The sequence below is a fragment of the Phaeodactylibacter luteus genome (assembly GCF_007993045.1).
In the GTDB taxonomy this organism is placed as follows: domain Bacteria; phylum Bacteroidota; class Bacteroidia; order Chitinophagales; family Saprospiraceae; genus Phaeodactylibacter; species Phaeodactylibacter luteus.
This window is the reverse complement of record NZ_VOOR01000041.1, coordinates 1-48243: the sequence shown is the minus strand read 5'-3', so window position 1 is coordinate 48243 and position 48243 is coordinate 1. Positions and strand designations below refer to the sequence as shown.

Here is a 48243-nt window from a genome sequence, read left to right as displayed (position 1 = left end):
CAAGCAAATGGGCTGGTAGAATAGGTGAGCGGGCTGTTTTGTGGGCAAGTAACGGCAGGGGCTGTGAAGTCGCCTACTTTCACCAGCTGGGTAAACGCTTCGCTGCTGCCAGGCAGGCACCAATCGTAGACCGTCCATCTGCGGCTGAACTTGAAAGTGCCTTCGCAAATATCGATCCGTGGGGTGTCTTCATATACTGCAGCCAAGTTGCCAAGGGAAGGCGCTACCTGGTAATCGCCATAAACAGAAGGCACTACAGGGATTCCGGTCACCTGAGGCGCAGGCAGCCCGTTGCTCAGGGCCGAAAAAGGCGTACTGCATTCAATTTCTACCACTTGGGCAGGGAACACCACTTCCTCAAGTTGTGGCCGGCGCAAAGTGATCTGCTGCTGGCACTGAGCGGCATTGCCCTCCTCATCTACCGCCCGGAAAGTACGGGTGATGACAATATTGCCGCAGCTGGCTTCCGTGTAAACGTCCGTTGCGGAAATAGCCACCTGGCCACCACAATTGTCTACTGCTGCCGGAGCCCCTAAAGTAGGGTAAGTGCCCTGAATGAAAGCGGTCTGCTGTGCGGCACTTCCTGCATTGCCGCCGTAAATAATATCGAAGGCATTGGCCAGCAGGTCTACAGGGTTGTCTGGGGGGCAAGTCAGTACAGGTGCCGTTTTGTCCTCTCCCCTGATATAGCCCCAACAACCTTCAAAGCCAGGTATTGGCGCCCCATTGAGCGATACATCAAAAATGAATTGGCCATCACCATCTAGGATATTACCGTTCGATGGGTTGTCATCATTGACGATCAGGACGGTAAAGTCGCTGTTCTCGAGGCAGCCAAAGCTGCCCTCCAATACCATATCGGCTGTAATCACCCGTTGGCAAGCTGAGCTAAGGGTCACATTGATCTCATCGTTGCATGCTAGATTGGCCTCTGGGGCTGCACTTTGCGTAAAGCTGATGCGGAAGGTTTCCGTAGCCGTATTCCCAGCCGCGTCTGTAGCGGCAATGGTGACGAGGTGGGGGCCTGCATTTACTGCGCCTGCTACTGTATAGTTGTTTCCGGAAACGGTATAAGCGGCACTGCCAGAGATGGCCACATTGGGCACAAGCACGCCCGAGCAGTTGTCTATTGCTGTGACTTGAAAAGTCACCTCGCCTACCGAAGGCCCACAGGGGTCGAGTGCTACCTGAATGTCCTGAGCCGGATAAACGATGACCGGTGGCATCAAGTCGGCCTGTGCGGAAACCTGTATGTTCAAGGCTTGCTGGGCCAGCAGCCCGCCTCCGTCGGTATAGCGGGCCTCAAACAGGTGTGTGCCAGCCAACAGCTCCTGCAGCTGGAAGGTGAACAAGCCCGCACCGGGGTCGGAAAAAGGGGACGGATCCACAGGGCTGCCATTTAATGTAAAGGCAGCAGCAGAAAAGTCTACATCACAGTCGTCGGTCAGCCTCAGGTTGAAGCTGGCCGAAGCACTGCTGGCGCAAAGGGGCTGCAGTACGTTCAACTGGCCAGGGGCCTGAAATACTGCAGGCTGGTTGACAGCCTGCTCTACGATAAGCGTAGATGCCACAGTGGTTCCTGCATATTCAGTGGTGATGAGATACTCCCCTGGAAGCAATTGCCCCTCTGCTTCGAAATAGGCAAAGCCGTTGAAAACCTGTATATGGGAAATGGATAGCGGCGCGCCAGTCAGGACGATCTGTCCAGACACATCATCCCCCTCGCTGAGGGTACAATCGTATACGTTGCCAGAGAAGAAAACAGCAGCTTCCACATTGCAAGCCGTCAGGTGAGCAGTATAATTGCCGGACACATCCACTACAGGCGCAGGGCTGGAAACCTGCCCTACGCTAATAGGCAAGTTATATATGCTGCTGTTGCCCGCATCGTCTATGGCTTCGAAGGAAGCCATATAATTGCCGGGCAGTAGCACGTCTCCGGAAGCGGGGCCAGAAAGCAGGGAAACCGACACATCTAGGTCGCAATTGTCTGTAGCTGCCACCGTATAGTAAACTGGTACACCTTCAGACTGGCAAGCGGGGATCTGGACTGCCACCTCGCCGGGGCCTGAAAATACAGGGGCCAAAGTGTCGTCGACTTCAATAGTATAAACAGAGGTGCGCTGATTGCCCTGCTCGTCTGTAGCGGTGAGGGTCAGTGTATTGGCCCCTACCGCAGCGAAAATTTCTAGGCTGTAAGCCGTATTGGCTGCGGTCTGAGAAGCCACTACGGAAGGGTCGGCCTGCGGGAAAGGGTTGCCAATAGTGGCCCCAAAGCTGATACTGCCAGGTGTGCTGCAGTTGTCTTCGGGAAAGACCGACCACACTAGCTGCACCCCGCACTCCCCTTCCGGAAGGCTGTAGCTGAAAGTTTGGCCTTGGCCATCAATAGCCGCACCGCCAGGCCCGAGAATGGAAAAAGCGGGCGGGAGGGCATCAGTAGGCACAAGCTGTACCGTCTCGCTCAGTGTAGCAATGCAGGCTGGCGCAAAAGTACATCCCCCATTGGCTGCTAGGCTCAGGCTTACGTTGTACGCTGTGCCTTGAGGCGATGCAGACAAATTGCCGGCTACTATGGCAGTACCGGCTGGCACACCCAAAAAGGTTTCTCCTGCTGCAATGATGTCGTACGTTGCCCCACAATCGTCGAGCACAGTAACTGCGAAAGACCCGCTGTTGTCATCATTGGGGCAAAGCGGGTCATTGACCGCAGAAATCACAATCTCTGGAAGACGGCTCTGTATTTGAGCTCCTGAAATCATGCCCACAGCAGAAGCCACACTTGAAGCTCCGCAATTGGCAGTGACTGCGTAGCTATAATCTGTGCCCGGCTGCAAAGTGCCCGGGGAAACATTGAGCGCAGACTCCTGCATGTTGACAAAGTCGACAACAGGCTGCCCGCCTTGTTCAATATCTACTGTATAACTCTGGACCGTACTGCCCGGTGCAGGGGCTGGCCAGTCCAAAACCACAGCGCCGTCGCAAGCGTAGGTAACCGTCACGGGCGTAGGTTGAGGGCAGGGCTGACCCTGAGCTGCCGCAGGGGAAAGTACAAAGGCGAAAAAGCAGCAGGCCAATAGGCCACGAGCGATTGGGAGGTACCCTCCCGGGATGGTAAAGATGTTCATGGATCAAGTTTGTTATAAAAATTTGGGATTAATACCATTTGCTTTCCGCTACACACCCCCTCTTCTGACACAATACTCATTGTCAGCACAGCATAGCATTCCCCGACAGCCTTGCCAAAGGGATGAGCACCGTCAAAAGACAGATGTACTGAGCGTGGCCCGTAGGGTATCAATGCACAGGTTGAGCGGGAGTGGGCCTTGAAGCCCTCCGTCCCTGTCTGAGTGCGTCAAGCGGATCGGGAAGGGCTGTTTCAAGAGCCGCCTTAGGCAACCCATAGATTAGCCACGACAGACCGCTAGTGCCTATCCGAAATAAGGGATGTAGTAAACAGTCGCTGCGCTAAGGCAGCGTACCTATTGGTGAAGGATGGGTTAACTTGGCGCGCTTATAGACATACCTAGAGGAGAAGCTATCATTGAAGGGCAGGCAGCTTTCCTCCCGGCCGGGGATTGCCCGGTGCGGGGTATCAACTATTCCTATCTGTTTGTTGCCGAATGCAGCGGACCGGCTTCAATCCTTACCGGCGCTGTTTGCTATTGTAGGTTGTAATCAGGCTCTGTATTTACAAAAGACAGAACCACATCTTTTTCACAGCTCAAATAACGCTGATTTCCATTTATCGTGCAATAGGGAAATATGTTAAATCTTTAAATTTATTGGCTCGCAAGGTATTTGAAGGGCAGAATCATTTAAAAAGTCAAATAGTAGCAAACCGCAGGGCACGGGCCTTGCGGTTTGCTGCTTGACAGTGGCCCCTTTTATTCAATGCGGTAGCGCAGCCCGGCATAGAGATTGCGCCCGAAGATAGGGCCCCATACCATAGAGGCATCAAAGTATGGGCTAAAAGGCTCATTACTGCTCAAGATGGGGTCCTCCTGACGGAAGTTGAGGAGGTTTTCCCCACCTGCATAAAGCTCGAACAAGCCGTCTTTCCACGATTTAGTCACTTGTGCGTTCAGGAGGAAAAAATCTGGTGATTCCGCTTCAAGCTGATACTCAGGTGGGTTACCCGTAGTGTTGGGGATACGCTTGGGGCCTTGCCAGCTCAGCGTTGCGTCAAAAGCCCAGCCGTTGCGAGTTTCGTAAGCGGTATTAAAAAAGGCCCGCTGCCGTGCAACGAGGGGCTTGTACAGCAATGCGTCTTCGTAAGTCATCCTGACATCGTTGAAGCGGTAAGCCATGCGCAGGTCCCAACGGGGCAGTACCTCATAGTCGGCCTGTACTTGCAGGCTATTGGAGTAAGAAGCGCCGGTTAGGTTGTAAAAGGAGAGCTGTCCTGCCGTTTCGTAATCGGCTACGACCTGCTGCTCAAAATTGGTGCGGTAAGCATCGAGGCTCAGGAGCAGAGGGCGCTCGCCTAGCTGTATTTCCTGAGCATAGTTCAGCCCAAAATTCCAGGCCACCTCTGCCTCCAGCCCAAAAGGCAGGTCACTATCCGGCTGCCCTATGAACTGTATCTGACGGGCACTAGCCAGCCCGCCAATGTTTTCCATGATCACATTCGCGGTGCGCTGCCCACGGCCCGCAGCCCCTCTGAGTACCGCCGTTTCGCTGAGGTTGTACTTCAGGTGCAGCCGGGGCGTCAGGAAACCGCCATAGAGGTTGTGGTAGTCTGCGCGCAAGCCAGCTACTACTGTAAAATCTTCTACCCCTTTCCAAGTGTATTCTCCAAACACACCGGGCACCGACTCCGTACGGGCAAACACGCGAGCATCCAGCTGCTCATCAAACTCATCCCACTGATAGCTGAGCCCGGTTTTGATTTGATGCCGGGTATCAGTGATAATGGTCTGATAAATCAAGTTGACGTAGGCACTTCGCTGATCACCGCTGTAATTGCGAAGCCCAAAACGTGAATCCTGATTGTGGTAAGTTGCACTTACTTGCAGCCCTATGCTCGCATAGGGGCGGTTTTCGAATACCTTGCCCATTTTGAACCAGCCCTCAAGCCGCTCTGCATCGTGAGTAGCGCCCCAGAGCTTGTTATGATCCGCATCGTCGGGGTCAAACCCGAATTGCCCGCTGACCGAGCCGGTGCGCGTGGCTTTTACGCCAAACTGCCCCATCAGGCCGTTCTCACCTATAAACTTCCAACGATTGATTGCCGTGAGGGTCTCTGATAGGGGGTTGTCCAGAAAGCCATCATTATTCTGGTCAAAACGGCGCTGCTGTTGCTTAGCATGTACGAGCAGGCCCGTATGCCAGCGCTCGTTGAAAGAATGCCGCAGGCTGAGGTTGCCTTCCAAGCGCTGCATAGCGTTGGTGTAAGCATTGAAGAACAGGCGAGGGCCCGCCTCAGGCTTGTGCAGCTCTACGTTGATCTGCCCGGCAATGCCTTCAAAACCATTTACCACAGAGCCGGCACCCATATTCAGCATAATGCTGCTGATCCATGGCCCGGGGGTGTACTCCATCCCGTGGAGCACGGCCAGCCCACGCACATCGGGCATGTTCTCTCTGGCAATCTGAATGTAAGGGCTTGACAGCCCCAGCATCTGAATCTGACGAGTACCCGTGACGGCATCTGTGAAGCCTACATCTACGGAAGGGGTCGTTTCAAAACTCTCGGAAAGGTTGCAGCAGGCCGCTTTCGCCAGCTCCTTTTCTCCTATGCGCTGCACTTTGATGGGATCAATGAAGGAAACCTCCGTACTGCGCCGGCGGTGTGTGACTTCCACCTCCTCAAGGTCGATACCGCCGGATAAGACAATCTCGACTTCGCCATCTTGGCTGATGAGCACTGTATCCGTAGGAAAGCCCACGTAACTGACCACCAGTTGCCGGGTGCTCTCCACGTAATCTAGCTCGAAAAAGCCTTTTTCATCGGTCACCGCACCTATGCTTGTGCCCGCCCAAGTGACATTAGCGCCAATGAGAGGGGCTTTGCGGCCCCGCTTGCCTGGCTCGTAAACCGTACCATGAAGATGGCCATGCCCTTCGCTGTGAGCGCTCTCCTCCTGCGGAGCATGGGCAGCGACCACTTCCGAGTCCCGGTATTTGCAACACGCGTGCAGGGCGTCGTAGGCTTCATCAGAAGCCTTAACTTCCCGAGTATCATGCCCTACAGCAGCTAGTGCGCTGTGAGCCTCAACCTCCGAGAAAGGCTCGGGGCTCTGCCGGATCGTCAGGATGCGGGTATCGACATTCCATTCCGCGAAAGCGACCCCCCGTACACCATAAGCAGCGTCTTCGATACGGTCTTTGCACATCCCACAAATACCGTCAACCCAAAGGGTGTGGACCGTACCAGCCTGTGCCAACAGCCAGACAGGTGACAGCCCTATAAAAAGGCTAAATATTATTTTCTTGTAATTGATCATTTCTTGTCTGTATAAAATGTTCCTGCCCTCTGGGAAAAGCACACAAGACGTCGCTTTTTGCCAGAAAGACATAATAATGAGGCCAACCACTGCAAAGCAGTTGTCCAGTTTTCACGAAAAAGTCAGACAAGAAAAAAGGGGGGCGGTTGCCAGATAAGGCGTTGATGGTCATAAGAATAGGAAAGGTGAAAAGCAGGCTCGCTCCCATTGAGGATGGGAAGCTCTATTTCTAGGGCAATCAGCTCTACCGGGAGCATAAAAACCCCACAGCACTGGCACGAGCAAAATGGGGAGCAATCGTCTTCGCCATGCTCATGCTCTTGCCCACAGGGCGCTTCCGCTGTTTCAGCTTTCCCCATACAGTAGGAAGAAGCCCCCGCATCTTTAACCATGCATGCCTGAGCCGCCTCTGTTGCCATTACCTTAGCATCGGTGCAGGTTTTAGCCCCTGACCATAAGGTAAATACTGCTAATAAAATGGCAATTACTCTTTTCACGAATGCAAAGATAAGCAATACTTAGCTCGAAATCAAGTTGGCAAAAGCAGCGCCCGACAGCGCTTACAGCGTATAGAAGACGTACTTCCTATCCGCTTGCCGGTATATTTCCGTAAATTCAGCCCCTCACACGATAATCATCTTTATGGCTGAACCTAAAAAAGAGAAACGAGACCCCTTCGACGGGGATTACGTTGGCAATATCTGGGGCTGGAGGTTTTCGATCATCGGGGCTATCGGCCTGCTTCTGCTCACTTCTTTGGCCGCCTACCGGCACTACACACTAGGGGTGCCAATAGGCTTTGACGACCCCGCCAAAGAAGCCGGGCCCGCTGTGGATACCACCGCAACTTTACCCAACCAATAAGCCATGAAAGTCCCCTTTTACAAATACCAAGGCACCGGCAATGACTTTATCCTGATTGATCAGCGAAAGCAGCAATGGCTGAGCGGAGAAGAACAGGAGGCCATCGCCCACCTTTGCCACCGGCGTTTGGGCATAGGCGCAGACGGCCTTATCCTCCTGCGCAACCGGGAAGGGTATGATTTTGAAATGGATTACTTCAACGCTGATGGGCGGCGGGGGTCGATGTGCGGCAATGGGGGGCGGTGCACGGTCGCCTTCGCCCACGCTCTGGGCATACCAGTGGAAGAGTGCCAGTTCTGGGCGCCTGACGGCCCTCACCGGGCACGCCTGAGAGCCGATGGCTGGGTAGAACTGGAAATGGCGGATGTCCAGCACATTGAAGCTGGGGCCGGTTATTATTTCCTCGATACCGGATCACCACATTATGTGCAATTTGTGACTGACCTTGCCGAAATAGACGTGGTGCAGGCCGGGCGGGCCATCCGTTTCAACGAACGCTTTAAGGCCCAAGGCACCAACGTCAATTTTGTACAAAAAACAAGCCAGGGGCTGGAGGCCGCTACTTACGAGCGGGGCGTAGAGGATGAAACCCTTTCCTGCGGCACTGGAGCCACGGCCTGTGCCCTCGCCAATAGCCTCGCCGGAGCACTAGCCGATGGCCCTTTGCTGACGCCCATACAGACCAAGGGCGGGCAGCTGGAAGTCCGCTTCCGCAAAGAGGGCGCCCGGTACACAGACATATGGCTGTGCGGCCCGGCTGTACAGGTGTTCCAAGGGCAGCTCAGCCTGCCTGGCTTTTGACTGCTGAAAAATACAGCCTATTGTGGTATTGCAAGGAAGCCACTGGCCAAGCTTAACCAAAACCTTTAAAACCATGAAGTACGCGCTTCTCCTGTCTCTTGCATGGCTCACCCTGCCCCTCTTTTCCCTGGCACAGCAGCCAGCACGGGATGTGGCCCCGCTCAGCATCGGCCACACCCAATGGCTACAATCCGACATCCTAAAAGAAGAACGGAGACTGAACATCTACTTGCCCCCTGGGCTTGACACCACTGCCACCTATCCTGTGCTTTACCTCTTGGACGGCAGCATGCACGAAGACTTTATGCACATCTGTGGGCTGTTGCAATTTTTCAACCTACAGTTCAAAATGCCGCCGGCCATCGTAGTAGGCATTGCCAATGTAGACCGCAAACGGGACTTCACCTTTCAGACTTATGATCAGGAGTTGCTTAAAGATTTGCCCACAGCGGGGGGCTCTGCCCCTTTCATACGCTTCGTGGCGGAAGAACTACAGCCGTTTATCGAAAAACATTACCCCGCCAATACAGAACGCTACCTCATTGGGCAATCGCTCGGAGGGCTGCTGGCTTCGGAGATCCTGTTAAGAAACCCTCAGCTGTTCAGCCACTACTTCATCATCAGCCCCAGTCTGTGGTGGGACGATGAAAGCCTGCTGGACGAAGCCCCTGCACTGCTCCAACAACAACAGTTGGACAAGCTTTTCGTGTACCTCTCAGTAGGAGGAGAAGAACACCCTGTCATGGTCAAAGACGCCAAGCGGCTGTACAAGGTACTGCGCGAAGTACAAGATCCTGGCTTCCAGCTGCAGTTCAACCTCATGCCTGAAGAGAACCACGCGACCATTCTGCACCAGAGCATATACGATGGCCTGCTTCACCTTTTCCCTTACCAAGAGGAATAGCCGCCGTGAAAAAAATCAGGCCACGGGTACTCCGTAGCCTGATGGAACATGGTTTGACCAACGTTAAAATTAAAACAGGATCTTTATTCCCCTTGCCCCAAAGAATAGGCCCGCTGCCTATTGATTTGGTACAAGTTCTCTATCTTGATGAAATTCAGCCCGGCCGTAGTCAGCCGCTGCATCAGCCCCAATATGTCAGTGTAGCCAATGGGGCCCTCAGTGGGGGTAAACCGGCAGCGCCAATGATCGGTGCAGAATGTCTCCGGAAAACCGCCAGGGTATACTTTCACGCCCCGGTTGGTTATCATCTTGAGCTTTAGCTCTGGTCCTGCGAGCTCTTCCAGCATTTGCCCCAGCACATTGGGATCGCGGTCTGCCGCTGCCCAGTCTAGGAAAACATCCACTCCGTCCAGCTGTTTATCGGCTCCTTTGTAAGGGGCTACCTTCACCTCTATTGGTTTAGCTTGGCTGCCCACTGCAGGTGAAAAGTGCTTGGGCGACCTTCCCAGCCGCTCGATGACGGCATCGGCAAACGCTTGAGTCCCGACCTTTCGGCGCGTATAGTTTTCGGAATAAAGGTCGGCAGTATGGATGCCATCCTCCAGAGTAGCCAGTAGGGCATTCTGCACCCGGGCAGCAATATCCCCTTTGCCCAAGTGGGCCAGCATCAGGCAAGCAGCATGGATCAAGCCTGAGGGGTTAGCAATATCTTTTCCTGCTATATCTGGGGCAGAGCCATGTATGGCTTCGAACATGGAAATCTTAGAGCCGATATTGGCCGAGCCGCCCAGGCCGACAGAGCCTGCTACCTGTGCTGTTATATCCGAGACGATATCCCCATACAAATTGAGGGTGACCACCACATCGAACTGCTCCGGACGGTCAGCCAGCATCGCAGCACCTATATCGATGATGAAATGATTGTTTTCGATATCAGGGTACTCTTGGGCCACCTCATCAAATACTTGATGGAAAAGGCCATCGGTATGCTTCATGATGTTGTCCTTAGACATGCAAGTGACCTTTTTCCGGCCGTTGGCCCGTGCGTATTCAAAAGCGTAACGGATGACCCGCTCGCAGCCTGGGCGGGAAACCAGCTTCAGGCACTGTACCACTTCGGCAGTCTGCTGATGCTCAATGCCTGCGTAGAGGTCCTCTTCATTTTCACGGACGATGACCAGGTCCATATTGGGGAAGTGGCTGGGCACGTAAGGGGTGTAAGCCCGGCATGGCCTAACGTTTGCAAACAAGCCCAGTGTTTTCCGGATGGTAACATTCAGGCTCTTGTACCCACTGCCTTGAGGCGTTGTAATAGGGCCTTTCAGAAAAGCCCGGTTATTGCGCAAGGCTTCCCAGGCTTCTGGGGCTATGCCCGATGCATGCCCGTCGAGGTATACTTCTTTTCCTATGCGGACACGCTCGTAGGCCAGCCCGGCGCCAGCGGCATCCAGTACCCGGAGCGTTGCCTTCATGATCTCAGGGCCTATGCCATCGCCATAAGCCACTGTGATGGTATCTGCCGAAGCCGGTGCTTGCCCGCCTGCAGATTGGGGCTGCAGTGCGCTACCGCTGTCCATGGTGGGCTGATTGTTATTCCATTGCTCTTTCATGATAGTTGGGTTCTATTTTATAGAAGTTTTACTATCAACAACAGCAGCAAAATCCTGTTCGTGCCAAAGTATATTATTTTCCAATTGGTGAACAACTGGGCGGCAGCCCAACTTTCTTAAATAAAACGCCAAGCCATGACCAATCCTCTAAAGTGGGCCAACCTGGGAGGCCTTCTCCTTGTCTTGCTCCTCAACACCCTTGCCAATACTCTCCCGATCAATGGGCTGACGACCGGAGAGCTCTCTGCCTTATACCCCAACAGGTTTGTCCCTGCGGGCTTTACCTTCAGCATTTGGGGCGTCATTTATTTAGCCCTTGTCGGTTTTGTTGCCTTTCAATTCCGTCCGGCGGGCAATCGCCTTAGAGATAGTATAGGACAGTGGTTTTTCCTGTCCTGCTTGGCCAATGCTTCCTGGATCCTTGCCTGGCACTATATGCAGCCCATATTAGCGCTGCTTATTATGCTATTCTTGCTGTGGTCATTGGTGCAGATCTACCTTAGGGTCACAGCCCTGCCCTTTCGGGAAAACTGGCCCGGCATCCTTCCTTTCCAACTCTATCTTGGGTGGATCTGTATCGCAACGATTGCCAATACGACAGCAGTGCTGACTTACGCTGGCTGGGATGGCGGAGGGCTGGCGCAGGCCACTTGGGCAGCGATCATGGCAGCTGCAGGCACAGCAATCGGCCTGTTTTTTCTGGTGCGGTATAAGGATATCGCCTTTGGGCTGGTAGTACTCTGGGCCCTGTACGGCATTTATTCCGGGCAGGCAGAAGGCGGCCTGTTGCAGGAGACGCTGCAGTTTGCCATGGGCATCACAGGGGGCGGGGTAGCCGGCATCTTGCTGAGAAACCTACTTCCCGGAAAAAAAATTAAAAAAACAAGCTGACACACGAACCAAAGAGCTTTGTGTTTGTCCATAATAGTAACACTATCAAGCAAGCGGGTTTACCTGCTTGTCCTAACCTTATAGCCCAAAAGAATTATTAGAGTTGTGCTTTCAGTATGCAGTAGTATGGTGCTGCCCGGGTTGTTCCGGGCAGCTTTTTTTTTTGCGCTGGCCGAAAAGTCATCCCGCCTGGTAGAGCATGCTGCAACCTCAACGGAAAATAGGTGTACTTGGACAAACCTGCCGAAGCCTCAAAATGGGCAGCTTCCGCCAAAAAACATTAAACGTGAACCAAAATGCCGCTTGCGTTTGTGCTTTTCGGGCTTTACAGCCTGGCATCGGCCTAGCGCTGCGAAGGGGTTTAAGAGCTAGTTAGGATTTTACCCTTCGGGCTGCTCTTGCCGAATTTTGTCCTGCTCTTCGTTGTTCTTCGGTCACGTAGCTAAGGCTATGTTCCCTCATCACGCCTCGATCAGGGCAAAATTTGGCTGCGTTCGCTCCAAAAGCAAAATCCTATCTAGCTCTAAGCCCGATAGGGCCGAGCGGACAGCGAGCCCCGGAGCATAGCGGCACCTGCCCGCAGGCAGGGGCAGGCCCCTCACATTGTGCAGGGGCAAGCACTCAAAAAACGGCAATCTGGTTTGCGGCTACAATACTTTAGGGACCGGCTTCCGCACTATATTTCATAAGGGCCGCTAAACTCAAATTCAGCGGCTTTGCCAGGGCCCTGCCGGCCATGCTAGCACAGCATACAGGGCAAACCCTTGATTTTCAAAACAAACCTAACCCAAACAAGCGTTTAAGCATGACTCCCTGGCTACACCTTTTCCTACTGGCTCTGATCTGTGCTGCCCCGCTCGGCGCAGCTACCCCTGAGGGGCCGCCCCCTCTTCGGCGGGTCCTTCCACCGTTACTGGTGGAGGGCGAACAAATTAGCCCCTACACCATACGCGCCCCCTTCGAGCTAGCAGGCCACCTCATCCTCATTCAGGCAGAAGTAGCTGGGCAGTCGGGCAATTTCATCCTCGATACAGGTTCGGAAGCCCTCATCCTTAATGCAGCCCACTTTGCGGGAGGCGTGGAGCAGCCCATGCTGGCCTCTACAGGCACCACGGGGCGGGTGGAAGGCGTGCGCGTTACAGCGGTAAGCGACCTGGCGATTGATAGTTCCCGTATGGAACGTCTTGGAGCGCACGTTATAGATTTGAGGCATATTGAAGAAAAAAAACACATCCGGCTGCTTGGCATTATCGGTTATGATGTCATTAAAGCGTACGAGCTGCTGATTGATTTCCAGCTTAGGCAGCTGACCCTGACTCAGCTAGACCGCCTTGGCAACCGGCTTGACAGCCTGGCCATTTATGATGCAGCTACCGACAGCCTGGAAGCCAGGCTACAGGACCATATCCTGGCTATTGAAGGCGAGGTTGACGGCCATAGCGTTACCTTTGGGCTAGACTCTGGCGCTGAGCTCAATCTGATCGACAAGCGGGCAGGGCGAAAGGTGCTACAACATTTCCAGCCCAACCGGCGGGCGGTACTGCACGGCATGGCGGGGAGCAAAGGGGTAGAAGTCATAGCCGGCAAGCTGTATCATTTCAGTAGCGGGAAGCAGCGCTGCTCGGGCATGCGCACCATACTGACCAATATGGCCGAGCTGAACCACAGCTTTGGCTCCCGGCTTGATGGGCTTATTGGGTACGAATTCCTAGTTACCCGCAGGACCATCCTCAACTATAAACGTGAAAAACTATATTTTCTGCCATGGTACACTACTGCTCCAAAACCTTAGCCCGGCGGCCCATCATGCTGTGGCTCTTCTGCCTGGCGCTGCCCTGGCCTATCATCGCACAGGACTCCCTGTCCTACCGGGCTTATTATATGGATGGGGAAGAAGTCGTTTTCGAATTCAACCGGCAATATTTTAGCGAAGTGACCCGGCATGGCAGCCATGCGCAAACCGAGTTTGAGGGGCTAGCGATCGAATCGGTCGCCCTTTCCGGATCGTTCAACGATTGGTCTGTGGATGGGTGGGAAATGGATGAGATTGGGCCAGGCCTTTATCAGCTGCGCAAATCAGTGCAGGACTTCAACGACCACTTTACCTGGGCCTTCAAGTTTGTCATCAATGGTGCCTATTGGGCAGAGCCCGACCCTGCGTACATCAGCAAAGCAGACATTATTCAGTCTGGCCCGTTCTGGAGCTCCATTTACAACCATAAGCTGCAACTGCTGCAGCCGGTACAAGGAGGGAACGCCTGTTTTGAGCTTAAAGGGCCCCCCAAAGCAGCCCAGGCCATCTTGACCGGCACTTTTATAGATTGGTCTGAAGACGGGCTGCCTATGCAGTGGACGGGGCAGGGCTGGGAGCTTTGCCTAGAGCTCCCAGCTGGCACCTACGAGTACAAATTTATTGTAGATGGCGAATGGCTGCACGATCCTGCCAATGAAGAGACACGCCCCAACGAATACCACACCCTCAATTCTGTCCGCCATATTTCTAAACCCTGTAGTTTCTTTCTGCCGGGCTACGAGAACGCTTCTTCCGTCCGTTTAGCGGGTTCCTTCACGCAATGGGAAACCGGGGCTATCCTTATGCAGGCTGTGCCCGGAGGATGGGAAACCACAGTAGAGCTCGGCGGGGGCAAGCATACTTACAAATTCATCGTTGATGGGGAGTGGGTGAACGACCCTTCCAACCCCTTCAGGGAGTACGACCGCGATGGGCATCTGAATTCCGTCCTCCGTATGGAATAGCCCGCTGATTTTCCTTGGCAGTCATCAGACAGGTCTTTATCTTTAGCAGCTGCGCAGCCGCCCCTTTAGCAAGGGCGGTGCCAGGCCGTGGCAGCAAGGCTGCACCTTTTGATGACAAAAAACTAAACTATGTCTGACAACAAAGTCATTTTTTCCATGGAGGGCGTCTCCAAAACCTTTGCCCCTGGGAAGAAAGTGCTCAATAACATCTGGCTCAGCTTTTTCTATGGCGCTAAAATCGGGGTACTCGGGCTCAATGGCTCCGGCAAATCGACCTTGCTCAAAATCATAGCTGGCAAGGACGAGAACTACGAAGGGAAAATTCATTTTGATGGCACCTACAAAATCGGCCTGCTCGATCAGGAACCGGAGCTTGATGCCAACAAGACAGTGCGCGAAGTAGTCGAAGAGGGCGTTCAGGATGTCGTAGACCTGCTAAAGGCCTATGAAGCCATCAACCTGAAGTTCTCAGAGCCCATGAGCGATGACGAGATGAACAAACTGATTGAACAGCAAGGGGAAATGATGGAAAAACTGGAGCACCAAAACGCTTGGGAGCTCGACAACCGCATCAATACGGCGATGGAAGCCCTGCGGTGCCCGCCCGATGATGCACCGGTCAGCGTACTCTCTGGTGGGGAGCGCCGACGGGTAGCCCTGGCGAGGCTGCTGCTCAGCAATCCGGATATCCTGCTCCTTGATGAGCCGACCAACCACTTGGATGCCGAGTCGGTCCACTGGCTAGAGCAGTACCTCAAAAATTTCCAAGGGACGGTCATTGCCGTTACTCACGACCGCTACTTCCTTGATAATGTAGCGGGGTGGATCCTGGAGCTCGACCGGGGAGAAGGCATTCCCTGGGAAGGGAACTACTCCAGCTGGCTGGAACAGAAGGCTAAGCGCCTGGAACAGGAGGAGAAAACAGAAAGCAAGCGGAGAAAGACCCTCCAACGGGAACTGGAATGGATCAAGATGGCACCTAAGGCTAGGCAGGCCAAAGGGAAAGCCCGCCTCAACGCCTATGAAAAGCTGGCCGGAGAGGAAGCCAAAGCCAAAGAAGCCAAGCTGGAGCTCTATATCCCTGCGGGCCGCCGCTTGGGCGATAATGTGATACAGCTCGACCAAATCTCCAAAGCTTATGGCGAGCGCACTCTTTTTGAAAACTTCAGTCTGGATATCCCGAAAAATGCCATTATTGGCATTATCGGGCCCAATGGCGCTGGCAAGTCTACCCTGTTCCGTATCATCATGGGGAAGGAACAGCCTGATAGCGGTAGTGTGACTATAGGGGAAACCGTTGACCTCTCCTACGTAGACCAAAGCCACGAGCAGCTGCAAAATGGAGAAAAGACGGTATACCAAGCCATTTCTGGCGGCAATGAAAACCTAGAGATCGGTAATCATGTCATGAATGCCAGGGCCTATATCAGCAGGTTCAACTTTACGGGGCAAGACCAGCAGAAAAAGCTGGGCGTACTGTCGGGAGGAGAGCGCAACCGGGTACACCTCGCTATGACCCTCAAGGAGGGGGGCAACGTGCTCCTGCTCGATGAGCCCACAAACGATATTGACGTGAATACACTGCGAGCACTGGAAGATGCCGTAGATAATTTCGCAGGCTGTGTGTTGGTCATCTCGCACGACCGGTGGTTTATCGACCGCCTCGCCACCCACATCCTTTCCTTTGAATACGACGAGCAGCCCGTTTTCTTTGAAGGCAATTACTCTCAATTCGAAGCCATGAGAAAGGCAGAACAGGGCGATCAGAAGTCTAAGCGTCCTCGCTTCAAAAACGTTATCAACCGATAAACAGCAGGGGCAGGCTCTTAGAGCCTGCCTTTTTACTAAGGCGCAAACCAGATTGTCGTTTTTTTGCTTGCCCCCTCCACATGGATGGGGGCCTGCCCCTGCCCAACGGGCAGGTGCCGCTATGCTCCGGGGCTCGCTGTCCGCTCGGCCCTACCGGGCTTACACCCCTGCGCAGCGCTAGGCCAATGCCAATCTGGAGCCCCTTTTCCTATGGCTTTCCCCAAATAGGCAAAGGGTCTTCTTCCTTCCCCCTAGCATTGATAAGCTCGAAATGAAGGTGGGGGATGGTATGCCGGGCATTTCCAGTATTCCCGACCGTGCCCAATACCTGGCCCCGGCTCACCCAATCTCCTTTTTCTACGTGGATTTCATGCAGGTGAGCATAGTAAACTTTCACGCCACCAGCCAAACGCAGCCAGATCTGCCGCCCGCCATTCCCCTTGTCTGCTGTCCGGAGAACTTCAGCATCAGCAACGGCAAGGACCGGGGCCCCTCGGCTTGCACGGATGTCAATCCCCTTATGTGCCCTTGCGCCGCCACTCCGGGGGTCGCCAAAAAAAGAGATCACGTCCCGGGGGCCTGCCCCTGCCACGGGGAAAGCCAATATCGGCAAGGCCTCTGCAATATCCTCAGCAGCAGAGATAGGCACAGCTGCCGGGCTGAACATCCGCCTGCGGGCTTCCGTTTCAATTTGGTATTCAAAGCGGCTCCGGCTACCCCAAAAGACCAGAGGCCCAAAAGCCAAGGCTAGAAGAAGGGCTGCCCCAAGTAGGTTCCAATCTTGTCCTTTCATCAGTTGCCATAACTCTCCGGGGCTCCCAAATATTGTACGCTGCAGCCAGGCAATACAGCCTAAAAGGGTGAGATAATTCGCTGAAGAGTGGTTACCTATCCTTAGCTTTGGCGTCAAGAAAAACACGTTTACTTCACAAAAAACAATCTAATGACCAACAACACGACCTGGCTATTCACCATAGCCTTTTTGCTTTCTGCACCTTTGGCACTTTTATCGCAGACAGCCGAAGAGCTGGCAGCCGAGAAAGCCCAAAAGAGCCAACAACTTGATTCCCTCAAAAAAGAGCTGAAGGCCCTCACCAAATCGGTCAACAACCTGGAAACGGACGTGGCAAGCCTGACTGATCAGCTGACCCCTTACCCGCGCTGGAAAAAAGGGCTGCTCGCCAATCTGGGCTTCAACTTTTCGTCTTTCGATTCTTGGCTGCCAAAAGAGCAGCCAAATACCTCGGCCATCAATATCGGGTTTACCACCAATGGCTTCATCAACGGGGATTGGGAAAATGCATTCTGGCGCAACAACGTTAACCTCACTCTCGGATGGCTCAAGTTTGATGACAAAGACAACCCGGATGATATCGACCGCTTCCAAGTTTCAGCGGATGCCCTGAACATGACCTCCCTCTATGGCTACAAACTCTCTCCTAAATTTGCCATCTCAACGCTTGGAGAATACCGGACTTCCGTCTTGGAAGGCAAGTTCAACAACCCTGGATACCTCGACCTGGGCTTAGGTGCAACCTGGACCCCTATCCCTGATCTAGTTGTGGTCATGCACCCGCTCAACTACAATTTCGTCTTCTCAGACGAAGCGTTCAGCTATGAGTCCTCCCTTGGCGCCAAAATTGTAGCGGATTACACCAAGCGGATTGTAAAGGGGCTGAATTGGAAATCCAACTTCTCTGCTTTCCTGAGCTATGAAGACGGAGACTTTTCCAACTACACTTGGGTCAATACCTTCAGCACGGCTTACAAAGGGATAGGCATTGGGCTAGACATCGGGCTTAGGAGCAACAAACAGGAAGCCATGGCTGCTGAACTGGAAGACAACCCACTGCAAGCTTACTATATCTTAGGCATTACCTATGCCCTGAGCTCCAACTAAGCACCTATTTGGAGCTCGTCCTTATTGCAAATCAACACTTGATAAACCGGGCGTGAACCAAAATGTCACAGGCGTTTATGCTTTTGGGGCTCTAGCCTGGCATTGGCCTAGCGCTGCGAAGGGGCGGCAGGCCTGATAAGGCCGAGCGGGCAGCGAGCCCCGGAGCATAGCGGCCCCTGCCCTCACGGCAGGGGCAGGCCCCCAAAAAAACAACAATCTGGTTTGCGCCCGATAAACCTGGCTTCGCGTGTTGGGATTTTGGCCTTCTAATCAAAAAATTGTCCCGCTGTCTAGCGGGACAGACCGATTACTAAAGTCCCAACACGCTCTTAATTTATAGCCCGCTGAACTCAAGTTTAGTGAAGAGGCCCGTTGCCGGGGAATAACCCCTTGATTTTCACAATAAATCCACTCTAAACAAGCCCTTATACCCCTCTTCAGCGCTTAAAGGCGCACCAACGAAAAGGGGCAGGCTTCTTGCGAAGCCCGCCCCTTTTTTTCGTTTTGTTAAGCAGGTAAAAGCCAGATGAGGCCTATTCCTCTTCTTCAGCAGCGGCAGCTGTAGCCGTAGCAGCTGTAGCAGCAGTTGCAGCAGCAGCGGCGCCTTTGCCAGAGCCACCACGACGGCGGCGGCGGCGTCCGCCACCCTGAGATTTCCCGGCAGTGTACACTTCGTTGAAGTCAACGAATTCAATCATGGCCATTTCAGCTGCATCGCTGCGGCGGAAGCCAGTCTTGATGATGCGTACATATCCACCTGGGCGGTCACCGACTTTTGCAGATATAGCGCTAAACAACTCCGTTACAGCTTCCTTATTTTGCAGATAGCTGAAAACTACCCGGCGGGAATGCGTGGTGTTGTCTTTAGATTTGGTTACCAGAGGCTCAACATACTTGCGCAAAGCTTTAGCCTTTGCGAGCGTTGTGTTGATACGCTTGTGCTCGATCAGTGCGCAAGCCAGGTTGCGCATGAGTGCGCGGCGGTGGCCTTCCTTACGGCCAAGGTGGTTGAATTTCTTTCCGTGTCTCATTGGAAAAATGACTTCGTGACACGATCTGAGCGAAGCTATTCAAAGCGTGGACCACAGGCCGGTCCTCTAGGCATCAGATGGTTATCACAGGTTATAGAATAAAGCACGATAAAAGTGCTGCCTGTAATATAAAATAAGGGCATGCTGTAGATACTGTGCCAGCCGCCCTTATTGTCTTATTATTCTTCTTCGAGCTTGTACTTAGACAAGTCCATGCCAAAAGTAAGCCCTTTATCCTGCAGGAGCTCTTCAATCTCAACCAAAGACTTTTTACCGAAGTTGCGGAACTTCAGCAGCTCGTGCGTATCATAGCGCACCAGCTCAGCCAAGGTATTGATTTTAGCAGCTTTCAGGCAGTTGTAAGCCCGGACAGACAGGTCGAGGTCTTCGAGGGAAGTTTTCAGCAGTTTGCGCATATGAAGGATATGCTCATCTACAATATTCTCCTCGCGGGTAGCTGCATCGTCGAAGGTGATATTTTCATCTGTAATCAGCATAAGGTGCTGAATCAGGATACGAGATGCTTCTTTGATGGCCTCCTCCGGGTGGATAGTACCGTCCGTTTTCACATCGATAGAGAGCTTCTCGTAGTCAGTACGCTGCCCAACACGCGTATTCTCAATGCGGTAAGCCACATTTTTGATAGGCGTATAGATAGCATCCACAGGGATGACACCAATAGGTGCATCTTTAGGCAGGTTTTCGTCAGCAGGGACATATCCCCGCCCTTTGGTGACCGTAAGCTCCACTTCGAGGTTGACGAAAGGCTCCATTTGGCAGATGAGCAAGTCGGGGTTCATGATTTTGAAGACATTGGTATGCTCTTCAATATCCCCGGCCCGGAATTCTTCCTTGCCATTGATGGTCAGGTAGACCTTCTCGGTAGTGATATCTTCGTCACTGATGAGTTGCTTGAGGCGAACCTGTTTCAGGTTAAGGATAATCTCAACCACATCCTCTACCACACCGCGGATAGTCGCAAACTCATGCTCAACGCCAGCAATACGGACGGCGGAGATGGCGAAACCCTCGAGGGAAGACAGCAGAACGCGACGCAGGGAATTGCCTACGGTTTGACCAAAGCCCGGCTCAAGGGGTTTGAATTCAAAAAGCCCTTCGAAGTCGTTGGCTTTCTGCATTACGATCTTGTCCGGCTTCTGGAAGTTAAGAATGCTCATATGTATAGACCTGTGTGCTTTGTAAGGAATAAAAATAGGCATTTTACATAAATGCCATATGACGGCTAAAAGTGCCTTCCTTTCGAAAGGCACTTTTGAACCGTCTATATTATATGTGTATTGTAGTGAGTTACTACCACAATGACATTACTTAGAGTAAAGTTCAACGATCAGCTGTTCGTTGATTTTTTCTGGGATTTGCTCGCGCTCAGGATAGCCCAAGAACTTCCCTTCCATGGTGTCAGGGTTGAACTCCAGCCATCCGAACTTCCGCACATCAGACTTGGCCCCTACGGCATCCTTAACGATTTCCAAACCCTGTGAGCGGCCACGGATACCAACGGTATCGCCAGGGCGGAGCTGACAGGAAGGCACGTTGGTCACTACCCCATTCACAACCACGTGGCGGTGAGAAACCAGCTGACGTGCAGCACGGCGGGTAGGCGCAAGGCCAAGGCGGAAGATGGTGTTGTCCAGACGCGCTTCGAGCAGCTGAAGCAGTACTTCACCTGTGACGCCGTCGTTGCGGTTGGCACGATCAAATAAGTTGCGGAACTGACGCTCGAGCACACCATAAGTGTACTTCGCTTTTTGCTTTTCCATCAGCTGCAGAGCATAGTCAGACTTCTGCTTACGCCGACGGCCGTTGCCATGCTGCCCCGGAGGGTATTTCTTACGCTCGAAAGATTTGTCCGCACCGTAAATGGCCTCGCCGAACGCTCTTGCTTTCTTTGTCTTTGGACCAGTATATCTCGCCATCTGAATAAACTATTTTCGATTGATTAAACCCTTCTGCGCTTAGGAGGACGGCAGCCGTTGTGAGGCACTGGAGTAACGTCCTTGATACGCAATACTTTGATACCTGCAACATCAATTGCACGGATTGCAGCCTCACGCCCGGAGCCAGGCCCCTTGACGTAAACCTCTACAGAACGCAAGCCGGCATCATAGGCCACGCGGGAAGCGTCTGCAGCAGCTACCTGAGCAGCGTAGGGTGTATTCTTCTTAGAGCCCCGGAATCCAGCTTTACCAGCAGAAGCCCAAGAGATAACCTGACCTTTTTTGTTGGTCAGGGAGATAATGATATTGTTGAAGGATGCTTGGATATAAGCCATTCCTTCAGACTCTACCTTTACATTCCTTTTTTTGACTTTCTTAGCCGTTTTTCCTTTTCCCTTTGCCATTGTGGTTGGAATTTATTTAAAGGTTCGCCAATACAGCGGATGCACGCTTTCCTACAGCGCCATCGTGTGCGAAGCGATAATGATTACTTGGTTACCTTCTTCTTGTTCGCAACAGTCTTACGCTTACCTTTACGGGTACGTGCGTTGGTCTGTGTACGCTGGCCACGAAGAGGGAGCCCTCTACGGTGGCGCAACCCACGGTAACATCCGATATCCATCAGGCGCTTAATGTTAGACTGTACTTCTGAACGCAACTCACCTTCGACAGTATGCTCTTCCGTGATAATACTGGAAATCTCACGCACGTTCTCGTCTGTCCAGTCCTGAACCTTGATGTTCTCGTCTATGCCTGCTTGCTGTAGGATATAAGCAGCCTTGGAGGTGCCAATACCGTAAATGTAAGTCAAGCTGATGATACCGCGCTTGTTGCGAGGCAGGTCAACACCTACTATACGAGCCATTTGTAGCTATTTAATTATTCAGGTAATGCAACTTCAGCGGGCTACTGATTAGCCTTGACGCTGCTTAAACTTTGGATTCTTCTTGTTGATGATGTAGATCTTGCCCTTGCGACGGACAATCTTACAATCTGCTGAGCGCTTCTTGACCGATGCTCTAACTTTCATAACAAACGTTTTTCAGGTTGATCAATTGCAAGGTGCAATGCTGCTTATTTGTAACGGTAAGTGATCCGCCCACGTGTCAAATCATATGGGGAAATCTCAACCGCAACTTTATCGCCTGGTAAGATCCGAATGTAGTTCATCCGCATCTTGCCCGAAATAGTGGCTACGATTTCATGGTCATTCTCTAGACGGACGCGGAACATTGCATTCGATAATGCTTCCTCAATAATCCCGTCTTGTTTGATAAGATTTTTCTTAGCCATACTTCAATTTTCGGTGTGCAAAGATAACTATTTTTTATTGACTTCCACGCTTCGGGATACAAAAAATCGTATTCCTCAGCAAGTTAGGGCTTTGCCCCGGCCTACCTGATCAACCCTGAAGTGCCTCTGCTACCACACCGACGTAGCGTACATTCGGGTTTTTAGATATTGCCTCCTCGACCACGCTGTGGTCCGAAAGCTTTACCGTGCCAGTTGTCAGTACCGCAACGGAATGCTCATAATGAGCTGAGGGCAGGCGGTCTTTAGCAAAAATGGTCCATCCATCTCGCTCTGTGCGCACTTCTTTGCGCCCCAGATTGACCATTGGCTCGATTGCAATAACCAGGCCATGCTTGAGGACAGCCCCTCTGCCCCTTTTGCCATAGTTGGGCACTTCCGGCCCTTCGTGCAAGTCGCGCCCAATACCGTGACCTACCAATTCTCGGACTACTCCGTAGCCATGCTCGCGCTCAACATATTGCTGCACTGCAAAGCCTATATCACCTAGGCGCGCCCCCACTACAGCAGCCTCTATCGCTTTGTAAAGAGAGGTATTCGTAACCCGGCAGAGCTCCATCACTTCCTCCTTTACCTCCCCTATCGGAAAGGTGAAGGCCGAATCGCCATGAAAACCATTGAGCTGTACCCCACAATCCACAGAAACGATGTCGCCATCTTGGAAGACCTGATCTTTATTGGGAATGCCATGCACTACCTGCTCATTGACAGAGACACATAGGCTTCCAGGAAACCCCTGATAGCCCTTAAAGGAAGGAACGCCACCGTGGTCTCGGATCAACTCTTCTGCAGCCTTGTCTATTTCCGCCCCTGTCATCCCAGGCCGCAACATACTGCCCACGTGGGCCAAGGCTTTGCAGACTACTTCATTGCTCTTTTTCAAAAGCTCAATCTCTTCATCCGTCTTGTAGAAAACCATTCCCATCTATCCTGCAAGATTAAGTACTGAACTGCCCGCTCTAAAACGGGCTGCTTCTAATAAGAATGAAAGAGGAAGCAGGTGCAATGCTGCAGCCCCGTCTCCTCTTAGCACCATACCGCCTCAGCGCCATAGGCACTGAGGCGGTACAGTATCTGACTAACAGCCTAAGCTGATCAATGTTTGCACATGGCTAGCACACGGGCCATAGCCTATTTTACATGTTTGCGCCAATCCCCTGCATACGGCTGCGGCCCTGAATTTTGCCAGACTTGACGAGGCCGTCATAACGGCGCATCAGCAAGTGGCTCTCAATTTGCTGCAGCGTATCCAATACAACTGCTACCAAAATCAGGAGGGAAGTGCCACCGAAGAACATCGCAAATGCGATGTTCACACCGAAACCAGCTGCAAAAGCAGGGAGGATCGCAATCAGGCCAAGGAAAATAGAGCCTGGGAGCGTGATACGAGTCGTAACCGCATCGATAAAATCAGCTGTTGGCTTTCCTGGCTTGATGCCAGGGATGAAAGCATTCTGCCGCTTCAAGTATTCAGCGTATTGCTGTGGGTTTACCAGCAGGGCGGTATACACGTAAGTGAAAAGCACCACCAAAACAAAGTAAATCACATTGTAAGGTGCTGAAGTAAAGTCGTTCAACGCACGGAGCACAGGGTTGGTAGCCAGATCGCTTCCCTCGCCAGCAATGAACTGGGCTGCAGTAGCCGGAAGGAACATCAATGCCTGAGCAAAGATGATTGGCATAACACCTGAAGCATTTACCTTGAGCGGGATATAATCCCTTGCCCCAGCTTGTGGCATCTGATTAGCCCCACGGCCGACCATCCGTTTAGCAAACTGAATGGGTATCCGGCGTACTCCCTGAACAATCAGTACAGTAGCCATGACGATAGCAAACAAGGCTGCCATTTCCAGTACAAAGATGATAAGGCCATTATTTTCCAGCTGAGACTGGAATTCGAAAATCAGCGCTTGAGGCAAAGTTGCGATAATCCCTACTGTGATAAGCAGAGAGATGCCGTTGCCGATCCCTTTGTCTGTAATCCGCTCGCCCAGCCACATAGCGAAGACCGTACCGGAGGAGAGGATAATGATATTAGAAATCCAGAACACACCAAGCGGTATGCGTGGGTCAACAGCCCCGAGGCTGTTGATGTAGGTCAGGTACCCACCGCCCTGTACCAGCGTGATCGCTACGGTAAGGATACGGGTAATCTGGTTGAGCTTTTTACGGCCCGATTCGCCTTCTTTCTGCTGAAGGCGCTGGAAATAAGGCACCGCAAAGCCCATCAGCTGAATGATAATGGAAGCGGTGATGTAAGGCATGATACCCAGTGCAAAAACAGCTGCATTGTTGAATGCCCCGCCTGTAAAGACATTGATCAGCCCGAGCAGGTCATTTGGAGTGCTGTTGTTCTGAGTTGCATTATCCAGAACTTCCGGAATCACACCTGGCAGGACCACGTATGATCCAAACCGGAAAACCAAGAGCATCCCCAAGGTAAAGAGGATGCGATTCCTCAGCTCCTTGATTTTCCAGATGTTCTGTAGAGTAGTGATAAACTTTTTCATCTGCAATAATTTAATGCCATTCTACCTCTGATGTGGCTAGCCACAAGGTAACCACTTTTCCACTTCCTCAAGAGCCCAAAAGCCCTATTATTAATAAAGCGCTGACAAAAGCAGCGCAATATTAGTTAACCTTAAGCAACTGTAGCGGTACCGCCTGCAGTCTCGATGGCCTGCTTGGCGCTGGCAGAGAATGCGTGAGCGTGCACTTCTAGTTTCGACTTCAGCTCGCCAGCCCCAAGGACTTTAAAGAGCTCGGTTTTAGTCAGAATGCCATGCTTGACAAGCGCCTCCTGATCTACTTTGGTCAGGCTATACTTATCAGCGATGCTCTGAAGGCGTTCCAAGTTGATTGCGGTATATTCCTTCCGGTTAGGGCTTTTGAAGCCAACCTTAGGCAGGCGCATTTGGATAGGCATCTGACCGCCTTCGAAATTGCGCTTATTTTTGAAACCGGAGCGGGATTTAGCGCCCTTGTGCCCACGTGTGGCGGTGCGGCCGTGGCCAGAACCGATACCACGCGCGATGCGCTTGCGCTTTTTCACTGCCCCTGCAGCCGGTTTTAAGCTATGAAGTTCCATTGCTAAATCGTTTATTCCCTCGAAGAATGACTGCAAAGATATCCGCAGTAACGGCCTTTGCAAACTTTTTCTATTGATTAAAATTAGCCAGCCTGTTCAACAGTGACAAGGTGGCTTACCTTATTGATCATCCCTTGGATCTGTGGTGTCAGTTCGACTTCCACAGACTGGCGGATTTTGCGGAGGCCCAGGGCTTGCATGGTAGCCTTCTGCTTCTTAGACCGATCAATAACGCTTTTGACCTGAGTGACTTTTACCTTACTCATTACTTCAGCTTTGTAGCCGATGAATGCCTTGTTGCTGCAAGTTTGTCCTGTGCAGCGGGCATCCTGCGGCCGGTGTTAACCGTTAAACAGTTTTTCGGTAGAAATATTGCGCTGCTTGGCAACGACTAAAGGGCTGCGCAGCTTAGTCAGGGCATCAATTGTTGCCTTAACCACGTTGTGCGGGTTGGAAGACCCCATAGACTTAGCCAATACGTTGTGGACGCCCGCGATTTCAAGAACAGCGCGCATCGCACCACCGGCAATTACACCGGTACCATCAGAGGCAGGCTTTATCAGTACACGGCCAGCACCATATTTCCCCTTTTGTTCGTGAGGGATAGTACCGTTGTGAAGAGGCACCTGAATGAGGTTCTTCTTGGCGTCATCGACTGCTTTGGAAATCGCCTCGGATACGTCCCGGGCTTTGCCCAAACCATGCCCAACGGTGCCATTTCCGTCTCCAACTACTACGATAGCAGCAAAGCTGAAGGTACGGCCACCCTTGGTTACCTTAGCAACACGGTTGAGGTTAACCAATTTTTCTTTCAGTTCTGTTTCAGCAGGCTTTACCCTGTTAGAGCTTCTCTTAGCCATTATAATTCTGCTTGTAGTTTTTTAAAATTTCAGTCCTCCTTCGCGAGCGCCATCAGCGAGTGCTTTGACTCTGCCGTGGTAGAGGTAGCCGCCACGGTCAAAAAGGACTGTTTCGATACCAGCTTCTTTGGCCCGTTCAGCAAGAAGCTTGCCTACTGCTTTAGACTGTTCGATCTTAGTGCCCTCATTGGAAATCGCATCTTCGCGAGAGCTCGCGGAGATGAGGGTAGTCCCATCGAGGTCATTGATGACCTGAACATAGATGGAGCGGTTGCTCCGGAAAATGTTCAGGCGCGGGCGCTGCGCAGTGCCCTTTACCTTATTACGGATGCGCCAGTGTATCCGCTTGCGTCGATTTCGCTTTGAAAATTGCATGACTTTCTATTTTGGCATTAGTGTAAGGGGAAAGCCCGAACCCAATGCCCTGATAATTTGAATTGCCTGATTATACCAATTAAGCGAGCCTCTGTGGATTTACTTACCAGCAGATTTGCCAGCCTTACGGCGGATGTACTCCCCTGCAAACCGGATACCTTTGCCTTTGTATGGCTCAGGCTTGCGGTAGCTGCGGATTTTGTTGGCGACCTCGCCCAAAAGCTGCTTATCATGAGACTCCAGGCGGATGCTAGGGTCCTTACCCTTTTCCATTGCAGTCGTCACCTTTACTTCATCGGGAAGTGCGAACATAATGGGGTGAGAATATCCTACTGAAAGCTCTAGCAGCTGGCCAGTGTTTGAGCAACGGTAACCAACGCCAACAAGCTGAAGCTCTTTCACAAAACCTTCTGTTACGCCAGTGACCATATTGCTCAGCAAGGCACGGTACAAACCATGCATGGCGCGGTGGCGCTTCTGTTCTGTTGGGCGGCTGATGGTAAGCGTTCCATCTTCTAAAGAGATGGAGAGGTCTGGATCGACCTGCTGCGTCAGCTCGCCTTTTGGCCCTTTTACGGTAACCAGGTTGCCCTTGCTAATGTCGATTGAAACACCGCTCGGTACACTGATGGGGGCTTTTCCTATCCTTGACATTTTTACTCTTTTTTTGGAGCGTTAAAACAGAATATAAGGTGGCACCTAGTAAACGTAGCAGAGTACCTCACCACCAACATTCTCTTCACGGGCCTGCTTGTCTGTCATTACCCCTTTGGAGGTAGACACGATAGCGATGCCAAGTCCGTTGATGATACGTGGGATTTCATCCACTTTGTAATACTTACGAAGGCCACAAGTACTGACCCGGCCCAGCTTCCGGATGACCGGCTGCTTGGTTTTGGGGTCATACTTCAGGGCGATACGGATAATACCCTGACCGAAATGAGCGTCGTCCTCAAATTTGTACTTGAGGATATACCCCTGATTATAGAGGATCTCTGTCATGCTCTTTTTGAGCTTAGAGGCAGGGATGTCAACGATGCGGTGGCCCGCCTGTTGTGCGTTGCGGATTCTAGTCAGATAATCTGCTATTGGATCTGAAACTGCCATTTTATCCTGATTATGTAGCCGTCAAAGACTCCTCGAAATACTATTGAGCCTGCAGACGGTCTGTGAATTGTCTTAATGATATGAGTTAGGACTTACCAGCTTGACTTGGTAACGCCTGGGATTTTGCCGTCTAGTGCCATTTCACGGAACTTAACCCGGCAAAGGCCAAACTGACGCATATAGCCCTTTGGGCGGCCAGTCAGCTTACAGCGGTTGTGCAAGCGGATAGGATTAGAGTTGCGGGGCAGCTTATCGAGCTCTTCCCAGCGGCCTTCTTCCTTAAGTTGCTTACGCAGCGCAGCATACTTGGCTACCAGCTTTTCTCTCTTGCGTTCGCGAGCGATGATTGATTTCTTAGCCATTTTTATAAAATTGCTGTGAGTAAGTTCGGATTAATTGCGTTGGTTCTTGAACGGCATGCCGAGCAGTTTGAGCAGTGCCAGAGCCTCTGCATCTGTCTTGGCTGTTGTCACTATAGTCACATCCATTCCTGTGATCTTGTTGACTTTGTCCAACTCGATTTCAGGGAAGATGATCTGCTCAGTGATGCCCATAGAGTAGTTTCCACGGCCATCGAAGCTCTTGTCGTTTACCCCGCGGAAGTCACGTACACGTGGGAGCGCCACGGTGATGAGACGGTCGAGGAATTCGAACATGCGGATGTCCCGTAAGGTTACACGGGCGCCGATAGGCATCCCTTCGCGCAGTTTAAAGTTAGAAACAGACTTGCGGGCTTTAGTTGAAACCGCACGCTGCCCAGCGATGGCGCTGAGTTCTTGTACTGCGTTGTCAACCAGTTTCTTGTCTTGGGTTGCTGCGCCAACACCTTGGTTGATGGCAACTTTGACCAAGCGGGGAACCTCCATGATAGAGCTGTACTGGAACTGTTCCATCAAGGCAGGCACAATCTCTTCCCGATACTTTTTCTTAAGTCTTGGAGTATAGCTCATTACTTAATGATTTCGCCGGATTTTTTAGAATAGCGGGTCAGCTTACCGTCGACCTCTTTACGGCCAACGCGGGTAGGCTCCCCACTTTTAGGGTCTACCAACTGTACGTTGGAGATGTGGATAGGCGCAGGCACCTCGTTAATGCCGCCAGGGTTATCCTGTGAAGGCCGAGTATGCTTTTTCACCATGTTTGCGTCTTCTACGATTACGCGGTTCTCCTTAGGAAGAACTTCGAGTACTTCGCGCACGCGCCCACGGTCTTTGTATGCACCTGCAATCACTATCACGCGGTCCCCTTTCTTGACCTTGAGCTTAGGGGTGAACCTTTTGCCTTGATGAGATTTCTTTTGCATTGTATCTTGACTTATGATCGCATTCAAAAATTCGTTAACTACAGTACCTCAGGTGCGAGCGATACAATACGCATGTAATCACGCTCACGGAGCTCACGGGCAACCGGGCCGAAGATACGAGTACCACGAGGCTCATCAGCTGCATTCAGCAGGACGACAGCATTGTCATCGAAGCGGATGTAGGAGCCGTCACGGCGGCGGATTTCCTTGCGGGTACGCACAACTACAGCCTTAGATACGCTGCCTTTTTTTACGTTGCCCCCAGGGGTCGCCTCTTTTACCGTAACCACGATCTGGTCACCAATAGAAGCGTATCGACGCTTAGAGCCTCCCAGTACACGGATACACAGTACTTCTTTCGCACCGCTGTTGTCCGCTACCCTTAACCTGCTCTCTTGTTGGATCATCGTTGTAAGGATTTATAGAAGTTATGGCTGGCAGGCATTACCCTATGTGGGCAGAGGCCTGTCCAGGCGCAATGATTGTTACTTGGCGCGCTCGATAATCTCTACGAGCCTCCAACGCTTACGCTTGCTCAATGGACGAGTTTCCATGATCCGGACAAGATCGCCTTCATTGCAATCGTTGTTCTCGTCGTGAGCTACGAATTTCTTACTTTTCTTGACGAATTTACCGTAGATAGGGTGCTGTAGCCTACGCTCGACAGAGACAGAAATGGTCTTGTCCATTTTGTTGCTCGTCACCAGCCCGACACGGGTCTTTCTCAGATTTCTTTCTTCCATTGTATTCGGTGGTTTGGAACCTTCCCAATAAATTACTACTTGCGCCGTCTGCGGGCGCGGATTTTAGAACGCTGGGCGATGGCTTCCGGCTCCGCAGCAGCAAGCTCGCGTCGACGGACCTCCGTGCGCAGCCGGGCGATGTCCCGGCGTACTTCGCGGAGGACAAGCGGGTTGTCCAGCCCCCGGATAGCGTGGTCAAACTTCAGCTTTTGGTACTGAGCTTCCGTGCTTGCCAGTTCGCTCTTCAGGTCTGCCTCAGCATAATCCTGTAGCTCCAGGTATTTTTTTGTTGCCATGATCTATTCCAAATTAAAGGGTCCTCAAAAAATTAGCCCGCATAATCGTAGCGCACAATGAACTTCGTGCGTACAGGCAGCTTCTGAGCAGCCAGGCGGAGCGCTTCCTGCGCTATATCCTTGGGTACACCATCAAGTTCAAAAAGTACACGGCCAGGCTTAACCTCAGCTACCCAGTGGTCAAGGGCTCCTTTACCCTTACCCATACGTACTTCCTGAGGCTTGGATGTGATAGGCTTGTCCGGGAAAATACGGATCCAGACTTTACCTTCACGCTTCATATAACGGGTCATCGCGATACGCGCGGCTTCTATCTGACGGTTGGTGATGCGGGATGCATCCATCGTCTTCAGGCCGAAAGAGCCAAAGTCCAACTGACTGCCCTTGTAGGCCAGCCCGCGGTTGCGGCCCTTCTGCTGCTTGCGATATTTCGTTCTTTTTGGCTGTAACATCTTACAATATGTTTAAACGTGCTACGTCAAATGAAAAGGCTGTACGTACCGTGCCCTGAAAAGCCCGGCAAAGGTACAGCGTTTTTCTGAAAAATTCTAGCGGCGGCGCTGATTTCTTCCGCCACCACGGCGTCCACCCCTGCGGTCACCACCACGGTCGTTGCTAGGCTTGCCGCTACCGCCACGCTCCTGTACGCCAGCGTGTGGAGAAAGATCAGGCTTGCCAAGGATTTCGCCCTTGCAAATCCAGACCTTGATGCCGATTTTACCATAAACCGTAAGGGCTTCCTTGAGGGAGTAGTCGATATCCGCACGGAAAGTGTGCAGCGGGGTACGCCCCTCTTTGTACTCCTCGCGGCGGGCCATGTCCGAACCGTTCAGGCGGCCAGCAATACGCACCTTGATGCCCTCAGCACCTGCACGCATGGTAGACTGAATGGCCATCTTAATGGCACGGCGATAATTGATACGAGCTTCCAGCTGCTTCGCAATAGACTCCGCCACGATGGCAGCGTCAAGCTCAGGCTTGCGGATCTCGATGATATTGATCTGTACATCCTTTCCAGTCAGCTTCTTGAGCTCTTCCCGGATGCGGTCAACCTCTTGGCCTCCCTTACCGATAATGATGCCTGGGCGGGATGTGTGGATGGTAACGGTGATGCGCTTCAGTGTGCGCTCGATTATGATCCTGGCAATACCGCCTTTGGAGATCCGCGCTTCGAGATAGGTACGGATTTTCTCATCCTCCACTACCTTCTCTGCGTAGTCCTTGCCACCGAACCAGTTGGAGTCCCAACCCCGGATGATGCCCAGGCGATTACCGATTGGATTTGTCTTCTGCCCCATATTTATGGAATTAGAATTTTTTTAATGGTTATTCTTCTACTGATTCTACTTCTACAGCATCCTCAGCCTGAGCACTTGCGCTCAGTTCAGCGCGGTTCGCCACAATCAGATTGACGTGAGTAGTGCGCTTGCGGATACGGTGAGCACGGCCGTGGGGAGCCGGGCGGAATCGCTTCAGCATACTGCCATCGTCGGCAGAAATAGCTTTGATAAACAAATCGTATTCATCCGCGCTCTCGCCTGTCTTTACTTCCCAGTTGGCTACAGCAGAAAGTACCAGTTTTTCAAGCCACACAGCGGCTTCCTTCTTCGTAAAACGAAGGATATCAAGAGCTTCCTCAGCGCTTTTTCCGCGTATCAAGTCCACAACCAGGCGCATTTTGCGCGCAGACATGGGGACACTTTTGAGTTTAGCTACTGCTTCCATTTTCTAAAATTTGCATTGCAGTTCCCCCCAACAGATGGGGCTTGCAACGTTAAAAAGATTACTTCTTACGGTTTCCGGAGTGCCCCTTGTAATTGCGGGTAGGAGCAAATTCGCCCAGCTTATGGCCCACCATGTTCTCAGTCACAAACACAGGAACAAAAGTTTTGCCATTGTGCACCGCGATAGTTTCGCCCACCATATCCGGATAGATCATGGAAGCGCGAGACCAAGTTTTGATGACGGTCTTTTTCTGAGAAGCTTTTGACTTCTCGACCTTGTCCATCAGCTTATGGAAAATGTAAGGTCCTTTTTTTATTGATCTTGCCATTGTTCTAATTGATTTAGAAGCTGACACCAGTGGTTGCATAGCCTGCCGCAGAAGGGGCGCCTATGCTGCCCGCCGGTTAGCGCCGCTTACCTGATTTACGTCGAGTAATAATGAGCTTGTTGGACTGCTTCTTCGGCTTACGGGTTTTCTGCCCTTTCGCCATCTGCCCGTTGCGGGAGCGTGGGTGCCCACCTGATGCGCGGCCTTCGCCACCACCCATTGGGTGATCGACAGGGTTCATCGCTACACCACGTGTGCGTGGGCGGCGGCCCAGCCAACGGCTCCGTCCTGCTTTGCCCACTACAGTGAGGCTGTGGTCAGGGTTGGAAGTTGTGCCAATCGTGGCTTTACATTCAGACAAGATGCGGCGGACTTCGCCAGAAGGCATTTTGACTACAGCGTAGCGGCCCTCGCGGCCCATCAGCGTTGCGTAAGTACCCGCAGCGCGCGCCAATGCTGCGCCGTGAGAAGGGCGCATTTCAATTGCGTGAATGGTAGAACCAAGGGGGATGTCCTTGAGGAAGAGAGTGTTTCCTACTACAGGAGCTGCACCCTCGCCAGAAACCACCTCCTTGCCGACCTGCAGGCCGTTGGGGGCGATGATGTAGCGTTTTTCTCCATCTTGGTACTCAAGCAATGCGATGTAAGCACTGCGGTTCGGATCGTACTCGATTGTTTTTACGGTAGCTGTAACGCCATCTTTATCGCGCTTGAAGTCGACAATACGGTAGCGGCGCTTATGGCCCCCGCCACGATAGCGGGAAGTCATACGGCCCTGATTGTTACGGCCACCGGAGCTCTTCATTGGAGCTAACAGGCTCTTTTCGGGCTTGTCCGTGGTTACCTCTGCGAATGCATTGGTCACCAAAAAACGGGTGCCCGGGCTAACCGGCTTGTGTTTTTTAACTGCCATTGGTTCTGTTTTTCAGCTCAGAGATACATGCCTGCTGCAGCGAGTGCTCCACCATAGCACCACCGGGTGAACAGACTAACCGGTAGGGTGCCTTGCTTGGGGAAGGCTACAGGGCAGGCTTTGCCCCTGAGTCTATCTATATAAACTAAAATTAAATATCGCCGTAGAAGTCGATCTCCTCTCCATCTGCTAGTGTGACCACTGCCTTCTTGAAAGCAGCTTTGCGGCCAGTCAAGATACCAGAACGCGTAGAACGGTTCTTGGTCTTAGCAGGCATAATGAGGGTCTTCACTTCTTCCACTGTTACTTGGTACATGTCTTCGATAGCCTTCTTGATCTCAATTTTATTGGCATCTTTGTTGACAACGAAGGTGTACTTACCGAGCTGGTCAGAAAGCCGCTCAGTTTTTTCAGTAATCAGTGGCTTTACCAAAATAGTCTTGGCCATGGTTACGAATAATTATGGAAAGGTACCCTCGGCAAGCCGTGGGCAGCGCTTTCAATTAGTTTGCAAATGCTTCCTTAATCTTCTCGATAGCACCCTCTGCGAGGATAAGCGTACCGGAGTTCATCACTGCGTAAGTGTTCAGGTCCTGTGCACGTACCACACTTACTTTCTGCAGGTTGCGGCTTGACAGGTAAACCTCCTTCTCGTACTCAGGAGTTACGATCACAGGCTTCTGATCAGCTACTTTCAGTGCATTGAGGATATTGACAAACTCCTTGGTCTTGGGCTTGTCGAAAGAGAAGTCCTCAACAATAATGAGCTTGCCGGCACCAGCTTTTGCAGAAAGTGCAGACTTACGAGCAACCAACTTAACCTTGCGGTTCAGGGAGATATCGTATTTGCGGGGGCGAGGGCCAAAGACCCGGCCACCTCCACGGAAAAGTGGGTTCTTGATATCGCCGAAACGAGCCGTGCCCGTTCCTTTCTGGCGCTTCAGTTTTTTAGTAGAGCCTGCGATTTCGTTTCGCTCCTTTGCTTTGTGCGTTCCCTGCCGCTGTGCAGCCAGGTATTGCTTGATGGCCAGGTATACGACGTGCTCATTGGGCTCAACGCCAAAAATCTCAGCGGGGAGTTCTACAGAGCGGCCTGTTTGCTGACCCTGGATATTTAAAACTTCGAGTTTCATTGCTTTGTGTGTTTGAGCATGCTACGGCCGGCGCTTTGGCAGGGCCGCAGTGGATGCGACGCACGAATGAATTACTTTTCAATAATGACAAATGAGCCTTTGTGGCCAGGGATAGCCCCTTTGACCAGGATAAGGTTTTTGTCTGGGAAAACTTTCAGCACGCGGAGGTTTTTCACCTTGATCCGCTCACCGCCGGTACGGCCGGCCATGCGCATCCCCTTGAACACCTTTGCTGGGTAAGAGGCAGCACCAATAGAACCCGGTGCACGCTGACGGTTGTGCTGACCGTGGGTAGCATCGTTTACACCACTGAAGCCGTGGCGCTTAACTACGCCTTGGAAACCTTTGCCCTTAGACGTTCCTACAGCTGAAACAAGATCTCCTTCAACGAAGACCTCATCCACCTTGATCAGATCGCCAAGCGCCTTTTCAGGAATAGAGAAATCACGGAACTCCACAACTTTCCGTTTGGGGGCCGTTTTGGCCTTTTCGTAGTGCCCTAGAAGTGCTTGAGAAGTATTCTTGGCTTTGGCATCGCCATAGCCAATCTGTGTAGCGTTGTAACCATCAGTCTCTTCGGTCTTCACCTGCGTTACTACGCAGGGGCCCGCTTCGATTACGGTACATGCTACGTTCCGACCATTAGCATCAAAGATGCTGGTCATTCCTATCTTTTTACCGATAATACCGTTCATCAGTACATGGTTTTTGAATACGCCGCAGTAGAGTTGAGACTGGGGTGCTCAGGGAGCCCCAAAGATTCGAGCTGGCACTTGGCCTGAGAAAACAACAGCACGTAAGAGAGCTGTCTTTTCCTCCACCTTGCGCCTGAAGGCACCTAGTATCTGCCGCCTCTATGCTAACGGATAATGTTACGTTCTTACGTTAATTTAACCTGAATGTCAACCCCACTTGGCAGTTCCAGTTTGGACAGGGCATCTACTGTCTTCTGGGTGGGAGTATAGATTTCGATGAGACGTTTGTGGGTGCGAAGCTGGAACTGCTCACGAGATTTTTTGTTGACGTGCGGCGAACGGAGCACGGTAAAAATCTTCTTCTTAGTGGGCAGCGGAATCGGCCCAGTAACGACAGCGCCACTGTTTCTCACCGTCTTCACGATCTTTTCCGTAGACTTATCCACCAGGTTGTGATCGTAAGAGCGGAGCTTGATTCTGATTTTTTGATTCATGCCTTGAATTCAAATAAGTGTGTGATAGTATAGAGAGGGGTGCATGCACCCCTCCCCTGTTGATATCCTTATGCTTTTACTTCACCTTTGGCGGCTGCGATGATCTCCTTGGCGATGCCAGATGGAGCTTCCGCATAGTGTGAGAACTCCATAGTAGAGTTGGCACGGCCAGAAGTGATAGTACGAAGCGATGTTACATAACCGAACATTTCAGACAGTGGTGCATCCGCCTTGATAGCAACGGCTCCTCCAGCACGTGGCTCCTGTCCTTTCGGCAGGCCGCGGCGGCGGTTCAAGTCGCCGATCACAGCACCTACAAACTCCTCGGGTGTCACAATCTCGAGCTTCATGATAGGCTCAAGCAGAACCGGGTTCGCTTTTGGCGCTGCAGCGCGGAAACCTTCCTTCGCACAGAGTTCGAAGGCGATTGGCTTAGAGTCGACCGCGTGCATAGAACCGTCAAAAACACGGACTTTCATGCTGTCGATATTGTAACCTGCCAAGATACCGTTGTCCATCATTGCGAGGAAACCGTCTCGGATAGGCTTCTGATAGTTCTTGTCGATAGAGCCACCTACGATGTCCCATACGAACTGAAGCTTCTCTTTGCCATTTTTGAACTCGTCGCTGTCCAGGAATTCCTGATCGGCAGGGCCGAGCTCGAACTCCATGTCTGCGAAAAGACCTGAACCACCAGACTGCTTCTTGAGGCGCTCACGGTGGCCAACTAGGCCAGTAAGCGCTTCTTTGTAGTTCACCTGAGGAGCACCTTGGCTTACCTCCACTTTGAACTCGCGACGCAAGCGGTCAACGATGATTTCCAAGTGCAGCTCGCCCATACCGCTGATTACGGTTTGGTTGGTGTCTTCGTCATAACGTACGCGGAAAGTCGGGTCTTCCTCAGCCAGCTTGGCCAGGGACATGCCCAGCTTGTCCAAGTCTTTTTGAGACTTAGGCTCAATTGCAAGGCCGATAACCGGCTCGGGGAAAGTCATGCTTTCCAGTACAATCGGTGCGTTCTCGTCACAGATGGTATCTCCGGTACGCAGGTCCTTGAAACCTACAGCAGCAGCGATGTCGCCAGCCTCGACATAATCGATGGCGTTCTGCTTGTTGGAGTGCATCTGGTACAAGCGTGAGATGCGCTCTTTCTTGCCAGAGCGGGTATTCAGTACGTAAGAACCTGCATCAAGACGGCCGGAGTACGTCCGGAAGAATGCCAAGCGGCCTACGTAAGGGTCAGTTGCAATTTTGAAAGCTAGGCCAGAGAACGGCGCGTTCACATCCGGCTTGCGGAGCTCCTCCTTGTCTGTTTTCGGGTTGGTGCCCGTGATGGCATCAACGTCGACAGGAGAAGGCATGAAAGCACATACAGCATCGAGTACAGCCTGTACGCCTTTGTTTTTGAAGGCAGAGCCGCACATCATTGGGATGATGCTCATGTCGATAACTGCCGCACGGATAGCTGCGCGGATTTCTTCTGGAGAAATGCTATCTGGATCTTCGAAGTACTTCTCCATGAGCGTCTCATCGTATTCAGCGACTGCCTCGAGGAGTGCCTCCCGATATTCTGCTACGGTTTCCTTCAAATCTTCGGGGATTGGCTCGACCTCGTAAGTCATGCCCATATCGTGCTCATTCCAGATACGCGCCTCATTCGTAATCAGGTCGACAACGCCCTTGAACGTCTCCTCAGCACCAATAGGTACCTGAAGTGGGACGGCATTAGCGCCCAGTTTCTCCTTTACGTCGTTGACAACGTTGAAGAAGTCTGCACCAGAACGGTCCATTTTATTAACAAAACCGATACGGGGTACTTTGTAGCGGTTGGCTTGGCGCCAAACCGTTTCAGACTGAGGCTCTACACCAGAAACTGCACAGAACAAAGCCACCACACCGTCGAGTACGCGGAGCGAGCGCTCCACCTCCACCGTAAAGTCAACGTGACCCGGTGTATCGATGATGTTTACGGTGTACTCCTGTTCTTTCCAATTCCAGGATGTCTTAGTTGCAGCAGAGGTAATGGTAATACCACGCTCCTGCTCCTGCTCCATCCAGTCCATGGTTGCTGCACCGTCGTGTACCTCACCAATCTTGTGGCTAAGGCCGGTGTAGAAAAGGACACGCTCGGTAGTAGTCGTCTTGCCGGCGTCAATGTGCGCAGCAATACCAATATTACGAGTATACTTGAGATCTTTTTGTGCCATGACTACTCCTCGAAGGAATTTTTGAATTTATAGAAAAGGATGATGTAAGGTTAGACGCGGAAGTGAGCGAAGGCACGGTTAGATTCTGCCATCTTGTGCGTGTCTTCTTTACGCTTAACTGCGCTGCCTTCTCCCTTGCTAGCTGCGATCAGCTCTGCAGCCAGTTTTTCTGCCATACCCTTACCGCTCCGCTGACGCGAGAACTTGATGAGCCACTTCATCCCGATAGCGACTTTGCGCTTAGCGGGGATTTCCGTAGGGATTTGGAACGTCGCACCACCAATACGGCGGCTGCGCACCTCTACTTGAGGCATGGCGTTGTTGAGTGCCTTTTTCCAAACTGCGTGCTCGTCCTGCTCGGTACGCTCCTTGATTTTGTCCATAGCATCATAAAAGAGGGTAAAAGCAGTGCTTTTCTTACCTTCCAGCATGAGGTTGTTGACAAATTGCGTTACCAGTGGGTCCTTATAACGAGGGTCTGGCTGGATGACTCTTAACTTCGGCTTTCTTTTTCTCATTACTCTAAATTAGAGGTTTCTCAAATTATTGAAACATAATTATTACTTCGGGCGCTTAGCTCCATAACGGGAACGAGCCTGAAGGCGGCCCTCAACCCCGTTGGTATCCAATGCACCACGAACGATGGTATAGCGTACACCAGGAAGGTCTTTTACACGACCGCCGCGCACCAATACGATGGAGTGCTCTTGCAGGTTGTGCCCCTCGCCGGGGATGTAGCAGATAACCTCCAATCCGTTGGTCAGGCGCACTTTAGCAACCTTACGCAAAGCGGAGTTCGGCTTCTTTGGCGTCGTTGTGTACACACGAGTGCAAACACCACGCTTTTGCGGACAACCATCTAAAGCCCGTGATTTGCTCTTAGTTACAATCTTCTTCCTGCCCTTGCGTACAAGTTGATTAATAGTAGGCATATGACTTTTTAATTTGAGTTGTATTTAACAATACCTTATCGGCAGAGGTTAACATACCTTGCTCGAAAAGCGATTGCAAAGGTAGACCTTTTTCAGCTAAATCCAAAAAGGCGTTTTAAAATAATTCCTTGATAATTGAAGATTTAGCTCAATTGCGCTTCCCACTGAAGCTCAACAGGTTCTCTGCCACACCATATAATATGGTATACCAACCTCTCATCCGATATTCCCACTGCTCAGCGCTCATGCTGCGGAGGATGGCCCTGCCAGGATAGCCGGCTCGGTGCCAAAGGATTTTTCCGGCCTTGCTGAAAGGCGCAAACCCAAATATCACAGGCGTTCAAGCTTTTTGGGCTTTAGGCTGGCATTGGCCTAGCGCTGCGAAGGGGTGGCCGAAGGCCAGAGCCGAGGCCTGTAGGGCGAGGAGCCGAGCGGACAGCGAGCCCCGGAGCATAGCGGCACCTGCCCTTGCGGCAGGGGCAGGCCCACCTTTGCTCTAGTGCGGCTAGACCGAACTATTTGATAATATCTCCGTACTTAAGCCTTTTCTGGTGCGTGGTCTTTAATGGTCAAAAATTACGGCTCAATCCACTAGTCATATATCTTTATGCCAAAAACTATGGTAGATTCTGATCTGCTCTACACCCATACCTATCAGGTCAGAGCTTATGAGATCGACGCACAGCAGCGTATGACCCTGCCCGCCTTATCGCGCCTGATGCAAGAGGCAGCCCTGCAGAATGTCATTGAAATCGGAATGTCCTACTGGGACCTCGCCCCTTATCACATTTCATGGGTACTGACCCGTCAGCAGATTGAAGTACAGCGCCTTCCCAACCTCAATGAGCACATTCGTATCCATACCTACCCCGCAGGGTTCCTCAAAGCGTTTGCACTGCGTGACTTTTGGGTAGAAACCCTTGATGGCGAGCCCCTCGCCCACTCGGCCTCTACCTGGCTGTTGATGGATACCCGCTCCCGCAAAATGGCAAACCCGCCAGATTTTGTCTTAGCTTTTAATCGCCGGATGCCGCCCAAGGAGCAATGCCTGCCCCGGATTTCCGGGCAATTGGATAAGCTCGGGGCGGTAGGCCATCAGGAAAGTTACACCGTGCACTGGCATGATCTCGACTTCAACCGCCACCTTAATAACACCTTATATATACAGTGGATGCTAGACCCCGTGCCCGAAACGGTACTGGCCGAACGCCAAATGCGCTTCCTGGATATCGAATACCGGGCTGAGGGGCAGCTTGCAGACGTACTCCAATCGGAAGTTGAAGAAGCTGCGATAGGCACTTACCGCCACCGTATACTGCGGCCGGCAGATGGGAAGGTGCTGGCCAATGCTTTTACGCGGTGGGGCTAGTGGTCTGTCAAGGCTAAAACTAGGGGTTGCCTGCGGCGACTTTTGAGGCTACTCTTCGTTGGACAACCCCTTACGTAGCGCTGCTATGCGCGGGAACATCCGCCTTGATTAGCCTCAAAATTCGCTCCCACTCAACCCATAAATTAACACTTGACAGACCACTAGTGCAGCCATCCGCTTATTTACCCTTCCCTCTTTTTGGCCCTTTGTAAGGCGCCACCTCATCCAGCAAAAGGGCTTCCTGAATGACCTCCAGCAAGGCAGCTTGGGGTATATCGCCCACGGAATGGAAGACGGCGCCGGTGACCATTTTGCGCCCGCGGGCATGCAGCAGCCCCTGCTCATTTGACAGCTCAGCGCCCTGAATGAAGGCCAGCTCAATGCCGCCATCCCGGGGATTGGCATAACAAACCCAGCTCTTCCGGCTGTAGAAAGGGATTTTATACCGGATGCGGCTTGTCATCTCAGGGTGGCCCATCAAAACCTGATGCAGGAAAAACAATATTTCCCGCTGCTGAGGCTGAAGCCCCAGGATATAGGCTTCTACCTCACTCATCTCCCCTGCCCTCCATTGTGCTGCCAGCTTGCCCCCTGTATTGCTGCATAGCATATAGTACGCCCCTTACCGGAATGCGGAGCCATTCTGGGCGGGCATTCATTTCGTAGCCGACTTCGTAAATGGCTTTCTCCAAGATGTAGATCCTAAGCAACAACTGCATTGCCTGCAAGTCTTCGGGGATGAAATGCTGGCCGGCAGCCGTATCCAGATAGGCCGTCAGGAAATACTGGCTGACGTAGTGGAACCATTGATTGGCCCAAGCTTCGAGCTGCGGCATATCAGCAGCCCGATAGTTTTGATTGAGCACAAGCTGCCCGTAGGCTGCATAATGGAAAGATCGTATCATGCCTGCTACATCCTTGAAAGGGGTACGCTTCAGCCTCCGTTCGCTAATGGAGTGCATCGGCTCGCCCTCGAAGTCGATGATGTAAAAATCCCGCCCGTTGAAGAGCACCTGCCCAAGGTGGTAGTCGCCATGCACCCTGGTTTTTGTTGCCTCAATCTTGCGGCTGTAGATCTCACTGAAGGCCGCCATGATCTCCTCCCGGATATCGAGCACCTGCCGGGCCTCCGATGCAATGTGCTCCGGCAACGATGGCAGGCGCCGCTCTAGGGCAGATAGCTTTTCATTGACCAGCTTGCGGTGCTGCGCATAAATAGAGCGCTGATAGTTTTGCGTAAAGCGCTCCGGGGCAAATGCGGGGTCAGTAGTTTCCTGTGCCAAGGCTATGTGCATTTCCGCTGTGCGCTGCCCGAGCAGTGCAGCCCGCTCATATATCACACTGCCGATCAAGCGCTGCAGGCGCTCCGGCGTATCCTCAAAATACAGGCGGTTTTTTTCTACAAGCGCAGGAGGGGGCGTATCCCGTTCTACCTTCGCCAGCACTTTCTCATAATAACGGTTCAGGGCTTCCAGCATCATGGTCCAAGCCTCGCCCTGATTGGGTATTTTATTTTGCAGCAAGCCCAAAATGGTGAAGGACTTTTCTATGGTATCTTCAAATTGCACCCCGCCCCCGTAGCGGGGGGAATGGCTGAAAGCGGTCTGCTCCGACAGGTAGCGGACGACCTCCAGGTCTGGGTTGATATCGATATCCAGTTTCCGGTAGATTTTGAAAAAGAACTGGTTATTGTAAATCACAGATGTATTGCTCTGCTCTGCCCTAAGGACTTCAGAAACCACATCTTCGGGCTCGATCTGCAACTCATTGAGGGTTTTGCCAGCTTCGAACGCGAGCTGCCCGCCTTGCACGTTCACCCGTTCGTGCCCTTTGATGCGGCAGAACAAATCATTCCGGAAAGCTTCATCGTAAATAGCATCGACCAAGATGCCCTCTTTCTCGGGCGTTTTGAGGTAACAGACTACGCTTTGCACTTCATTTTTCAGGTAATGGACCATCTGCCCGGCATCAGATACGAAAGTAATGGGCAGGAAGTAAGTCTCCGGCAGGCCGTCAGTATAGCGTACCTGTATGCTCAAGAAAAAAGCGTGGGCCTCCCCATAAGATACGCTAGGGTAATGCGCCACATTGATCGAGACCATTTTCCTGGACTTGCCCCCAAACCAACGGCAGGAGCGCAGGTACCCTGGCAAGATTTTTTTCTCAAACCGGCGCTTGGCAGAATAGTTGTCGAAGAATCCCGCCCAGTCAACATCAGCGGTAGCCTCTTGGATAGCCCGTTCTTTAGGCACCTCCTCTGCTTCCTCCCCCTGCTCCATCAGGAACCAATAATAGCCGTACGGCCCCACAGTAAACTGATAAGGCTCCCCTGCGCTGATAGGGAAAAACTTGTTCTGGCTGAAAATTTCCATAGGCCGGATACCTTTATAGCGGCTCAGGTCAAGGGCTATGGCCTGGGAAAACTTGGAAAGGTTCGCCACTACGAGAATGCTCTCGCCCTCGTAGGAGCGGATAAAGGAAAGGACTTTACCATTGAGCGAATCCAGGAACTCAATTTTGCCGTGGCTGAAGGCTTTCAGGCGTTTGCGCATGCTGATGATGTTCTTCATCCACCAGAGCAGAGAAGAAGAGTTTCGGTTTTGAATCTCAACATTGATGGCTTCGTAACGGTAAAGGGGATCGCGGATGACCGGCAGGAAGAGCTTTTGAGGGTTGGCCGCTGAGAAGCCAGCGTTGCGGTCAGAGTTCCACTGCATAGGGGTACGCACCCCGTTGCGATCGCCCAAGTAAATATTGTCACCCATGCCGATCTCGTCGCCGTAATAAATGACCGGGGTGCCAGGCAGGCTAAAGAGCAGGCTGTTGAGCAGTTCAATTTTCCTGCGGTCGTTGTTCAGCAAGGGGGCCAGGCGCCGCCGGATACCTTCGTTGATCTTCGCGCCATGATCTTGGGCGAACACCTTATACAAATAGTCGCGCTCTTCTTCTGTGACCATAGAGAGCATTAGGTCATCATGATTACGGAGGAAAAGCGCCCACTGACAATTTTCCGGCACCGTTGGGGTTTGCTCCAAGATATCGATGATGGGATAGCGGTCTTCGGTCTGCAGGCCCATATACAGCCTCGGCATGAGCGGAAAGTGGTAGTTCATATGGCACTCATCGCCCGCCCCATAATATTCAGCAGCCTCTTCTGGCCAGAGGTTGGTTTCCGCAACCAGGATTTTATTGGGGTGTTTTTGGTCTACATACCTCCTCAGCTCCCTCAGGTACTCGTGCACCTGCGGGAGGTTTTCACAGTTGGTGCCCTCTTCTCTGAAGATGAACATGACCGAAGTAAGGCGAAGCCCATCTACACCGAGGTTGAACCAGAAATCTATGACCCCGCGTATTTCCTCCCTCACCCGGGGGTTATTGTAGTTCAGGTCTGCCTGATGGCTATAAAAGCGGTGCCAGTAATAGGATTTTGCCTGATTGTCCCATTCCCAGTTAGACGTTTCATAATCCGAGAAGATGATCTGTGCATCAGAAAAAGGCTCAGGGGTAGGGCTCCAGATATAAAAATCGCGCTCCGGGTCACCTTCCGCTGCCATGCGGGCCCTTTTGAACCACTCGTGCTCCGTGGAAGTATGGTTCATAATGATATCGATAACCACGTAGATCCCCCGTTTATGGGCTTCTTCCAAAAACCGTTGGAAGTCCTCTAGCGCTCCATAATTGGGATGTACCTGCTTAAAGTCAGACACATCATAGCCATCGTCTTTTAGAGGCGACTCATAGAATGGCAGGAGGGAAATACAATTGACGCCAAGGTCCTCTAGGTAATCCAGTTTTTCGATGAGCCCGTTGATGTCTCCTATGCCGCTGCCGTTGCTGTCGTAAAAAGCATGTACCGGCAGGGCATATATAATAGCGTCTTTAAACCACAAGGGGTTGTTCGTTTGCGATGTCATACCAGGGTGGTGGGTTTAACCAAGATTAGAGGCTAGTGCCTCAAGCCATAAATCCTTGCCACCCCAAGTTTCGTTCTTTTCCGCCTACTCTTCGTTAAAGAACCGCTCCTTTAGCTCGGGCTAAAGTCGCGAACCTTCACCTTGATTAGTCGGAAAATAACTTCAACTTAAGTATCAGAGATTTATGACTTAAGGCACTAGCGCCAAAAAATAAAGCCAAACAAGTGCTTAGCTAAGAAACGAAAAAATATCGCCCCTTGCCAGTTATGCGATTGATTGTTGTGCGCCATTTTCAAAAGCCTAACAGCTCTTGCCCAGGAGCCCCTCCCTCACAAAAGAACTGCTGCTTGTACCTAAAATATAAATTATCAAACCTTTATGCTAAATTTACGGCTGGTACTAGCCATTTCCCGGCTTCAGTGCCTCTAAGCTCCTTGGCAGGGCATCAAACGCTATGCGGCAGCACAGCTATCGCTAAAACGAAATGGCGGAACTTAACTACCTAACGCCTATCGACTTCTGCCTCAGTCCGCAAATTTGCACATAGCTAACAATGAAGGAAATGCACGCGCAAGTGCTGCGCCCTTCTACTTGGTGTCTAAGACTTCCAGAGAAAGTATCAAAAAGTGATGAAGGAGACCTATAAACGGTACTGGAAAGGAGTATGCTCATACCTTATTGCGGGATGTATGATGCTTGGCGCGCTGCAACTGAATGGCGCTCAAAACCCACCTTGTGACATTAGCGGTGTAAACATCAACGGCGTCATCTGCGACGACCGCGGCACGGCCGCCACAGCCGATGACCGCATCATCTTCAACCTCAACCCACAGGGGACCGGGCTCAGCGGCACCTACGAAATCAATGTTTCTGGAGGCGCCCTTAGCCCTTCTGACGGCATCTTTGGCCAGACGGCAGGCTTCATTTTCAACCCGGACGACCCCAATGCCTTTTCCTATACAGCTACCATCTCCAACGCCAATTGTAGCTTTAGCTTCTCTCTGGACAACCCCTGCAACGACCCCTGCAGCCTAGACAATGCTAACCTCTCTGCCGTCACCTGCTTTGACAACAACTCCCCTACCAATGGCAACGACGACCGGGTGCGGTTTACCCTCGACCCTACTGGATTAGGGCTTGGAGAAATCTACAATGTCATGGTGCCCGGAGCATTCGTCATCCCGAATATTGGCACCTACGGCAGCCCGTCCTTTTTTGAGCTGGGCCCGGGCTCAGCAGGGCAGGGCCCCTTCACCTTAATCATTACCGATCTCGGAGATACCGAGTGTACGCTTACCATACCCCTGCCTGATCCTGGAGACTGCGTGACGCCCTGTGAGCTATCAGAGGCCGGGCTCTCTGCGGTTTCTTGTGACGACCGGGGCACTGACCTCCTTCCAGAAGACGACCTGCTGCTCATCACTGTAAGCCCGTCCGGAATAAATACTGGCGGTAGTTTTGCTTTATCTGCACCTGCGGGAATCACAGCCACTCCAGCCGCTGCACCATACGGCCAGCCTACCACATTTGCGCTAAGCGGAGTGGTTGGCATGGGAGAAGTGCTGCCGCTTACCCTAACTGACCTAAGCGAAGAAGGCTGCGCTATCAGCCTCCTGGCCGTCAACAATACGCCCTGCTCTACCCCCAATTGCAACCTGGCCCAGGCCGGGCTTGGAGAAGTCAGTTGTAGCGACAACGGCCTGCTTACGTTCTCCCTCAACCCGTCTGGCACAGGGCTGAACAGCCAGTACCAGGTCAATATGCCAGGGGGCAGCCTCCTTGGGCAAAACACGGGGGTCTATGGCAGCCCTACCGTTTACACCTTCCTGCCTACCCTGCCTCAACAGCCCAACTATCCTATTTTCATCCGGGATATGGCAGACCCTTCCTGCTCCATTTCCGCTTCTCTCGAAAACCCCTGCGATGACTGCGCCATCAATACGGCTGAACTGATCAATGCCTTCTGTTTTGACAACACCACCCTTTCTGCCCCAGAAGACGACATCCTATTCGTCAATCTCAATATCACTGGCGAAAATACAGCTGCCCAATATCAGGTTGAAATCAATGGGCAGTTGGCAGACCCTGTAGCAGCCCCTTACGGCACTAGTACCACCTTTAGCCTGCCTATGCCTGTGTCCCCGATCACTACGGTTCTCATTCAGGACCTAGAAGACCCAGCCTGCCAGGCTATGCTACAATTCCCTACGCCAGCATCCTGCTCGCCCGGGTGCCTTTTTACAGGGGCACCGGCCAATCTAAGCTGCAATGACAACAGCACGCCTAGCAACCCTTCCGACGACTACCTGACCTTTAGCCTAAATCTGAACGGGGGTGGGGGCAACGAATATGCCCTGGCTTCTCCATCCGGTGCGCTCCAGCCAGCAACGGGCGACTACGGCCAGCCGGTTATTTTCGCACTGCCTGCCGGCTCTGCCTTACAGGACAGCATTTGGGTGGAAGCCACAGACCTCTACGACCCTTCCTGCAATATAGGCTTTTGGGTCACCCCCCCTGGCACTTGCTCTCCTGCCTGTGGCATAGAAGCCAGTGTTGTCAGCACCTTCTGCCTTGACAATGATACCCCGGGCAACCCTATAGACGATTTTTTCCAAGCCGAAATCTCCATTGAGAACGCCATACCACCGGCTGGCTCAGGCTGGACCGCTGGCTCAGGCAGCCTCAATACTAGCGGAGCTTACGGGGCTTCAACCTTCACTGCGCCCCAGCTATTCAGCGATGGCCCGCTGTTGGTTACTTTTCAAGATGCCATATCCCCTGCATGTAGGGTGGCAGTGGAAGTCCTGCCCCCCCTCCCGTGTACAGATACCTGCACGCTTTCCCAGCCTAACCTTAGCAACCTAAACTGCAACGACTCTGCCGTTCAATTTAGCCTCAACCCAGGGGGCAGTGCCATCGGCACAGCTTATGCCGTCCAAATTGATGGGGCGCAATGGCTTTCTGACACCATCGCAGCTTATGGCTCGCCGGCCAACTTTTCCTTCCTCTCTCCAAGCTTCGCACAAGAAGCCTTTTCCCTTACCCTCCAGGATGAGGGCAACCCCGACTGCAGCCTTACCGTCAACCTGCCCGACCCTTGTAAGGATTGCACTATCGACTCCGTGCGCATTTCAAATATTCAATGCCAAGACGGCGGCACCCCCTCTGATCCAGCCGATGATTTCCTAACCCTCCAAATTGAAGCATCGGGCCAAGGGACAGGCTCTACATTCCTTTTGGAAAGCCCTAATGCCGCAATATCTCCTGGCTTTGGCGCTTATGGCCTGCTCAATACCTATACGCTAGAAGCGGGGTCGGCAAGCTTGGGCAATATCCCTCTCGTTGTTCGGGATGCAGCAATGGCCGGCTGCTCAAAACTTTCGGTCTTGAACAACCCAGGCACCTGCTCTGACTTGTGTGAAATATCCAGTCCTGAAGTGCTGGCCGCTTTTTGTGATGACAACGGCACCCCGGGCAACCCCGAAGATGACTTGACCGCAGCCACGGTCCTACTGAACGGTACAAATACCAGTGGGGCGTTTAAAATTGAATGGGCAGGGGAGATTACAGATACGGTGCCCTTTGGCCTACCTGTAACCATTCAATTCCCTTCTGCTCTAAATAGTGCCACTTTCAGTTTTACAGATATTGGTTCCCCACTCTGTTCTGCCACTCTTGAGCTGCCATCATCCGGCACTTGCTCGGACTCCTGCGCCATTTCCGCTACACTCGTGGATACCATTTGCTTGGACAATGCGTCTTCCGCTTTCTCTGGGGATGACCTTTTTAGGGCAAGTGTGTTGGTGGAGAACCCTATTGCCGGGAAAGGCTGGTTTGCCATCCCTCCTTTGGGGGAAGGAAGTGGAAACTATGGGGACACGCTAACCCTTGGGCCGTTCGCTATTGCAGATGGCACGGTGAACATCATCTTTGCCGATAGCCTCGTTGCCGACTGCGCTGTCCTGCTGAACATACAGCCTCCTATCCCTTGTTCTGACTCCTGTAGCATCGAGGCTCAGGCCATACAGGCTTTTTGTGATGATAATGGCACACCTGCAACCCCTGATGACGACTTGTTCACTGCTAGTGTGCTGGTCAACGGGCTAAATGCTGCTGATGGTTGGGCAGGAATGGCTTATGGAATGGACTTTACCGCTAGCTACCAAGATACTGCAATATTAGGCCCCTTCCCTATCAGTGCTGATAGCTTGCAGTTGCCTATTTTTGACTTAGCGGATACCACTTGTCAAACGAATATTCAACTGATTGCGCCTTCCTCTTGCTCAGATGGCTGCCCCCCTGCTGATTCCACATTCATTTCCCTGCAGTCCTGTAGCCCTGCCGATACCGGGCACGTCACTGTAATCCTGCAGAACCAGTTCGGCTGCGATTCCGTCGTCATCACTTCTACCGCACTGCTGCCGACCGATTCCACCTTCATTTCCCTGCAGTCCTGCAGCCCTGCAGATACCGGGG

At 52.2% G+C, this 48243-nt stretch carries 51 protein-coding genes; 11 read left to right on the top strand and 40 right to left on the bottom strand.

Annotated elements, in window-relative coordinates:
- Together FRY97_RS16665 and FRY97_RS16660 are read right to left on the bottom strand one after the other, a co-directional pair.
- A partial coding sequence (locus FRY97_RS16665) for a fibronectin type III domain-containing protein (protein ID WP_147168699.1) occupies positions 1-3128 on the bottom strand: 3128 nt, incomplete at its 3' end.
- A 759-nt stretch (positions 3129-3887) separates the two neighbouring features.
- On the bottom strand, positions 3888-6449 hold the full coding sequence (locus FRY97_RS16660) for a TonB-dependent receptor domain-containing protein (RefSeq protein WP_170254699.1): 2562 nt from the start codon (positions 6447-6449) through the stop codon (positions 3888-3890).
- A gap of 642 nt (positions 6450-7091) precedes the next feature.
- Between FRY97_RS16660 and FRY97_RS16655 the strand changes: the two genes are divergently transcribed.
- From FRY97_RS16655 to FRY97_RS16645, 3 genes are all read left to right on the top strand, one after another.
- Positions 7092-7313, top strand: coding sequence for a hypothetical protein (locus FRY97_RS16655; RefSeq protein WP_147168697.1), 222 nt, complete (start codon positions 7092-7094; stop codon positions 7311-7313).
- Positions 7314-7316: 3 nt separating this feature from the next.
- Positions 7317-8114 carry a diaminopimelate epimerase gene (gene dapF, locus FRY97_RS16650; RefSeq protein ID WP_147168696.1) on the top strand — a complete coding sequence of 266 codons (798 nt, stop codon included), beginning with the start codon at positions 7317-7319 and terminating at the stop codon, positions 8112-8114.
- Between the two features lie 73 nt (positions 8115-8187).
- Entirely contained in the window at positions 8188-9018 is an 831-nt protein-coding gene (locus tag FRY97_RS16645) for an alpha/beta hydrolase (protein ID WP_147168695.1), read from the top strand.
- A gap of 83 nt (positions 9019-9101) precedes the next feature.
- On the opposite strand, the gene FRY97_RS16640 is transcribed toward FRY97_RS16645, so the two are convergent.
- Positions 9102-10490 (bottom strand): NADP-dependent isocitrate dehydrogenase, encoded by a 1389-nt coding sequence (locus tag FRY97_RS16640; RefSeq protein WP_394349361.1) that lies wholly within the window; start codon positions 10488-10490, stop codon positions 9102-9104.
- 273 nt (positions 10491-10763) lie between these two features.
- Here FRY97_RS16640 and FRY97_RS16635 point away from each other — a divergent pair, with 273 nt between their 5' ends.
- The 4 genes from FRY97_RS16635 (at position 10764) to ettA (ending at position 16085) form a co-directional block, all read left to right on the top strand.
- Positions 10764-11519 (top strand): tryptophan-rich sensory protein, encoded by a 756-nt coding sequence (locus tag FRY97_RS16635; RefSeq protein WP_147168694.1) that lies wholly within the window; start codon positions 10764-10766, stop codon positions 11517-11519.
- Positions 11520-12324: 805 nt separating this feature from the next.
- Positions 12325-13311 (top strand): aspartyl protease family protein, encoded by a 987-nt coding sequence (locus FRY97_RS16630; RefSeq protein ID WP_170254697.1) that lies wholly within the window; start codon positions 12325-12327, stop codon positions 13309-13311.
- Positions 13284-14276 carry a glycogen-binding domain-containing protein gene (locus FRY97_RS16625; RefSeq protein WP_147168692.1) on the top strand — a complete coding sequence of 331 codons (993 nt, stop codon included), beginning with the start codon at positions 13284-13286 and terminating at the stop codon, positions 14274-14276. Before FRY97_RS16630 ends, FRY97_RS16625 begins: the two co-directional genes overlap by 28 nt.
- 129 nt (positions 14277-14405) lie before the next feature.
- Positions 14406-16085 carry an energy-dependent translational throttle protein EttA gene (gene ettA, locus FRY97_RS16620; RefSeq protein WP_147168691.1) on the top strand — a complete coding sequence of 560 codons (1680 nt, stop codon included), beginning with the start codon at positions 14406-14408 and terminating at the stop codon, positions 16083-16085.
- A 208-nt stretch (positions 16086-16293) separates the two neighbouring features.
- On the opposite strand, the gene FRY97_RS16615 is transcribed toward ettA, so the two are convergent.
- The gene (locus FRY97_RS16615; protein WP_147168690.1) at positions 16294-16878 is read right to left on the bottom strand and encodes a M23 family metallopeptidase; all 585 of its coding nucleotides are present in this window, start codon (positions 16876-16878) and stop codon (positions 16294-16296) included.
- 150 nt (positions 16879-17028) lie between these two features.
- Between FRY97_RS16615 and FRY97_RS16610 the strand changes: the two genes are divergently transcribed.
- Positions 17029-17985 (top strand): DUF3078 domain-containing protein, encoded by a 957-nt coding sequence (locus FRY97_RS16610; protein WP_147168689.1) that lies wholly within the window; start codon positions 17029-17031, stop codon positions 17983-17985.
- Between the two features lie 533 nt (positions 17986-18518).
- On the opposite strand, the gene rplQ is transcribed toward FRY97_RS16610, so the two are convergent.
- The 12 genes from rplQ to rpsE all read right to left on the bottom strand — a co-directional run bounded on the left by rplQ (position 18519) and on the right by rpsE (position 26188).
- On the bottom strand, positions 18519-19016 hold the full coding sequence (gene rplQ / locus FRY97_RS16605; protein WP_147168688.1) for a 50S ribosomal protein L17: 498 nt from the start codon (positions 19014-19016) through the stop codon (positions 18519-18521).
- Between the two features lie 179 nt (positions 19017-19195).
- A complete protein-coding gene (locus FRY97_RS16600; RefSeq protein ID WP_147168687.1) occupies positions 19196-20194 on the bottom strand; it encodes a DNA-directed RNA polymerase subunit alpha in 999 nt (332 codons plus the stop codon).
- A 147-nt stretch (positions 20195-20341) separates the two neighbouring features.
- A complete protein-coding gene (gene rpsD, locus FRY97_RS16595) occupies positions 20342-20953 on the bottom strand; it encodes a 30S ribosomal protein S4 (protein ID WP_147168686.1) in 612 nt (203 codons plus the stop codon).
- 23 nt (positions 20954-20976) lie between these two features.
- Positions 20977-21378, bottom strand: coding sequence for a 30S ribosomal protein S11 (rpsK, locus tag FRY97_RS16590; protein WP_147168685.1), 402 nt, complete (start codon positions 21376-21378; stop codon positions 20977-20979).
- A gap of 83 nt (positions 21379-21461) precedes the next feature.
- Positions 21462-21839, bottom strand: coding sequence for a 30S ribosomal protein S13 (rpsM, locus tag FRY97_RS16585; protein WP_147168684.1), 378 nt, complete (start codon positions 21837-21839; stop codon positions 21462-21464).
- Positions 21840-21887: 48 nt separating this feature from the next.
- Positions 21888-22004, bottom strand: a complete 117-nt coding sequence (gene ykgO, locus FRY97_RS16580; protein WP_044221860.1) for a type B 50S ribosomal protein L36 — start codon at positions 22002-22004, stop codon at positions 21888-21890.
- Positions 22005-22048: 44 nt separating this feature from the next.
- Positions 22049-22267: a translation initiation factor IF-1 gene (infA, locus tag FRY97_RS16575; RefSeq protein WP_147168683.1), complete on the bottom strand. Its 219-nt coding sequence runs from the start codon at positions 22265-22267 to the stop codon at positions 22049-22051.
- A gap of 109 nt (positions 22268-22376) precedes the next feature.
- Positions 22377-23204 (bottom strand): type I methionyl aminopeptidase, encoded by an 828-nt coding sequence (gene map / locus FRY97_RS16570; protein ID WP_147168700.1) that lies wholly within the window; start codon positions 23202-23204, stop codon positions 22377-22379.
- Positions 23205-23421: 217 nt separating this feature from the next.
- Complete coding sequence (secY, locus tag FRY97_RS16565; protein ID WP_147168682.1) at positions 23422-24795, bottom strand: preprotein translocase subunit SecY; 1374 nt, start codon at positions 24793-24795, stop codon at positions 23422-23424.
- A 131-nt stretch (positions 24796-24926) separates the two neighbouring features.
- On the bottom strand, positions 24927-25373 hold the full coding sequence (gene rplO / locus FRY97_RS16560; RefSeq protein WP_147168681.1) for a 50S ribosomal protein L15: 447 nt from the start codon (positions 25371-25373) through the stop codon (positions 24927-24929).
- An 83-nt stretch (positions 25374-25456) separates the two neighbouring features.
- Entirely contained in the window at positions 25457-25639 is a 183-nt protein-coding gene (rpmD, locus tag FRY97_RS16555) for a 50S ribosomal protein L30 (RefSeq protein WP_147168680.1), read from the bottom strand.
- A gap of 75 nt (positions 25640-25714) precedes the next feature.
- A complete protein-coding gene (gene rpsE / locus FRY97_RS16550; protein ID WP_394349360.1) occupies positions 25715-26188 on the bottom strand; it encodes a 30S ribosomal protein S5 in 474 nt (157 codons plus the stop codon).
- On the opposite strand from rpsE, the gene FRY97_RS23365 reads away from it, so the two are divergent.
- Positions 26142-26258 (top strand): prepilin-type N-terminal cleavage/methylation domain-containing protein, encoded by a 117-nt coding sequence (locus FRY97_RS23365; RefSeq protein WP_394349359.1) that lies wholly within the window; start codon positions 26142-26144, stop codon positions 26256-26258. The two genes, rpsE and FRY97_RS23365, sit on opposite strands and share 47 nt — an antisense overlap.
- On the opposite strand, the gene rplR is transcribed toward FRY97_RS23365, so the two are convergent.
- The 22 genes from rplR to FRY97_RS16440 form a co-directional block, all read right to left on the bottom strand.
- Entirely contained in the window at positions 26255-26608 is a 354-nt protein-coding gene (gene rplR / locus FRY97_RS16545; RefSeq protein WP_147168678.1) for a 50S ribosomal protein L18, read from the bottom strand. The genes FRY97_RS23365 and rplR overlap by 4 nt on opposite strands.
- Before the next feature lie 99 nt (positions 26609-26707).
- Entirely contained in the window at positions 26708-27262 is a 555-nt protein-coding gene (gene rplF, locus FRY97_RS16540; protein ID WP_147168677.1) for a 50S ribosomal protein L6, read from the bottom strand.
- Between the two features lie 45 nt (positions 27263-27307).
- Complete coding sequence (rpsH, locus tag FRY97_RS16535; protein WP_147168676.1) at positions 27308-27715, bottom strand: 30S ribosomal protein S8; 408 nt, start codon at positions 27713-27715, stop codon at positions 27308-27310.
- A 92-nt stretch (positions 27716-27807) separates the two neighbouring features.
- Complete coding sequence (rpsN, locus tag FRY97_RS16530) at positions 27808-28077, bottom strand: 30S ribosomal protein S14 (RefSeq protein ID WP_147168675.1); 270 nt, start codon at positions 28075-28077, stop codon at positions 27808-27810.
- Positions 28078-28107: 30 nt separating this feature from the next.
- Complete coding sequence (gene rplE / locus FRY97_RS16525; RefSeq protein ID WP_147168674.1) at positions 28108-28665, bottom strand: 50S ribosomal protein L5; 558 nt, start codon at positions 28663-28665, stop codon at positions 28108-28110.
- Entirely contained in the window at positions 28665-29018 is a 354-nt protein-coding gene (gene rplX, locus FRY97_RS16520; RefSeq protein ID WP_147168673.1) for a 50S ribosomal protein L24, read from the bottom strand. Before rplX ends, rplE begins: the two co-directional genes overlap by 1 nt.
- 38 nt (positions 29019-29056) lie before the next feature.
- Entirely contained in the window at positions 29057-29425 is a 369-nt protein-coding gene (gene rplN, locus FRY97_RS16515; RefSeq protein WP_147168672.1) for a 50S ribosomal protein L14, read from the bottom strand.
- A gap of 78 nt (positions 29426-29503) precedes the next feature.
- Positions 29504-29761: a 30S ribosomal protein S17 gene (gene rpsQ / locus FRY97_RS16510; protein WP_147168671.1), complete on the bottom strand. Its 258-nt coding sequence runs from the start codon at positions 29759-29761 to the stop codon at positions 29504-29506.
- A 35-nt stretch (positions 29762-29796) separates the two neighbouring features.
- Positions 29797-30057, bottom strand: a complete 261-nt coding sequence (gene rpmC / locus FRY97_RS16505) for a 50S ribosomal protein L29 (RefSeq protein WP_147168670.1) — start codon at positions 30055-30057, stop codon at positions 29797-29799.
- Between the two features lie 32 nt (positions 30058-30089).
- On the bottom strand, positions 30090-30509 hold the full coding sequence (gene rplP / locus FRY97_RS16500) for a 50S ribosomal protein L16 (protein WP_147168669.1): 420 nt from the start codon (positions 30507-30509) through the stop codon (positions 30090-30092).
- A 96-nt stretch (positions 30510-30605) separates the two neighbouring features.
- Positions 30606-31355: a 30S ribosomal protein S3 gene (gene rpsC, locus FRY97_RS16495; RefSeq protein ID WP_147168668.1), complete on the bottom strand. Its 750-nt coding sequence runs from the start codon at positions 31353-31355 to the stop codon at positions 30606-30608.
- Between the two features lie 28 nt (positions 31356-31383).
- Positions 31384-31782 (bottom strand): 50S ribosomal protein L22, encoded by a 399-nt coding sequence (rplV, locus tag FRY97_RS16490; protein WP_147168667.1) that lies wholly within the window; start codon positions 31780-31782, stop codon positions 31384-31386.
- Between the two features lie 58 nt (positions 31783-31840).
- On the bottom strand, positions 31841-32110 hold the full coding sequence (gene rpsS, locus FRY97_RS16485; protein ID WP_147168666.1) for a 30S ribosomal protein S19: 270 nt from the start codon (positions 32108-32110) through the stop codon (positions 31841-31843).
- 76 nt (positions 32111-32186) lie between these two features.
- On the bottom strand, positions 32187-33023 hold the full coding sequence (gene rplB, locus FRY97_RS16480; RefSeq protein ID WP_147168665.1) for a 50S ribosomal protein L2: 837 nt from the start codon (positions 33021-33023) through the stop codon (positions 32187-32189).
- Positions 33024-33174: 151 nt separating this feature from the next.
- Positions 33175-33471, bottom strand: coding sequence for a 50S ribosomal protein L23 (gene rplW / locus FRY97_RS16475; RefSeq protein WP_147168664.1), 297 nt, complete (start codon positions 33469-33471; stop codon positions 33175-33177).
- A 55-nt stretch (positions 33472-33526) separates the two neighbouring features.
- Positions 33527-34156: a 50S ribosomal protein L4 gene (gene rplD / locus FRY97_RS16470; RefSeq protein WP_147168663.1), complete on the bottom strand. Its 630-nt coding sequence runs from the start codon at positions 34154-34156 to the stop codon at positions 33527-33529.
- A gap of 71 nt (positions 34157-34227) precedes the next feature.
- Positions 34228-34851 (bottom strand): 50S ribosomal protein L3, encoded by a 624-nt coding sequence (rplC, locus tag FRY97_RS16465; protein WP_147168662.1) that lies wholly within the window; start codon positions 34849-34851, stop codon positions 34228-34230.
- Positions 34852-35036: 185 nt separating this feature from the next.
- Positions 35037-35345, bottom strand: coding sequence for a 30S ribosomal protein S10 (rpsJ, locus tag FRY97_RS16460; RefSeq protein ID WP_147168661.1), 309 nt, complete (start codon positions 35343-35345; stop codon positions 35037-35039).
- Between the two features lie 68 nt (positions 35346-35413).
- Positions 35414-37552 (bottom strand): elongation factor G, encoded by a 2139-nt coding sequence (gene fusA / locus FRY97_RS16455; RefSeq protein ID WP_147168660.1) that lies wholly within the window; start codon positions 37550-37552, stop codon positions 35414-35416.
- Between the two features lie 50 nt (positions 37553-37602).
- Positions 37603-38070 carry a 30S ribosomal protein S7 gene (gene rpsG / locus FRY97_RS16450; RefSeq protein ID WP_147168659.1) on the bottom strand — a complete coding sequence of 156 codons (468 nt, stop codon included), beginning with the start codon at positions 38068-38070 and terminating at the stop codon, positions 37603-37605.
- Positions 38071-38112: 42 nt separating this feature from the next.
- A complete protein-coding gene (gene rpsL, locus FRY97_RS16445) occupies positions 38113-38484 on the bottom strand; it encodes a 30S ribosomal protein S12 (RefSeq protein ID WP_147168658.1) in 372 nt (123 codons plus the stop codon).
- Positions 38485-38632: 148 nt separating this feature from the next.
- On the bottom strand, positions 38633-38818 hold the full coding sequence (locus FRY97_RS16440) for a hypothetical protein (protein ID WP_147168657.1): 186 nt from the start codon (positions 38816-38818) through the stop codon (positions 38633-38635).
- A 285-nt stretch (positions 38819-39103) separates the two neighbouring features.
- Here FRY97_RS16440 and FRY97_RS16435 point away from each other — a divergent pair, with 285 nt between their 5' ends.
- Entirely contained in the window at positions 39104-39853 is a 750-nt protein-coding gene (locus tag FRY97_RS16435; protein ID WP_170254695.1) for an acyl-[acyl-carrier-protein] thioesterase, read from the top strand.
- Between the two features lie 178 nt (positions 39854-40031).
- On the opposite strand, the gene FRY97_RS16430 is transcribed toward FRY97_RS16435, so the two are convergent.
- Positions 40032-40409 carry a DUF1801 domain-containing protein gene (locus FRY97_RS16430; protein ID WP_170254694.1) on the bottom strand — a complete coding sequence of 126 codons (378 nt, stop codon included), beginning with the start codon at positions 40407-40409 and terminating at the stop codon, positions 40032-40034.
- A complete protein-coding gene (gene treS / locus FRY97_RS16425; protein WP_147168654.1) occupies positions 40402-43767 on the bottom strand; it encodes a maltose alpha-D-glucosyltransferase in 3366 nt (1121 codons plus the stop codon). Before treS ends, FRY97_RS16430 begins: the two co-directional genes overlap by 8 nt.
- Before the next feature lie 629 nt (positions 43768-44396).
- Between treS and FRY97_RS16420 the strand changes: the two genes are divergently transcribed.
- Positions 44397-48243: hypothetical protein (locus FRY97_RS16420; RefSeq protein WP_147168653.1), on the top strand; the 3847-nt coding region annotated here is incomplete at its 3' end.

Bases quoted from the DNA above. Each gene is read 5' to 3' on its own strand.
- rpsC (WP_147168668.1), bottom strand. From the start codon at position 31,355: ATGGGGCAGAAGACAAATCCAATCGGTAATCGCCTGGGCATCATCCGG.
- rplR (WP_147168678.1), bottom strand. From the start codon at position 26,608: ATGCAATTTTCAAAGCGAAATCGACGCAAGCGGATACACTGGCGCATC.
- treS (WP_147168654.1), bottom strand. From the start codon at position 43,767: ATGACATCGCAAACGAACAACCCCTTGTGGTTTAAAGACGCTATTATA.
- rplF (WP_147168677.1), bottom strand. From the start codon at position 27,262: ATGTCAAGGATAGGAAAAGCCCCCATCAGTGTACCGAGCGGTGTTTCA.
- rplV (WP_147168667.1), bottom strand. From the start codon at position 31,782: ATGGAAGCAGTAGCTAAACTCAAAAGTGTCCCCATGTCTGCGCGCAAA.
- rpsJ (WP_147168661.1), bottom strand. From the start codon at position 35,345: ATGAATCAAAAAATCAGAATCAAGCTCCGCTCTTACGATCACAACCTG.
- rpmC (WP_147168670.1), bottom strand. From the start codon at position 30,057: ATGGCAACAAAAAAATACCTGGAGCTACAGGATTATGCTGAGGCAGAC.
- FRY97_RS16635 (WP_147168694.1), top strand. From the start codon at position 10,764: ATGACCAATCCTCTAAAGTGGGCCAACCTGGGAGGCCTTCTCCTTGTC.
- ykgO (WP_044221860.1), bottom strand. From the start codon at position 22,004: ATGAAAGTTAGAGCATCGGTCAAGAAGCGCTCAGCAGATTGTAAGATT.
- infA (WP_147168683.1), bottom strand. From the start codon at position 22,267: ATGGCTAAGAAAAATCTTATCAAACAAGACGGGATTATTGAGGAAGCA.
- FRY97_RS16645 (WP_147168695.1), top strand. From the start codon at position 8,188: ATGAAGTACGCGCTTCTCCTGTCTCTTGCATGGCTCACCCTGCCCCTC.
- rplX (WP_147168673.1), bottom strand. From the start codon at position 29,018: ATGCAAAAGAAATCTCATCAAGGCAAAAGGTTCACCCCTAAGCTCAAG.
- FRY97_RS16625 (WP_147168692.1), top strand. From the start codon at position 13,284: ATGGTACACTACTGCTCCAAAACCTTAGCCCGGCGGCCCATCATGCTG.
- rpsM (WP_147168684.1), bottom strand. From the start codon at position 21,839: ATGGCTCGTATAGTAGGTGTTGACCTGCCTCGCAACAAGCGCGGTATC.
- rpsN (WP_147168675.1), bottom strand. From the start codon at position 28,077: ATGGCTAAGAAATCAATCATCGCTCGCGAACGCAAGAGAGAAAAGCTG.
- FRY97_RS16430 (WP_170254694.1), bottom strand. From the start codon at position 40,409: ATGAGTGAGGTAGAAGCCTATATCCTGGGGCTTCAGCCTCAGCAGCGG.
- rpmD (WP_147168680.1), bottom strand. From the start codon at position 25,639: ATGAGTAAGGTAAAAGTCACTCAGGTCAAAAGCGTTATTGATCGGTCT.
- secY (WP_147168682.1), bottom strand. From the start codon at position 24,795: ATGAAAAAGTTTATCACTACTCTACAGAACATCTGGAAAATCAAGGAG.
- FRY97_RS16435 (WP_170254695.1), top strand. From the start codon at position 39,104: ATGGTAGATTCTGATCTGCTCTACACCCATACCTATCAGGTCAGAGCT.
- rplE (WP_147168674.1), bottom strand. From the start codon at position 28,665: ATGAGCTATACTCCAAGACTTAAGAAAAAGTATCGGGAAGAGATTGTG.
- FRY97_RS16615 (WP_147168690.1), bottom strand. From the start codon at position 16,878: ATGAAAGGACAAGATTGGAACCTACTTGGGGCAGCCCTTCTTCTAGCC.
- ettA (WP_147168691.1), top strand. From the start codon at position 14,406: ATGTCTGACAACAAAGTCATTTTTTCCATGGAGGGCGTCTCCAAAACC.
- rplP (WP_147168669.1), bottom strand. From the start codon at position 30,509: ATGTTACAGCCAAAAAGAACGAAATATCGCAAGCAGCAGAAGGGCCGC.
- rplC (WP_147168662.1), bottom strand. From the start codon at position 34,851: ATGAACGGTATTATCGGTAAAAAGATAGGAATGACCAGCATCTTTGAT.
- rplB (WP_147168665.1), bottom strand. From the start codon at position 33,023: ATGGCAGTTAAAAAACACAAGCCGGTTAGCCCGGGCACCCGTTTTTTG.
- rplO (WP_147168681.1), bottom strand. From the start codon at position 25,373: ATGGAACTTCATAGCTTAAAACCGGCTGCAGGGGCAGTGAAAAAGCGC.
- rpsQ (WP_147168671.1), bottom strand. From the start codon at position 29,761: ATGGAAGAAAGAAATCTGAGAAAGACCCGTGTCGGGCTGGTGACGAGC.
- rplW (WP_147168664.1), bottom strand. From the start codon at position 33,471: ATGGCCAAGACTATTTTGGTAAAGCCACTGATTACTGAAAAAACTGAG.
- rpsK (WP_147168685.1), bottom strand. From the start codon at position 21,378: ATGGCAAAGGGAAAAGGAAAAACGGCTAAGAAAGTCAAAAAAAGGAAT.
- fusA (WP_147168660.1), bottom strand. From the start codon at position 37,552: ATGGCACAAAAAGATCTCAAGTATACTCGTAATATTGGTATTGCTGCG.
- FRY97_RS16660 (WP_170254699.1), bottom strand. From the start codon at position 6,449: ATGATCAATTACAAGAAAATAATATTTAGCCTTTTTATAGGGCTGTCA.
- rpsL (WP_147168658.1), bottom strand. From the start codon at position 38,484: ATGCCTACTATTAATCAACTTGTACGCAAGGGCAGGAAGAAGATTGTA.
- rpsG (WP_147168659.1), bottom strand. From the start codon at position 38,070: ATGAGAAAAAGAAAGCCGAAGTTAAGAGTCATCCAGCCAGACCCTCGT.
- rpsS (WP_147168666.1), bottom strand. From the start codon at position 32,110: ATGGCAAGATCAATAAAAAAAGGACCTTACATTTTCCATAAGCTGATG.
- FRY97_RS16655 (WP_147168697.1), top strand. From the start codon at position 7,092: ATGGCTGAACCTAAAAAAGAGAAACGAGACCCCTTCGACGGGGATTAC.
- FRY97_RS16630 (WP_170254697.1), top strand. From the start codon at position 12,325: ATGACTCCCTGGCTACACCTTTTCCTACTGGCTCTGATCTGTGCTGCC.
- rplN (WP_147168672.1), bottom strand. From the start codon at position 29,425: ATGATCCAACAAGAGAGCAGGTTAAGGGTAGCGGACAACAGCGGTGCG.
- FRY97_RS16600 (WP_147168687.1), bottom strand. From the start codon at position 20,194: ATGAGCATTCTTAACTTCCAGAAGCCGGACAAGATCGTAATGCAGAAA.
- rpsD (WP_147168686.1), bottom strand. From the start codon at position 20,953: ATGGCGAGATATACTGGTCCAAAGACAAAGAAAGCAAGAGCGTTCGGC.
- map (WP_147168700.1), bottom strand. From the start codon at position 23,204: ATGGTTTTCTACAAGACGGATGAAGAGATTGAGCTTTTGAAAAAGAGC.
- dapF (WP_147168696.1), top strand. From the start codon at position 7,317: ATGAAAGTCCCCTTTTACAAATACCAAGGCACCGGCAATGACTTTATC.
- rpsH (WP_147168676.1), bottom strand. From the start codon at position 27,715: ATGGCAGTTTCAGATCCAATAGCAGATTATCTGACTAGAATCCGCAAC.
- rplD (WP_147168663.1), bottom strand. From the start codon at position 34,156: ATGAAACTCGAAGTTTTAAATATCCAGGGTCAGCAAACAGGCCGCTCT.
- FRY97_RS16640 (WP_394349361.1), bottom strand. From the start codon at position 10,490: ATGAAGGCAACGCTCCGGGTACTGGATGCCGCTGGCGCCGGGCTGGCC.
- FRY97_RS16610 (WP_147168689.1), top strand. From the start codon at position 17,029: ATGACCAACAACACGACCTGGCTATTCACCATAGCCTTTTTGCTTTCT.
- rplQ (WP_147168688.1), bottom strand. From the start codon at position 19,016: ATGAGACACGGAAAGAAATTCAACCACCTTGGCCGTAAGGAAGGCCAC.